Source organism: Enterococcus sp. 9D6_DIV0238, from assembly GCF_002174455.2.
GTDB classification, from domain to species: domain Bacteria; phylum Bacillota; class Bacilli; order Lactobacillales; family Enterococcaceae; genus Enterococcus_L; species Enterococcus_L dunnyi.
Genome location: NZ_CP147246.1, coordinates 3,198,700 through 3,256,370, shown reverse-complemented (window position 1 = coordinate 3,256,370; position 57,671 = coordinate 3,198,700). Strand labels below are relative to the sequence as shown.

Sequence of the window (57,671 nt, the reverse complement as noted above, 5' to 3'; positions counted from 1 at the left end):
CAAATTGAAGGTTCCACCATAAAGAGTTGATGCAGAGACAATATGATCGCCGCTGCTGGCAAGGTTTTGAATGGCATAGGTGATTGCTGCTGTGCCTGAAGCAACAGCTACAGCACCCACACCACCTTCTAATTCATTCAAACGATCTTCTAATACGGCCGTCGTCGGATTGGTGATCCGTGTATAGATATTGCCCGCTTTTGATAAAGCAAATTTTTCTGCTGCATCTTGCGTATCATCAAATGTGTAGGAGGTTGTTTGATAGATCGGTACCGCTCTAGAGTTCGTGTCTTTATCGGGGGTATGTCCTCCGTGAATTTGGATGGTTTCAAAGTGATAGTTTTGGTTTGTCATTATGCTTCATTCCTTTTCTTTTAAATTTAGTTGATTTTATTCGTTTGCTGCACATGTCACCTTCTTGCATAATGACCACCTCTTTCTGGATTGTTCTCATTGAAAAGAATTTATAGCGATTATCAGATCTGATAGTAGAAAATCTGACACCTGATACTTTAAATATGGTACCTCGTTGTCTTTTGTGATCTTAGTTATCACAGAGAGTTATTCATTCTGAATTTTTCTTTTTCAGCCTCACTTATTGTTCTTTGATTGATTTAGCTGAACTAGTTGTGGTCCTTTGACTTTCCATGATCAGCTTAGAGGGGATTGGGTGACTCACTAGTATGGGGGCTTCGTTCTCTCTTTGGTCGCCAAGTACTGTTCATCATCCGCTCTTTTTTGACTCTTTTTGAAGTTGTTTCTCCTCTTTCGGGTTGAATTCAAGCGTTGGGTGATTCACTAGTATGGACACTTCGCTCCCTTTGGTCGCCAAGTACTGTTCATCATCTACTCTGGCGTAGCCAGTCGTAGTGATGAACAACAAAAAGCCCTCTACCAACCTATGCTAGTAAAGGGCGACGATCGCGGTACCACCTTTATTGGAAAATCATTTCCATCTCAAGCCAAACAATAAATCACTTTATGATTTGGCGCTTTGTTAACGGTAGCAGCCGTAAAAATCAAATCGATTTTTCCTCTCCAAGATCATTTTCGACAAATGTCCATTACTTTCTTCCACCATCCGAAAGCTCTCTCGCTTCAGCAAAAAATCTTTGCTGAATAAATGTTTTTTTGTGTACTCTTCTTTTCAATGAGTTTTGATATTGAATCAATATTAGAACATACTCATTTATTTGTCAACATTTTTTCATATTAAATTTATTGATCAAAATTAATTAGGTTCAAATAAGGGTTCCTGTTTTTCTTTCTACTCATTTTTTATTATACTTAAATAAAATGGAGGTCGATCGAATGTCAGAACATATTGAAAAAGTGGATTTTCTTTTATCTTATTTATCAGAGATCCATACAAAGAGCCTGTCTTTGTATGATTTAGTCACCAGCCGTCCTCGGCCTGAAGAATCTCGGATTCTTTTGAATATCAATGAGGTCTTTACCTACTATCATAGTATCCGGATTTTTTATATTAGTAATGATGAGATTTCTTCCGATGCAGTTCAGCCCTTTTTTACTGCGTTTGAAGAGTTCTACTTTGAGTTGAAACAAGTTTTCTTCCTTGAAGATGACAACAGCGCACTTCTTTATAATAAGTTATCTGCGATGAAAGATGCTTTTGAGCAGTTGACGAATGATTTTAATGTTTTATAATAGAGAAGACAACAAATAAAGAAGGTGCACAAATGGATCAAAGCGAAGTATTGGATCGCTTGCGCGAAGAGTTGGAGATTCCATTTTTTAATGGATCGATCGAAGAACGTGAATACACAGAAGAAGAATATCAAAAAATCAAAGCTGATCTTGTTCAGTATTTTGATGATTACGTTCGAAATGTAGAAAACTGATACGACTACGTCGTTAAAATTAAAAGATGGGATAAAACAAAAATGTTTTATCTCATCTTTTTTATGATTAATATAATTATTTATTTACATAAAATAACTGCCATTTTTTAAAATCAGTGTAATATAAATAATATTTTTTATTTTATATTTTGATTCAAATAATAATGAAAGAAAAAACCACCGGTCAAACTGACCGATGGAAAAGGAGTATTACTCAATAAGAGTAAAATGAAAAATAAAAAGGTTGTTGTTGGTATGAATATATAATACAACAAATATTTTTCATTGTCTACTAAAAATAACGTTAAAAAGAAATTAAATACCATTTCTTTTTGTCAATTTTTCGTTTATATTTTTATTTTTTTAACAAAAGATTACTCATTCTAGTGATCGCAAATGAGATATCATCTGTTGCTTTGTCTTGTTTCTCTTCTGAAGCGTTGAACAAGTCAACATCTATTCCTTTTTCTGGATCTAAAGATAGAATCATTTCATTACAGCCAGCTAAATATTCAATATATGAGCGCTCAAATTTTTTATGGATGCCCATTACTCGAGCGGGCGGGCGTAATTGTGACACTTTCTCCAGCATCGTTTCGTATTCTTTTGTTCCATCTTGGAATATGCGTTGGATCTCAACAATACGCTCGGGAGCTAGCTCTGTTACCTTATCTTCGTCGATTGCTTTACGAACTTCTTCGTAATATTCGTTCATTTTTTCGCCGACTTCTTCTGTTTCTTTTACAATATCATTGATGTTTTGCACATAATAGCCTAAATTGGGTTTCAAATTCTTTCCTACTTTCTTTTGATGATCACCTAATTTTACACTTTTTCATAGGGTGATGACAAGGAGAATCTTTCAAAACAGCTTTTTTCTAATCATTTTGATAAAAAAACTGCAAGTCACTTGTACTTGCAGTTCGTTCTTATTTTACTGGATTTCATCGCTTGTATCGATGATCTTAGATACCATTCCATAATCTTTTGCTTCTTCAGCAGACATCCAGAAATTACGGTCTGTATCTTTTGCGATTTTTTCATACGTTTGACCAGTTGCTGCAGCAATCAAACGGTTTACACGCTCACGCATACGGATGATTTCTTTGGCCTCGATCTGAATCTCAGTACTTTGGCCTTGAACACCGCCAGCTGGTTGATGGATCATGTAACGAGTATTTGGCAAGCTGTATCTATTTTTAGCTTCAGCAGCCAAATAAATCGTAATACCCGCACTTGCTACCCAGCCGGTACCAACAACGATCACTTCTGGTTTGACAAACTTGATCATATCATGGATCGTGTCTCCTGCTTCAACATGTCCGCCTTGGCTATTGATAAAAATTTTGATTGGCTCATCACCCATCGCTGCTAATAAAAGTAATTGTGAGGTTACTTCCCGCGCTAGATCCTGATTGATCTCACCATAAATCAAAATCGTTCTCTCTTCAAAAAGTTTTTTCATAAATGCATTTGGTTGTTGTTTTTCTTCTGTTTCTTCATTTTCATCTAAATAGTTCATAATGAATGACCTCCATATTTTAAAGCTGAATATCTATATTAATAATACCGTAATCTAAAAATTTGTCCACTTATTTGACTTATTTTGACCTTAAAATTTTCTTCATGCTCCTATACTGAACCATAGAAAAAAAGATAGCCGAATATTCGACTATCTTTTACTAATTTTATATCCCTTTACCCATTTTTCGTTGAACAAATTTTACAACTTCAACGATAGGAATGATCGCAAAGGATGTTCCTGCAACGATTGCCCATTGGTACGCATCTAGTGATGTTACACTAAACAAATCGTTGAATCCTGGAATAACGATCGTAGCGGCTAACAATAGGAAGGAAACTAAAATCGCCCAGTTGAACGATTTGTTTCGGAATAAGCCAACTTTGAAAATCGATTGATAAATCGATTTTACGTTGAACGCATGGAACAATTGAATCAATCCTAATGTCGCAAATGCCATAGTCAATGCATCTCCATGTTGTAAATCATATAACGCCTGTGCAGATAAGTTTGGCATATTTGCCGCTGTATGCGCAGGAAACTCGATGGCCATTTTATAAACGATCAATGTCAAAGCACCTTGAGTGATCCCTTGATAAATGACACTGCTCAAGACACCACCTGAGAAGAAGTTCGATTTCTTACCACGAGGCGCATGACTCATCACGTCACGTTCTGCCGGCTCAACACCTAAAGCAATCGCTGGGAAAGTATCCGTTACTAAGTTGATCCACAATAAATGAACTGGTAGTAATGTATCCCAAGCTAACATTGTTGCAATAAAGAGTGTCAATACTTCCCCTAAGTTGGCAGAAAGTAGGTATTGAATCGTTTTTTGGATATTTGAGAAAACTTTACGTCCTTCTTCAACGGCTACAATAATCGTTGAGAAGTTGTCATCTGCCAAGACCATATCAGAGGCACCTTTCGATACTTCCGTACCAGTGATCCCCATACCAATACCGATATCCGCTGCTTTTAAGGCTGGTGCATCATTCACACCGTCACCTGTCATGGCAACGACCTTACCTTCTTGCTGCCATGCTTTAACGATACGAACTTTATGTTCAGGAGATACACGGGCATAAACAGAGTAATGTCCAACGACTTTTGCAAAAGCTTCATCTGATAACTCATTCAATTCAGCGCCTGTGATCACTGCATCGTCATCGCCTTCTTTGATAATGCCAAGACGAGCAGCAATGGCTTCCGCTGTATCTCTGTGGTCACCTGTGATCATGATCGGACGAATACCAGCTTCTTTAGCTACTTTAACCGCTTCTGCTGCTTCTTTACGTTCAGGGTCGATCATACCAACTAGACCAGCAAATACTAGACCATTTTCAACGACAGCTGAATCCATTTCAGCAGGAACTGCATCAACGAATTTATATGCCATTCCTAATACACGTAACGCTTGTTTCGCCATTTTCGTGTTGTTTGTTAAAATTTCTTTGCGTTCTTGATCATTTAATGCTGTTGTTTGACCATTTAATAATACTTGCTCACAGCGTTTTAGCAACTCATCGGGTGCACCTTTGACTGCAACTAAGAATTTGCCATCCACTAATTGGTGAACAGTTGTCATCAATTTACGATCAGAGTCAAACGGAATTTCAGCTACACGAGGCTCCGCTGCAACTTTTTCAGTAACATTGAAGCCATGGTCTAAACCGAATTGAACTAAAGCCGTTTCGGTTGGATCACCGATCAATGTACCATCTTGAGCAAATTTTGTATCATTAGTATAGTTCATGATTTTTAAAGCCATGTTATCCATTGCTACATCTTCAGATGCTGCAGCGACTTTATTGTCTGTATATAATGCTTCAACAGTCATTTGATTCAGAGTCAACGTACCCGTCTTATCTGAACAAATGATATCTGTACTACCCAATGTCTCAACGGCTGGAAGTTTACGCACGATCGCATTTTTCTTCGCCATTTTTTGTGTTCCTAAAGCCAAAATGATCGTAACGATTGCCGGTAAACCTTCCGGAATCGCAGCAACAGCTAATGAAATCGAAGTCAATAGCATATCGATCCATGTTCTACCGTTCATCATTCCAACAACAAACATGATCGCAGCGATCACTAAAATCGCGATCGTCAACATTTTACCTAATTGATTCAAGTTTTGCTTCAATGGTGTTTCTGTTTCTTGTTCGTTTGCTAGCATGCCGGCGATTTTACCGACCTCGGTATTCATACCAGTACCGACAACTACCCCTATCCCACGACCATAAGTGACATTACTATTTGAATAAGCCATATTGATACGATCACCGATACCGATATCTTCTGGCGTACCTTCTAAAACAGTTGCTTCTTTTTCAACTGGAACTGATTCACCAGTCAAAGCTGCTTCTTCAATTTTCAAACTAGCTGCTTCTAATAAACGTAAATCCGCCGGCACTACGTCGCCAGCTTCTAATAAGACGATATCTCCTGGCACTAATTCATCACTTTTGACTGTGATCACATGGCCATCACGACGAATGTTCGCATTTGGTGAAGACATTTCTTTTAGTGCTTCGATCGCTTGCTCTGCTTTGGCTTCTTGGATCACACCGAAAATCGCATTCAATACAACAACGAGTAAGATGATGATCGAATCCACGACATCATGTGAGAATACCGCTGAAATCACTGCAGCAAATAGTAATACGATGATCATAAAATCTTTAAACTGTTCAAAGAACTTCACGACGATCGATTTCTTTTTCCCTTCATCCAGAGCATTTGCTCCGTAACTCTCTAACCTTTTTTTAGCCTCTTGATCCGTTAGACCTTCAGCAGTCGTACCCATCTTTTCCAGAACTGTTGCTTCCGGCTGAGTATAAAATGCTTCAGCTAATTGAACCTTTTTTTCTTCTGACATATTCTTCCTCCTCTGTAATTTGCAGCTACTTACATCTATTTTACTTCATAATAGCGAAACGAACACGTATTAGACCTCTATAAAGAGAAGCTGGTTCGTAGCAAAAACGAAAAAAAATAGACCTCTGTATGCTACCTAAATAGAACATACATAAGTCTCACTGATTAAGACAACACCAGAAATTTCTTTCGGAGTTGGTGATGTTGTCGCAGCTTAAGCCGCCAGTTACTCCCTCATGAAATAATATGATGGTGATCTTTGAGGTACGATCACCAATAATTATTGCTGAAATTAATTATACCTGTTCTTTTAGTGTTTTTCAAATGAAATCGTATTGATTTTCAGAAAAATTTCTAAAACAAATTTTAAGCTCTCACTATATAGAAATTTGGATAATTATTTACATATATGGAATATATATTACTACCTCTTTTCAAAATCGACTGAACCAATTCATTAATTACTCGTTTTTGAATTTTTCAATAAGCGTGTTAGAACTTTTTCTTTTTTCTTTAGTCGCACAATAAATTTAATGCTATAAGATATAATCACAATAAAAAAGAAAATAAGTGCTATCATTGCCGTCAAATTGGATAAAAATGATATTGGTTCTTTGATCGCATCTGTTCTTCTAAATAAAATCATCATGATGGTAGTAATTACATAACAAATTAAGCTGATGATCCCTATACATCTAGCGGTTTTCACTATAATATTTAAATAATTAATAAATATACTTTTTTCTTTGTTAACCTCTTCAATCACTTTTTTTACCAACTCAAGTTTTTCTTTCTCCGTAAGATTTTCCATCCCTTTTCTCATATCTCTACTCCTTTATTCCGCTTAGCATTTCAGTTTATGATGCACACAATCATACAGAGGTTTTCGTCCAAAAGTTTTCCGTCGTTCCTTGCTCCATTCCCATGATAAACTTCTCGCGAATATCAGGATAGCTCTGTGATAAATTCGTGACGACCTGCTTGATTTCCTCGCGTTTAGTCTTCTTATCTACTGGGCAAGGATTGAAGATCACTGGTAACTCTTCTCTCTTAACAAAACGAATGATCTCTTTTTCTTCTATATAAAGTAGCGGACGGATCAGTGTGATATCTGTTTTAGACAAATAACTTCGCGGTTCAAAACTTGCCAGCTGCCCATGGAAAAAGAAGTTCATGAAATACGTTTCGATCGCATCATCTAAATGGTGCCCTAAAGCGACTTTGTTACAACCTAATTCTTTTGCTCGATTATATAAAATACCTCGTCGTAATTTTGCACATAATGAACATGGTGAACGCTCCTCACGAATATCAAAAACGACCTGAGCAATATTTGTAGGAACAACATCCAATGTATAACCTAGCTCTTCTACAAACGCCTGCATCGGTGCAATATCCACATCAAAGCCCATTGCTAAGGTAATTGGCACGATCTCAAATTCAAAGCCTAAACGCTTTTGCTTACTGATCATATCCAAAAAATATAATAAACTGGTGCTGTCTTTACCACCACTCATACCAATCGCTACTTTATCGCCTGGCTGGATCATTTGATGATTCAAGACAGCTCGGCGGATTGGATTGTAGTAGACTTGATTGTCTTTCTTTTTAAAACTCATCTTGTGCTCCTTTAGACTTTAATCAAAAAAATCATTTTTTAGACTATATTGCTCACCAGAAACGATATCATATTGAATCATCCGATAATCTTCATACAGCTCTTCTTGTGACTGCGTCAGTTTCAACGTTTTATTCCACTTGTCATTCGTATAATAGAAACTTTTTTCAAAGGCTGGAACCTGTTCTTCAAGTTGACTTAGTAATTGATAAAAGCCAGTCATTTGTAAATCACTTTGATCGAACAACGTTGGTGCGAAGTAAAAAGGACTTGTGATCGCATCATGTGTTTTTTGTTTACTTAATGATCCTTGAGTATCATACATCAGGAATTCTGTTTGGTGCATCATTACCTCATCGTTCATTTCTTTGATCTCATCTGAATAGATACTTGGTAAATGATCGCCCCAAAAAACAACTAAGGTTCGCCTTTTGACATTTTTTAATTCCTCAGTAAATTCTTTCAATGCAGCACTGCTATAGGCAATATCCTGCATGTAGCTATCGATCGCGGTTTTATTCCCTTGCCCTTGAGATGAATACTCTATATTAGTATATTTATCACTATAAGGCATATGTGTCTGCATCGTTACTAGATGGACAAATTGTGGTTGCTGATCGTCTTTTAAAAGATCAAGAACTTCTTTATACGCAGATTGATCTGAAATATAGGGATTGTTTTGCAGTTTTTCTTTATACTTCATCGTATCTTCACTAATAAACTGATCAAAACCTAACACGTTATAGACATCTTTACGCTTATACATTGAGGTATTGTAAGGATGGATCGCTGTTGCTCGATAGTCCTGATTTTTCAACAAGGAAACAACCGACGGAATCTCATCCATTTTAGGTACTAACATAGTATACGGTGTCGTCATTTGCGGATTGAATAGTTCCATTGAGAAGCTGGTCAATGCTTCAAATTCGATATTAGCCGTTCCACCACCGTAATTTTGAGAAAGCATTTTACCGCTATAAGTTTTATCTGCTACTTCATAATAATCTTTTAGTGGATTCTTATTTGCGGTTACCCCTGCTAGATGCTGTGGATCAGAAAAGCTTTCGCTCATCACAAAAATAATGTTCGGTTGTTCTTCTTCAGCATCTTTCATTGCTGTGACCTGTTTATTGTATTTCTCGGTGATTTCTGCAATCGTTTTTTTAGAGTAATTGTCCGGCTCATCCATTGCTTCGACTTTTAAATTAAATAAAAAGCCACCCATAAAGCCTGTGTTATAGTAATTCATTTTTTGACTATACGGAATCCACAACGCCGTTTTGTCGTATTGCTTACGTAACAGATTGTTTGGATTATTGAAATCACTGATATACACTAATAATCCAATCGTGACGATCAAGCCAGTCACACGAACGATTTGCATTTTTTTCGATAATAAACGACTTTTGTAGATTGCTCGGCAAAAAAAGACTAGGGCAATCGCTGCAATCAGTACGATCACAATAAAAGGAACGGTTCCGATCATTTCTCTTAGCAGCCCGAATTCGGTGATCATTTTTAGATCATCAGGATAAATAGGCTCTGTCCGGTAAAACATCTTCTGATAGTCTGCAAAGCCTAAGATAGCGATCGTTATGGCATAAAGAACACTCCCCAGTAGAAAAGAGCCAGCTAGACTGATCAAAAATAGCAAGAATACCAGTAAAACCAAGCAGCCTAAGATAAATTTTTCTGTATGCCAAGAAAAGGCAAATTTTAGCATTAAATCCGTAGATAATTCATTTTGACACCATTGCAGATATAGGTTGCTGATGACTACCAACAGAATCAGCCCAATCAAGATCAGAGGATAGCTGACTGATTTTTTCTTAAATATTTGTAATTTTTTCTTCACAACGTTCTCCCTTTTCTTTTCCCTAAACACATTCTCTAATATTTTATGCTTAGACGAAAAAAAAGTAAAGCTTCCCCTTGGAATGCTTTACTTTTTTATAGAAGAAATGGTCATTTTCTTCTTCAACTATTGATCGTACTAGCGTTGTTTAAAGCCACCGCTCGATTTTTTTTCTCCCGCTTATACTGCTGAATGATCTTCAGTGCACGTTTACGTGTCTTTCGATTGGTGCATTTTAATCTTCTGCGTGCGCTTGAAATGTCTTGTTTTTCCATTGTTTCTCCCCCAAAAGCTTTATTATTACCAGCTAGCTTTATGTACACCGGGAATTTGTCCTGCGTGTGCCAGCGTTCTAAAATTGATCCGTGACATGCCGAATTTTCGCATATACGCTCTTGGTCTTCCATCGATCAAATCGCGGTTTTTTAAGCGATTTGGGTTTGAATCTTTTGGTAATTTTGCCAGTGCTGCGTAATCTTTATTGGCTTTTAATTCTTGTCGTAGTTCAGCATATTTTTCGATCAATGCTTGTTGTTGCTTTGCTTTGGCAATTTTTGATTTTTTCGCCATATTCTTATCTCCCTCCTTCAAATCGTAATCATTTCGTTTTAAGAGAGATAAGGATAGCACTAGATCAATAGAAATGCAAGCTTTTCGTTTGATTTTTTCTGCGTTTACAGACTAAGCAATAGCACCCATGCCATACTCAGCGTTATAAAACAAGTGCAGTCGCAGTTTCTTTCAGAACTTCATTTAACTTTTGAATATGCTCTTTTTCGATCGTCTGTAACCATTCTTCGGCAGCTTCTTGTCCATTTTGGGCAAACGATGTCACCCCTTCTTTCCAAGTCGCTCCACCGCAGAGAACGCCATTAAATGTGGAACTAGACTCTTTTGCAAAATATAAGATTTGTTGAAACAACTCACTGCTAACACCAGCACTTAAGAAAATAAACGGAAGCTTCGTTGTTTCGGCTTGTGCTTTGAACAGGTCCTGAGGTTCTTTTTTTGTAGAGCACACCTCGTCTCCAACCCCTTCGACATACGCCATATTTACTAGTACTTCCACTTTTAACACATCAACATTAAAGCGCGTTTCACTAAAAAGCTTCATTAGCGATCAAAAGACCGGCGTCTAGATCACGAAGTGCGGCTGCCGACAGACCATATTCCGGATCTAAAAGGATTGCTGACGCATAAGGAGTCAAATCACGGTAAACTAATTCCTTAAAATGAATGATCGCTTCATCAGACGTTTCCTGTCCGCTAGCTTTTTTGATCATCTTTTTAAAGAGCCACGTTGATCAATCGCAAGAGTTGCAATGATTCCATCCTCATTCACCATTCTTCTTAGTGCTTTTATTTTTTTATCTGTCATTATCTTCATTAGAACACGACTTTAACAGTCATATTCTAAGCGCTTTTGTCATGCATAATTTTCCTTTAATGTGTCTGTCCGCTTCTAGGACGATCTTCTCTTTAAAACCTATAGCTTCCAACGCTGCAGATTTTTCTTAAAACCAAGTATCCCTATCATCAGAAGAAGTATGATCCCTATTAAAAGAGAAAGAATACCATTTACTAAATTGATTTGGTTATTATGTAGCACTCGAGGTAAACACTAATTGGCATAGTATTCTTGATTTTCGATCGAAAACAAACTAAATGGACGAAAATCATACCCGACAAAAACCTTGCTAACATTCAAATAAGTAAATGGATTGAAGTGAGCGATTTTTCTAAAAAAATCATACTTACTCGTAGCAATAAGATACCCTTCAACTAAGATCAACAGTGTTCCCACTAAGCTGAAACTAGTTTTCTTCAACAGTAAACTCATCAAGAAATGTAGGGCAAAGCCAAAACCTAATACAAAGGAAAACAATAACAGTACAATTCCGAGCAATTGAATGATAGGTATCAGCTCCATTGATTTTTCAGTAAAGACTATTACCGGATAGCTGAAAGAACTGCTTCCTGAAAAAATCGTCGCCCAGATCCATCCGGCAAATAAGATAAGAATCAGTGTAAGCAATGACTGACTCCAAACCAGGAAATATTTTGTAAGGTACAAGCGCACTCGATTGATCGGCTGAGACAGATAAAAATATAAACTATTTTCTTCCAGTTCCTTCGACAGCGTATCTCCAAAGAGAAATAAGAAGCAAGTAATACCGATAAATGAAGCAACATAAGCGCATAAAATCATTGTAAAAAGGCTATTTTTAGTCCCAAAACGTAGTGACTGTGGTGTCAACTGACGTTTCAGCAATTCTTGATTCAGCGCTGTTCTATAAAAAGGATAGGTGGGTAAAGTCAGTTTTCCTTCTAAAGAAATTCCTTTGTCTGCATCTGCACGAAATCCATCTTCCTGACTGACGATTCCTTGGTTTATCTCTTCCAAATATACTTTTATTGCTTCTCCATATTGATTGTTACGTATTTGATGTTCAACCTGGCTTGACGCCAACATCTCTTGTTGTTCTTGTTTTTCCAATAATGTATTCACACAGAATAAAACAACTGTCAATAATAGAAATAAGCTGAGCAGCAAATAATTTTTTCTAGTTCGCCAAGTCTTCTTTAGCTCAAATACAAGACTATTCATCACCACTCATCCCCCAAATAGTTATTCCAGACGATTCCTAAAACAAGATTCCATACCAGTAATACACAACATTTAAAGAGATAAGAGCCATCTTGCAGCATGGTCACTTTTAGATTGGAATCCATATAGAACAGTGGAAATAGTACAGTCAATTGTTCTGGAAGCGACAAGACATTAGCTAAAATGTTTGGAACTAAAACGACAACTAAAAATAGACTCAGAACTTCTAAGCTATTTTTTAATCCTATTGCAAGCAGCTGTAACAGCTGCAACACAAAAAGAATAAACAATATTTGTAGAAACAATGATTCAACTAGATACTGCCACATTGGAATGAAATAAAAACCCTTTCCTGTATGGATCGTTATAGGATAACCAGCACTCCCCATTCCATAAAAAAAACTGGCTACTACGAAACCTAGCAACAGCAACCCTAAAAATACACCTATAGCGACGAGCGCACTCAACATAAATTTCCGCTTATAAACAGCCTTTTTACTGACGGGCTGAACAGCCAAAAACAAATAATTTCGGCGTTCATATTCAGCAGTCAAATAATCAAAAAAGAACAAACCGATCACTATGAGCAACAAATAATTCGTCCAATTATTTAATAAATAATAAACGAAACTGATTCCCTGTTGCCCGATCGACAAATCGATCACTGATAGTCCACGAGTTAAAAGCCAATTGTTTCGCTCCAGCTTTTCTTTGATATTCGTCTCATTTTTCCATTCTTCTCCACCCAAATCCAAGTATTTCTGCTGAAGCTTAAGACGTTCTGTCTGGATAGATGTTTTCTCCATCCAATCTTTGTTGATTTGTGCGGTATTTTCGTCCTCCAGAAGGTAAACAATATCGATCAATATTTGCTTCATCTGTTCACCATTTTTGTCAATAAACGTTCCAGATCCATCAACAAGTTGGAGTAATTTATAATTTTCCACAGGGCCAGCATATCCTTGCGGCGGATCTATCTCATCATTGATCGCCTTTAAATGATCAAAGACGGCTTGATCCTCTGTTTGGTTTTTATAATGAAGATTCCCTAATGATAGAAAAACAGAAAAAATTAAACACACTAGCAAAAGGATGTTTTTAGGCTGCTTTGACCATTTTTTCCATTCAAACGTCATGGCGATACCTGCAATCGATCTGTAAACAGGTTAAAGTAAATCGTTTCTAAATAACCGCTGAGTAATTGCTGATCTAAAATCTGAATATGTTCTTCTTTGCAAAATGAATAAAATACCTCCAGTTTCTGTTTTGAAAATTCCGCTTGAAATTTATAGTCAGAAAGACGTTCAGTAGGAACATCGATTCTTGAAAGAAATGAAAGAACCTTATCTATTTCTTGAACGACAATATCGTACAGAACTGTTTCCAGCTCCACTTCTTCTTGTGTTATCAATCGGCCATCATATAAAAAGTAAACATCTTCAGTGATTTTTTCGATTTCATTCAGGTTATGAGACGACAAGATGATCGTTACTCCTTGTTTGTTCAGCTTCAGCATGATCTTCCTGATTTTCAAAATACTGTTTGGATCCAGCCCATTCAACGGCTCATCCATCAGCAACACTTTCGGAGCACTCAACAAGGCAACGCCCAACAATAAACGCTGTTTCATTCCCAAAGAATAATGTTTTACTTTTTTCTTCACATAGTCTTCCAGTTCAAGCTCCTGAATCAATTCCCTAAGCTTGGTTTTTGATACGTCATGCTCTTTTCTGATAAATTCTAAATGATCCAATCCTGTCAAGTTACTGTAGAGGATGGATGAGTCTTGTAAATAAGAAAGAGTGTAAAACATTCGATAATCTGTATTTGTTTTGCCTAAAACTTCGATAGCTCCCTCATCAGGTCGATCAATGTTTGCAATAATATTCAATAATGTTGTTTTCCCAGTACCGTTCGGGGCGACAAGAGCGATTATTTTTGGCTCAGTAATAGACAAATCAAGTTCATCTAATACCATATGATCGCCAAAATACTTTCTGACCCCTTTTATTTCTAAAATGTGCTCCATGAATAAATTCTCCTTCAAATCGATCTCCATTTCGATTTCTTAATCAAATCTTATCATATCATTGATCCTTTACTAATTTTTAGAATATAGTGTGAATAATCTGTGAATAAGCAAAAAATAGATGCATTTTCAGAAACCGATTTTCTGAAAATACATCTATACGAATCACTTTCATTAAGCTGCTATTCAGTCAACAGCATGATTGACTGGGGTAAAACAGTCAATGTTTTTATCTCCTGAACCTCTACTTGTTTACTGCCTTTCCACCAAAGCTTTGTCCCACGGTGAGAAAACCAGCTATTTTGTTCAAAAGGTGTTTGCTGTGAAAAACCATACTCGACCTCTAATTGATTCACTCCCGAAGTATCCAATAGAAAATCATGAGCTCTGATCCCAATATGAGAATGTCTTGGCAATACTTCTTGTGCTACGGTCAAAGGTATGGACCAACCAGTCACTAAAACCGTATGCGCATCTATTCGTTTTATCGGGAAAATATTTTTACAGCCCGTCAGCTGGGCTGCTGCTAGGGTTTGCGGTTGTTTAAATAAGGTATCTGTTTCTCCCTGCAAACAAGTCTCTTCCGTCATGATCATCAGCTCAGGACACAAACGGTACAACTCATCTAAGCTATGACTGACGATCAAGATATTTCCGCTAAAAGAAGACAAACGCTTTTGTAGCTCAAGCTGAAGCTCTTCCTTCAATGAAGTATCCAACGCAGAAAAAGGTTCATCCAGCAACAATAATTCCGGCTCCGAGGCTAACATCCGAGCTAATGCTGCACGCTGCTTTTGACCGCCGGAGATTTGATGCGGATAGCTATTTCGGCTGTTTTCTAAATGAAACATCTCTAACAGTTCTGAAATCAGCTGACGATTCTTTGTGACACTAGCTAAGTTCTTATACACCGTTAAATGGGGAAACAGGGCGTATTGTTGAAATAATAAGCCTACATTTCGTTTTTGTGGTGACAAGTCGATAGTCGCTTCTTTGTCGAATAACACTCGATCACCTAATTGGATCCGACCTGAATCTGGCGTTTCGATTCCAGCAATACATTTTAGCAGCATACTTTTTCCGCAGCCGGAAGCGCCTAAAACACCTAAAGTAGTTGCTTCTATATCAAAGGCAGCGTGCAATGTATGGTTCTGCAGTCTTTTTTTGATATCCACGCTTAGTTTCATGATTTATGCCTCCATGACTTTCGACCAAAGAATTCCGTCATAAAAAGAATCAATAAGCAAATAATGACGATGACCCACACATAGTTTTGAGCTAAAGCCCAATCTCCAGCAGCGACAGCTGAATAGATCGCTAATGGTAAGGTTCGTGTTTTTCCTGCGATATTTCCTGCCAGCATCGTTGTAGCACCAAATTCACCCAATCCTCTGGCAAACGCTAAAACTCCACCAGCCAATAAACCATTCAAAGATAAAGGCAAAGCGATTTTGAAGAAAATTTTCATTTCTGAGAATCCCAAAGTTCGTGCAGCAGAAAAAAGATCCCCATCAATTTGCTCAAAGGCTGCGATTGCGGAGCGATACATCAATGGAAAGGACACAGCTACTGCCGCAATCACTGTTGCTTTCCATGAAAAAACGACTTTTACCGCAAAAAAATCCAGCAAAAACTTCCCAATCGGTTGCTGGACACCAAAAATATCAAGTAAGAAAAAGCCAAAAACCGTTGGCGGTAGCACCAGCGGCAAGGTAAATAAGCTATTGAAAATGAGTTTTAAATTTTGCTTTTTCATACGGAAAATCAAATAAGCAATGATCGTACCACTGAAAAAAGTAAAAATGATTGCAACGATCGCTGTTTTGAATGAAATAATAATTGGACTTAAATCCATCAGACTCACCTACTTATTGATAATAAACCCTGTATCTTCAAAATATTTTGCGACTTCCTCACTTTGTAAAAATGTAAGGAAGCTTTCCGCCGTCTCTTTTTCTTTCGAACTTGAGATGATTCCTACTGGATAGATGATCGGTTCATTAAGTATGTCATCAGGCATCACAGCAACGACATTTACTTTATCACTAGAGGCAGCATCCGTTGCATAAACCAGTCCAACTTGGGCACTTCCCTCTGCGACCCAATTCAAAACTTCTGTAACATTCGTACCAAAGCTCGCATGTTCTCTCACATATGCCCAATCACCAGTTGCTTTTAGTCCTTTTTCAGCGTATTGTCCTGCTGGAACACTCGCTGGATCGCCGACTGCAATCGTTTCTGCCTTGTTCAGATCACTGAATAAGTGCCAATTTTCCTTAGATGCACTCGGTACGATCATCACTAGCTGATTTTTCAGCAGCGGTACGACACTTTTTTCTTCGATCAATTTTTGTTCAGTCAACGCAGCCATTTGTTTTGTTGCAGCTGAAAAAAATATGTCGGCCTCCAAACCTTTTTCGATTTGCGTTTGGAGTTTCCCCGAACTATCATAATTGCCTTCGATCGTCGTCATTGGATGCTCTTTGATGTATGCGGGAATGATCTGATTCTCCATGACTTCCTCTAAACTGGCAGCTGCTGCGATCAATAAATGATGTTCTTTTGACTGACTAGCGGAATTTGCGGTCGTTGTTTTTTTGGTGTCATTGGCTGTGCAAGCGGATAAAAGAAAGCATACTGCGAAGATCCAGCCTAGAATACATGATTTTCTTAGGTGCTTCATCGTTTCACTCCTTCACTAAGACTATAAATAACCGCCGTAACCCAAGCCGATAATTTCAGCTTTATTTATGTTATCTTTGGCCATGATCCTAGGCAGCAATAAATCAAACACCGTACGTTTAGAATATAAGACTCCGCCAGGCAAACCGACGATCGTCTTTTCATTTAAGTATGCAAGTAAAAGCATCGATCCCGGCAAAACAGGTGTCCCATGAGAAATGATTTCTGCTCCAGTCTGCTTGATAGCCAAAGGTGTTCGATCATCCGGATCCACACTCATCCCACCGGTACAAAAAATAATATCTGCTCCAGCTTCCAGCATACTCTCGATAGCCTGAGTGATCTGATGAGGTTCGTCATTGACGATCGTATGAAACTTGATTTCTGCCGTCGGATAGTCAGCCAGCTTTTCTTTGATCACTGGGCCAAACGCATCCTTGATCAAACCATTGTAGATCTCACTGCCAGTCGTCACAATACCAATCGTCACTTTTTCAAACGGAATCAACGACAATATAGGGTCGGTCCCTACAGCTTGTTCAGCTTCGACCAAAGCAGCTGATTCAATTTCTAAGGGAATGATTCGCGTACCAGCTATTTTTTGTCCGGCACGGACTTTTTGATTCGTGGGAAGTGTTGCAGTGGCCATCCCCGAAACTGCATTTAGTCTAAACAATAATTCTCGATCGACTTTCAGTAGTCCATCACGTTCAGCAACTACTTCTATCTTTCCTTCTGAAACTGGCGTTGCGTTCATAAACTCACTCGCTAGAAGTTGATACAAAAAGTCAGCTGCTTCATTTTCATGGATCAAGTTCGACTGTTCTGATCGTAAAAATAAATGTTCTTTTCCTAACGAGAGCAGTATCGGAATATCTTCTGCAGTCACACGATGTCCTTTTCGAAAAGCCACGCCTTTGAACTCACCTTTGACGATTTTAGTAATGTCTTGATAGAGGATCAACCCTTGTGAATCGATCGTTTTTACTACTTTCATCGTTTTCCTCCATTTAGTGCTCTGTTTTACGATCCGTTAAAATGTCGAGCGCATGTGATAGAATCGGCTGAAGATAAGTCAAAATTTCTTCAACAGCTTTTGGGCTTCCAGGTAGATTGATGATCAATGTCTTGTCGCGTTGAACTGCTACGCCGCGGCTTAACATACCGAACGGTGTCTTTTTGATACTAAGCATACGCATCCCTTCACTGATTCCAGGAATTTCTTTATCAGCAATACTCATTGTCGTTTCGGGTGTGATATCTCTCACGCCCAATCCTGTTCCGCCAGTAGTCAAAATCAACTCACATGTCGAACACCAGTCGATCAAGGTCTGCTTCAGCGCTTCTTTTTCATCTGGAATAAGGATTCGATCAATGATCTCAAATTGGTCTTTCAGCATTTTCTCTATTAAATCCCCAGACTCATCTTGTCGCAGTCCTTGCGCCCCTTTATCACTAAGCGTGATGATGCCTAACCTATACAACTTCAAGCGTATCACCTTTTTTGATATGACCTTCATCTACGACGACCGCAAAGATTCCTTCTCTAGGCATAATGCAGTCCCCAACGCGGGCATAGATCTGACAATGCTTGTGGCATTCTTTTCCGATTTGAGTCACTACCAAAGACGCATCTCCGATCTGGATTTTTGTACCTACTGGCAATCTACGTAAGTCGATTCCTGAAACAATAATATTTTCACCAAATGCGCCATTGCCAACACGAGCCCCACGCTCATTGAATTCGGTGATTTTTTCAAAAGACAATAAGCTGACTTGACGATGCCAATTTCCACCATGAGCATCATCCGCTAAACCAAAGCCTTTCACTAAATCAACTTCTGGAATCTCCTTTTTCTGTGTTCCTCTTCGTTCACTAATATTGATACCAATAATTTCTCCTGTAGCCATAATCGTCTTACCCTCCAATTTGTGACATGAAACGGGAATCTCCCTGTGTTTCAAAAAAATGATGTTTTTCCGGTTTTTGCTGAATAGCTGAAAAAATCTGAGTCAATAACAGCTCTTTATTTTGAGCAGTCAAGGCAGGTTTTAAAGAACACCCTTCGTCCATATGCAAGCATGTCTTGAGATTACCATCTGCAGTAATGCGAATGCGATCACACGCAGCACAGAAACAATGTCCTAATGCACTAATAAATCCAATCTTGCCTTGAAAATCTGGTAATGAAAAATAACTTGCTGGTCCATTCCCTAAGCGTTGCTCAAATGGATTCAAGCGTCCATAAGCTGACTGTATCACTGAAAAAAGTTCTTCTTGCGTTCGTCCTGGACAGCCTTTTCCTAAACCGATCGGCATCAGTTCAATAAAACGAACATGAAGGGCTTCATTTTGTGCTAATCCAGCTATTTCTAAGATTTCCTGGTCGGTCAGCTCACCTCTGGCAACTGTATTGATCTTTATATTGGGCAAGCCTACTTTGAGGGCTGCTTTTAACCCATCCAGCACTCGGGTTAATTCACCAACTCTCGTAATTGTTCTAAATTCTATTGGATCGAGTGTATCAACACTGATATTTAGACCATCTAATCCGGCATCTTTTAATGCTTGCGCATGACGTATCAGTTGAATACCATTCGTTGTCATCGTCACCTTTTCGATCCCTTTGATCTCTTTGATTTTCGCAATCAAAGCGACTGTATCTCTTCTTACCAAAGGTTCACCACCTGTGATTTTGACCTTTTTGATGCCTTGTTCAGCCAACGCTGTTAATAAAAATAGAATCTCTTCTTGTGACAACACTTCTTCTTTTTTCAAAAAACACATGCCCTTTTCCGGCATACAATACGTGCAGCGTAGATTACAGCGATCTGTTACAGATAAACGTACATAATCAATTTCGCGATTGAAAGAATCCCTCATTTTCTCCGCGCCCTTCCTACTCTCCATGTTTAGATATCACTTCTTTTGAACATGCCACTTTTTCCACCAGATTTTTCTATTAAACCGATATTGGTCATCGTCATCTCACGATCCATTGCTTTACACATATCATAGATCGTCAATAAAGTAACATTCACGCCTGTCAAAGCTTCCATTTCAACACCTGTATTTCCTACTGTTTTTGCCAAGCATTCAACAGCTAAGACTTCTTCTGATTGCCACCGAAAATCAATCTCACATTTGGTCAGTGCAAGTAAATGACATAACGGAATCAACTCAAATGTTTTTTTCGCTGCCATGATTCCTGCAATTCTGGCAACTTGAAGGACTTCGCCCTTTTTTATCGTCTGATTTTTAATTGCTTCAGCAGTCGTTTGATGCATATGGATTTCGCCATATGCAATAGCAACTCTTTTAGTCAAAGGTTTTTCTCCCACATCGACCATCTGTGCCTGACCTTGCTCATTGATATGAGTGAATCGTCTTTTTTCATCCATTTCCGCACCTCTTTAAAACGCTTTCAAATAATTAAAATACAAATTTGTTCTCTTCCTCACAAGTGTATCACTACACCTTAAAAAAAACAATCTGATATAAATAATTTTTTTTAGTGCACAAGAATAGAGAAACCCGAAACAAAACTAAACATCAGTTTTGTTCCGGGTTCTAATGTCAAATAAGCGACGAGACAAAAATATTTCTTTCAAAAATAAGCAAAATTCTTTTTCTCAGCCTCATAATGATTAGAATTTCCAATAATAAACCGTAACTACATCCGTCTTTTTCAATGACGTCTTCGCCGGCTGATCGATCAAACAATTCGTTTCCAATGTATTATGAAAAACAGAGGAAAAATGCTGATCTGAAATAAGTGAAACCACCCCATCTTTTTCATACGCACGGATAAACCTACGAATGCCTGAAAACGTTAAATCAGATCCTAGCTGAACCTTTCGAGACTGTAGATTTAATTCAGGACATTGCATAAAATGTGCATAGAATGACCAATAAAATAAATGTAAATTGACCACAGAAGCAAAAGGATTCCCTGATAAACTTAAAATCAAACGATCAGCATAACAACTAGCCATGATCGGTGTGCCAGGCTTCATATTCACACAATGAAAGAGTTGCTTACCGCCTATTTTATCAATGACTTCCGGCAAATAATCTTTTTCTCCTACTGAGACGCCGCCAGTCGTAATCAGTACATCAACGGTCGCTATTTTTTCTTTGATCAGTTCAGAAAGTTCTTCAATACTGTCAGGGCAACGTTCTTTAAATAGCAGCTGACTGCCGCTAGCCTGAATAAAGGAAGCTAACGTATAAAGATTGCTGTCATAGATTTTTCCTGAAGTCAGAGAATTTCCAAGTGAAACTAATTCCGTGCCAGTCGCTATAATTCCTACTTTTAACGGCTGAAAAACTGGTACAGTTTCCATTCCCTGTGCCGCTAAAATCCCTACTGTTCGGCTATTGATCAGTTCTCCTTTTGCCACGATCTTTTGACCTTCAAAAACATCCTCACCGATTCCTCCATAATTCAGCCCTTTGCTTGCCTCATGATAAAGCTCCACCTTCTCTATGCCGTAATCTGTCCATTCTTGCTTGATCACTGCATCAAAACCTGTCGGAATTGGTGCTCCAGTCATGATCTTATATGCAACACCTTGTTTTTTTGTTGTTTTGATTTCTTGATCTCCTGCATAAATGCTTCCTACAACAGCCAAACAAACAGGTTGCTCTTCACTTGCCCCTATTGTTTCGGCGGCAATCACTGCATAGCCGTCCATCCCCGCTCTGGAAAATGTAGGTACAGCTACTCTAGCGAAAATGTCTTCTGCGCACACTCGACCAGCAGCTTCTAAAATCGAAACAGATTCACGATTATTTTGACGAGGAAAAGCTTGTCGAATTTTTTCCTGTGCTGCTTCTACTTCGATCATTGACGTTCCTCCTCTTATTTGATTGGAACGATATCTACCGCACAAACCTTATATTCAGGGATAATCGCAATATTATCAAACACAGCATTTGTCAGTTCATTGACATTTCCATCTGGAAAATGGAAGGTCATAAAGACTTCTTGCGGGAACACGCGATTTCCTACTGCCGCATAAGTTTCGATCGTCCCGCGTCTTGATCTAACTTTGACTTTATCCCCTTCTTGAATTCCAAGACGACCAGCATCGACACTATTGATCTCAATGTATGAACGACCAGCAATTTGATTGATTCCTTCGGTACGACCCGTCATCGCTCTCGTGTTATAGTGATAAAGCATTCTACCGGTCGACATTAAATATGGATACTGTTCATCCGGCAGCTCTCTTGCTTTTTTGTATGGGATAGCCATAAATAGACCTTTGCCGCGTGTAAAATTACCTACGTGCATAATTGGTGTTCCAGGATCATCTAAGGTACGGCAAGGCCATTGCAGTCCTCCAGTTTCTTCCAGACGCTCATAAGTGATACCACCAAAAGTTGGTGTTACTGCAGCAATTTCTTCCATAATTTCTTTAGCTGAATCATAATGACAAGGATAACCTAAGCGAGTCATCACCTCACAGAAAATCTCAAAATCTTGTCGCGCGCTACCTCTTGGTTCAACTGCTTTTCTAACTCTTTGAACTCTTCGCTCAGTATTTGTGAACGTCCCATCTTTTTCAGCATAACTGATGCCTGGTAATACAACATCTGCATACGCTGCAGTTTCTGTCATAAATAATTCCTGAACAACTAAAAACTCTAGATTTTCCAACGCATGGCGAACATGATTCGTATCAGGATCTGTCACGATCGGATCTTCACCAAAGATATATAATCCCTTAACTTTCCCTTCAGATGCTTCCGGCAATACTTGAGTAGAAGTCATTCCGACATTTCGATTCAGCTTAACATTCCAAGCTTTTTCAAATTTTTCGATGACTTCCGCATTTGCAACTTTTTGATACCCTGGGAAATCAAACGGCATACAGCCCATATCACAAGCTCCCTGTACATTGTTTTGACCACGTAATGGATTGACACCACAGCCGGGCTTCCCGATTTTTCCGACTAGCATCGCCATATTAGACATACTCATGACGCCTTCGGTTCCAGTAGAATGCTCTGTTACACCTAAGCAGTAAATAATCGGCGCTTTTTCAGCTTTAGCATATAGTCTGGCTGCTTTGATTAGATCATCTGCTTCGATATGACAAATTTCGGCTACTTTTTCCGGTGTGTATTCTGCAACTAGCTGTTCTAAAGCTTCAAAACCTTCTGTTTTTTCCTCGATAAATTTCCGGTCCGCTAAGCCTTCTTTTAAGATCACATGCATCATACCATTAGCAAAAGCGACATTGGTCCCTGCTTGGATCTGCAAATGTAATTCACTATTTTTAACTAGATCGATCTTTCTTGGATCAACAACGATCACTTTAGTACCGCGCTGCATCGCCTGACGTATTTGAGCGCCGATCACGGGATGAGCTTCTTCTGGATTAGAGCCCACAAGTAAAATCACGTCGACATCTGTCGTAATATCCGCAATTGGATTGGTCATTGCACCTGAACCTAAGGTATGGGCTAGCCCATGAACAGAAGCTGAATGGCAAACTCGGGCGCAGTTATCGACATTATTCGTACCAAATGCTGCTCGAACCATTTTTTGAAACACATAATTATCTTCATTGATCGAGCGGGAACAAGAAAAACCTGCAAGAGCATCTGGTCCATCATTCGCTTTGATTTGTTTGAATTTATCTGCCACTAAAGTCAATGCTTCATCCCAAGTCGCAGGTTCAAAAACACCATTACGCTTGATCAAAGGTTCAGTCAATCGATCCCCTGAACCAACAAATTTGTAGGAAGCAAATTTACCCTTAACGCATAAAAGATTTTTATTTGCTGCACCATTGATCGGTTCAACACCAACCAGTTTGTTTCCTTTGACTACTAAATTCATTTGGCACCCAGTTCCACAGTGCGGGCAGGTCGTCGGAATTTTTTTTGTTTCCCATGCTCTATGAGTTTTGCGCTCTTTCGCCACTAAAGCACCTGTTGGACAGACTGACACGCAATTTCCACAAGATTCACATAAAGATTGATCAAAGGAGGCTTCATAGCTTGGTGTCATTTTTGTATCAAATCCGCGTTTCGCAATACTGATCACATCTCTACCTTGACGTAATTGACACACTTTCGAACACTTACGGCACATGATGCATTTTTCAGGATCATAGGTAAAGAAAGGGTTACTGGTGTCCTCTTGGTGACACGGCATCCTTTTTCCTTCTGTAAAGGTAGTATCATCAATACCGTATTCCATACAGTAGTCCTGTAATTTACAATCACCGTTTTTCCCGCAAGAAAAGCATTCTAATTTATGATTGCTCAATAATAAATCTAAAATGAAACGACGGGAATCATTGACTCTTGGCGATCCTGTATGAACCACCATACCTTCTTGGCAATGTGCTGTACAAGCCGTATTCAGTCCGCCTTTTCTTCCACCTTCAACCTCTACCACACACATACGGCAAGAGCCATCCGGAGCCAGTTCTTTTAAGTGACACAATGTAGGAATATCGATACCAAGCGTCTTTGCAGCTTCTAATACTGTTGTTCCCTTCGGTACAGTAACCTGTTGCCCATCGATAGACATGGTCACAGTTTGTGTTTTGATCATCGTTTCCATATTACCAAAGCCCCCCTTTAACTGGTACAGCAGCTTCTTTCAGTCCAGCTTCAAATTCTTCTGGAAAATAGTCTAAACCGCTTCTCATCGGATTCGCTACAGATTGACCTAAGCCGCACGCTGAAAGATTCGTGACATGTGTCAACATATGTTCAAGACGTTCAAGATCACCTGATTCCGCCTGTTTCTTATTGAATTTCGTCAATAATTCTAAGATTCTCGTTGTTCCTAAACGACAAGGTGTGCATTTCCCACAAGATTCATGTGCAAAAAAAACTGCCACTTGTACCAAGTAGTCAACGATACTGACCTGATCGTCCATGACAACAATAGCTCCTGAACCGATCGACAAATTCTTCTCCCATAACCCTTCATATGAATAAATACAATCATCTAAATTTTTAACAGCACCGATCGGTCCAGATTGTCCGCCAAAATGAATAAATTTCAATGGATTCCCTGTAGATGATCCGCCGCCATACTCGTCTGAATAGATAATTTCATGTAAAGGTGTCCCTAGATTTACTTCATATAATCCTCGATTCTTCACATGACCAGATAAACAAATCAATTTTGTTCCACCGCCATCTTCGGTGCCTAGATCACGATAGGCCTGTCCTCCTTCTCGCAAAATCACAGGAATTCCCGCAAAAGATTCAACATTATTGACTAATGTAGGTTTTAAATACAACCCCACATCAGCTAAATGAGGCGGTTTTACTCTTGGTCGCCCCGTTTTACCTTCAATTGAATTTAGCAAGGCTGAATTTTCACCACATACATAAGCACCTGCTCCTGAAATAATCGTAATTTTATAATCAAAGCCTTCGATACCTAAAATATTATCGCCTAAAAAACCTGCTGCTTCTGCGTGATCCAGCGCCTCTTGAAAAACCTTTTGAATACGCCGATACTCTCCCCGCATATAGATATAGCCAGCCTTAGCTGAAAATAAGTATCCTGCAATGACCATCCCTTCGATCACACTAAGTGGATCATGTGCCAATAATGCTTTATCTTTAAAAGTTCCCGGCTCACCTTCGTCAGCATTACATACGATATATTTTGTATCTCCTTTGGAGCCGTACAAGTGTCGCCATTTTTTGCCTAAAGGAAAGGCAGCTCCGCCTCTGCCGCGTAAATGAGCAATATCCAGTTCATCTAAAATGGTTTCCTTATCCATTTCTATTGCCTTTTTCAGCCCTTCAAACCCTTGATAACGTTCATATTCTGCTACATCCGTCGCATGTTCCATTTTGTTGACTCGTTCCAGCAAAACAGGTTGATTTCGTTTGATCATCTCTTTTCCTCCTATAGTTCCAGATAGCAGCCATTGCGTAAGTCGTCGATCAGCTGATATACTTTTTCTTCTGTCAAATCACTAAATACTGTATCTTTGATTTTAATGACTGGACCTTGATCACATGCACCAATACAAGGAATACTATGATACATGAACAATCCATCCGGAGTTGCCTGATCGATCGGAACCTCTAGAATCGTTTCTAATACTTCTGCCAACATGTCTCCTCCTGTATATAAACAAGGAGTACTGTTACAAATTTTAAGGACATATTTTGCTTGTGGTTCTGTCTTCAAAATAGCGTAAAAACTTAACAACTCATAAACACGCGCTTCCGATAAGCCCAAATGACTTCCAACCAGCTTTGCTGTTTCTTCATCGATATATCCTTCCTCTGACGCAAATTGAATGTCGAGGAAAATATTTAATATGCGTTGTGGATCAGAATCATTTTCAAAAATAATTGCTTCTTTCTCTTTCAAACTTAACCCCATATTTTTGCTCTCCTATCCTTATCCTTTTTGTTATAATAAATACCCGAATTGGTTTTGACGAGATCGAAATGATTGGGTAATTCTGGAGAATTTAAAATCAAATCCGCTTGATCGATCACTTTTGCTGCAGTTTTCTTCATTCCTTTCTGATTATTCATCATGATGAATAATCCGGGGTCAACTACCTCACGAACAGAATTTGATTCACAAACGACCACTGTATCTGCAGGAACTACTTGTTGAAAAGCTAAAAGACCTTCCAATAAATGATCGTAAAAAACCTTTAATAAATAGACCTTTTCGCACCCCGCTCTTAATAGCTGCATCGTATCTTTGGACCCACTGGCGTTTTTTTCTTCGATCAATTCATACCCTTCGTCAATACTTGTACATATCCCACAACCTGTTTCTCCTCGTTGGCATTTCCCTTTAGCACCGCTGATCGTAATGACTTTTAAGCCATAGATAGGGAAAAACGGTTGTCCTTTTTCTATTAAAGTTTTCGCAAGCGTTGTCTTACCACTATTACGTCCTGTAGAACCGATCTGAACCATCAGAGGCATTTCAAGTTTTTTCATACACGCCACCTACACTTAGCTCTTCTGCTTCTTTTTTCTCAGTTGTGACAAACATCAAAGGTACCGCTAAAAATAGACTGCCGCCGACTGCATTCCCGAAAAAAACAACCACTGTATTGATTAAGTATTCAGACCACTGGATGTTGCTTGCGTTAGAAAAAATCGCTGCGGGAATGATAAATGCGTTCGCTACAACGTGCTGAAATCCGCAAACAACAAAAACCATTACAGGAAACCATAGCCCGAAAATCTTGCCTAAATAAGTTTTCCCCATGGCACCCAAATAGACAGCTAGACAAACAAAAATATTACAGCCAATACCTGAAACAAATGCTACAAGCGGCGTATCATTGATTTTTGCCTGTGCCACAGAGAGCGTTTTTTCTAGAAATGCACCTTCAGTCAAACCAACGATATGACCGAAGAAAAAAGCGACCAAAAAACCGCCAAGACAATTGGTGATCAATACGATCAGCCAATTATAAATCACATCTTTTTTCGTAATTTTCTTTTGCATCAATCCTAAAGTCATCACCATCATATTTCCTGTTGCTAACTCACCACCTACAAAAGTAAGCGCTACCAATCCAATTGGAAATAAACAACCTCCTAAAAACGTCGCAAAGCTGCCCCACGTTTCAGGAACAGTTCCTGTAATTCTGATAAACGATAAATACCCCAGTGCAATAAAAGAGCCTGCCATAATTCCTAAAATGCTCAACCGAACAAATGATAATTTCGTCTTTACCTTTGCTTTATCCCCTAAACTGCTGACGACTTCCTGACTGCTGTCAAAATCCATCCTGTACTCCTTTCATGTCACTTTATTTTAATTCCAAAAGACAAGTTCTTTTGGCGTGTTCACATTGTTGATAGTCGTAGACGTTTCTAATGTAATGATCTTAACTGAAAATCGATCGAATTCTTTTGCTATGCGCCAATTTTTTGATGTAAGCTGCTGTTGAAAGACAGACAAACAAGAACGATGGTAAAAAGCGAATAAGGGTTCCAATCGACCGTTTTGCTGACATAGTACAATTTGATATGTTGATAAATACTCTGTCATGATCCGAATCAAATCAACTGTCAAGTTAGGGATATCACAAGCAACTAAAAATAGATATTCTGTTTCTATTTCTTCCAGTCCAGTTGCTAAACCTCCCAAAGGCCCTTTTTCATGGTAATGATCTTCAATGATAGTCACTTGAGAAAAAACAGCTGGAAATTTTGTTCTTTGATTTGCTACGAGCAATACTTTGGGAAAAATTTTTTGGAGCTGTTTTACTGTTCTAAGTAGAACGAACTCTCCATTGACTTTTAGCAAAGATTTATCAAAGCCCATTCTTGTACTTTTTCCCCCACATAAAATGACGGCTGTAGCCTCTTTGATCATTCCCACAGAACTCCTCCTTCTAGCTAAAGTAAATCAAAAAAAACTAAATATTTTTCATCTAGCATAAATATTTTTAAGCACTTTCATTTACTCTATTATAAAACATCCTTTCAACAAGTCAATTATTATTTTTATTATTTCTTACCTTTATCTGATTCGATAAAGGTATTCTTGTAGCTATTTTGTCTGTTACAGTAAATTTTTATATAAAAAAGTTTAGAGGATAACTGGTTGAGTTATCCTCTAAACAAAATACTCGATAAAACAATTTACGTTGTATCAGATTGCAATTTCAATCCATTCACTTAGATGACACGCTCTCTAAAGAATAAATTTAATTTATTTTGAACAATTTTTTTTATCTGTAACTTTTGCAATTCCTCTTTAAAAGCTACGTCAATACTCATTTGAACCACAGAATCGATTATTGATAGAAAAAGTACTTAAATTTTTTGTCCTATAAGCTTCACCTGATTTATTTTCTAAACCATCCAATACCTTTTTAAATCCATTGCCAGCTTTACCCTTTTATCTCTGTCTAATAGTAACAATATAGATATAACGACCAGCTTTTTTCATCATGCATATCAATTACACTAATTGATTTTGTTTACTTAACAATAATATAAATATCCTGATTTTTTTGGTAAATATCATAATAATAGTCCGACTTCTTTCGTTCTTTTTCATCGGATTGGAATTCTTCTAAGTTAAAAGGTTGGATATCAATATTCATACCTGAATATGTTTTGAATAGCACTTGATTTGGCCAGAAAAGTGCTGTATTTGTTGGTACTAAATCTTTTAAGATCGGGTAGTTTTTAGCGGTATTTTCAAATACAGGTGATTCTTTAAAAAGAGTGTTTGAATAGACCTTTTGCTTATCTGAAAGTACTAAATCCTTTAAATCTGATGCTAACACAAGGCTTTGACGTTCAAATGCATCAAGTTGATAGGACAAAGATGAGGCATAGACAAAAGGAAATGACAGTAAATAGAAACAAAATAGAGTGATTATTCCTTGTATCGGTATTGATAAACTAGGAATCCTAGGCAATCGATTTAAAAGTAAGATAAGTGTTATAGCAACAAAAATACTAAATCCATAAGCGTATCTTGGCGCTGCTAAAGCTAATTTTTCTGAGAATATCAAGAAAACACCATAGCTTAATATTGATCCTAAAATCAAATAAACAAAAGAAAAAAAGAAGACATTAGCTCTTTTAGTTTTAGCTGTAATAACGTGAACAAAAATGAACACTATCAACAAAACTATAACGAATAATATCCATAAGCGCGTACTTTGTTCTATAATTTTTTGCAAATACATTTTGCTATTAATAAAGATAACCGCTGGAATATCTTTTAGAGAGGCTATTGCAACATTGCCGCCTCTATTTGCTAATTCAGGGTTAAATTTCATTTCAAGTACATAGCTCCCCATAGCAACAATATAAGCTAACGCTGACAACGCTATTTGTTTGAGGATTTCTATCCATTTTTCGTTTTCCAAAATCCTTTTGAATGACAAAGCCAATACTAAAAGAAGATATACACCAGAAGACGCTTGATAGGTATTACACATAAGAAAGACGCCGATAACCGATATCCAGAAAAAGAAATACTGCTTGCCCTCCCACCAAAGAAATGGAATGACTGAGAACAAAATGCTGAATGCCATAAAAGGAGCATCAAATCTGAAACTTATATTTTGAAGAAACCAAGGATTTATCCCGACGATCGTGGATACAATCATTGGAATGATCTGTAATTTTTTATCATTTAATACATATACGACGATACTACTGGAGATAGTTAAAATAATTGCCGTTAGAATCGAAGAAACTAATCCTAAATCAGTTAGATGCCTACTTCCCTGTATCACCCAAGCTAAAATCTCACTGCCCCACCGTGAATATCCTTCTGCAAATTTTGAATATCCCCATAATTGCCGTCCAACATCATCTAAATAAGGAAAATTCACTATCCCTATCGCCAAATTGATGACCAGATAAATAAAAAAAACTAAGAGGATACTTCGTTTATTTTTTTCAACAGCTAACACTTTTTTCCAACTCCTTTTTCTCTTTACGGTTATTCATTTGTAAACATTCTAGCCATTGATCTTTTCGAAGAATATTTTATCTACATAAAAATCTCTACAAACATTTTTTAGTCTCATTTGAAATAAATATAATGACAAAAATCGATTATAACAAATAAGAGTGAGCTAGAAATTAAAAAAATTTCTAGCTCTCACTATCTCACGCCAAGCTTATTCTGAATATTGTTTTAGTAAACTCATATATTCAGGATGCTCTTGCAAGTTATTTTTTAAATTTTTCTTATTTGCACCGAGGAATCTATGCCTTTTTATTGCAAAAAATAGCCAAACACCAATACCGCCTACAACAAGGAATGACAGTAGAGGTTCAATGGACTCGGGAAGAACTTCAAATGCGAAAACTAAGAAAAATCCAAGACTTGCAAACAAACCGTAACGTCCCTTGCGCTTCATCCCTTTTTCAATTGTTGAATCTTCCTGACTCACAGGACGACTGCCGTCAATGTCAATTTTTTCCTTTTTAGATGCAGTCATCAACGACATATGATCGATTCCTTCGTATTTATACGTAATTTTCCAAAATGGTACATACGTATATTTTGATATCAACGTATACGAAAATTTAGTGATTTTTTCATTCTTATTCTTATCACCAGGTAAGAGGCTCTTCATTTTCTTGCGTGCTTCTTCATGGGCAAATCCACGAACAGAACGTAACGCTTCTGAAACCTTATCTGACGAAATTTTCAGTTGACGTGTTCCAGCTGTATAATGCGCATCAAAAGGCTTCACTTCATTTATGATTGCTAGTCCGGAAGCTTTTTCTGCAAATGTCGCAACAGCTCCTGTCAATTCATTGTTGATCAGATAACTTTTATAAGCGGTTCCTGTGAAAATATCGCTTGAATGATTCCAATCAACGACTGTTCGCGTTTTAGTCACAGGCTCTGTATATTTATTGCCATTTTTATCCTCTTTTGTTACATATTCTGTATAGGTTTCACTGCGATTATAACCAATATCGGCACTCCAAGAGCCTTCATATGAAACACTTGCCCCCAAATAAGGAATATACACTTGTTCTAATTGGATGCTCGTTGCTTTTCCAAGAATATCTAAAGGAACATTTTCCCCTGCGATCAACCATTCATAAAATTTCTTTTTTGCTAAGCCTTCCGGCACTTGAAACGGAATCAAATCATCCGCTTCATAGGTCAAATTATCAAAATCTTGCTCCGCTTTTGTTGTAAAAGTCGAGTGACAAAAATCGCATGAAAATTGCTGTTTCTCAATATTAAAAGTCACCGGTGAGCCGCAATTTGCACACAACTCGATATTTTTGTTTTTCTCATCGATTTCCTTTTGGATCATATCCAAAGTAGTTCCGCAATGCGGACAATTTTTAAATGATGGATCATTGATCGCTCCCCCACAAGCTGAACATTGATTCTGAACTAACGTTTCTTCCATTTTATTCCCTCCAAAAACTCACTTTTCCTTTTTGATTATCTCATTTTTCCGCCAGAAGGTAAACCCAATAAAAAAGATACGATTTCAATTTTTTCCATCGAAATCGCACCTCTTTTATTTATTTTTTCTGTTTTCTTAACTTATATGCATATTCACTTGCTTTAAATAATAAATTATTGACAGGTAAATCAAACTCACCAATAAATTCATTGACCGTTGGATTAAAATTAGATTTGAATTTGATCAAACCATCGTTCAAACTTCCTTCAAGTCCACCCATATTGCACGAAGAACATCCTCGTTTAAAGCATTCTTCGATTGCATCGAACCACGTTAAATACGCAGGCATATAGCGCTTGTAACGGTCATCCATACCCGCATATAAAATTTCGCTCGTTGAACCGAATGTGACCGCCAAAGCACCTGCAACGACAGCAACATCCCCGGAATGTGCGATATTTTCTTCTAATTCTGTCATTTCACGTGTCAAAGAAAAATCTAATTCTTCTAAATTATGACGCTTCTTAACTTGATTTTCTTTTAAATTTGCCAGATCTTCTTTGTTTTTATCGAAACGTTGTTTAGTTTCTTCATAACGTTCTTTCAAATTCACTTCTGCCAACATGATGAATGAATTTTCTGGATAGATCTGTAATAGCTTTTTGAAATAATCACTATTTCTTAAAGAAATATGTTGTCGTTCTGTCGTCAATTCAATGACTTTGGCAAAATCATCAACAAAATCAGTATGTCCCATTTTCACTGTGACACCTTTTTTCTGCGCTTGCTTCATCATTTTCTTCGTACTTTTTGACAGTTGCTCTTCACTGAAATCTTCTTTATAGATATTTGCTTGGAAACGTGGCTGAATCGTTGCATCCATCGCCATCGTCAACCCTTGATGTTTTGCTCCGCTGGCAATTAGATTATCGATGATCGTTTTGGCAGCAGGATCGAGCGTTTGTTCCTCACCTAAATGAAAATCTTTGTAATGTACCGTTGGATCCATCTTCACAAATAAAGCTCTTTTTTGTTTGCCGAATTTTTTTAATTCTTTTAAAAAGAAAGTGACTAATTCTTTATTAGAATAATCCATGATCGGTCCGCGTGGGGTATATAACATGGAAAATTTCATCGGTAAAGGTCTGATCAAAACCAAACTAGAGGCAACGAGCGTCCCATTTTCATAAACACCGACAAGTTCTGAGCCCCAGTTATCTTTTACTTTTCCCCAAGCAGATGATTGCAGTAAATTACATAAGGGATGGTTTTCTACAAAGGAATCATGTTCTTTTGCATCGATTCCGATCTTAAATTCAAACATTGGTTAAAAACTCCTCTACATTTTTGCTTCTGTATTACCATATCATAATTTAGCCACTAGGAACAGTAAAGTTTTTCGGGAAAATAAATAAAAAATGGATCATTAAAGAAATAAGAGTACGGAACAAAACTAAAAATCGTTTTGTTTCGCACTCTAAAATTTAATAAACAGTGGTATCAAAAGAAACTCCTGTAGTCCCAACCACATTTTTAGATACTATTTGAATTATGCTCTTTTTTCAAAATGAACCGATTTATTGATCCAATACATGATCGGTGCGGCTACTGCCATTGTCACAAATTCACTAAGTGCAAGTGTTGCATAATTGCCCCAAAAAGCAGCTCCACCTTGTGGCGCCAACATATATGCGATGATACACATGGTAGCCGTAAAAAAGACCGTATTCAATGCTAATCGAAGCATCACATTAGGTACTTTTTTATAAAGCAAGGCTGTTAAGCCTAGTGAAATAAATGACTGCATTCCGCCATATAGCGCATCGATAGCACCAAAACCAAAAAAGAAATTATAAACAATTACTCCACCTAAAACACCCCACATCAACTTGCGGTTGAAAACGACTAAGTGATTCAGACTTTCCGAGATTCTAAATTGGATCGGTCCTGACGAAACTGGCGCGACCAATAGCGTTAAGGCAAGATAGAGCGCCATCACGATACTGTTCATGGTAATTACTTTGACTTTACTGTTTGTTGTAACAGTTTTTTGCATAGTTTCTCCTTCTTTCTCCGAGTTTTTTTACAAGGGATGGTTGATGAACCTTGCCGAGAACTTTTCGTTCTCAAAAAATGATACTTAGGCATTATAGCTTATATTGGATTCTTTCACAATGGAAAATCATCACTATTTTTTCCCGAATACTTTTCAAGCATTGCACATTCTTAATTTTTCCATTGTCTGTTATAATAAGACTTTGAACAAGGAGGAAACAAATGAAAAAGCATTTTTATCTTGTCATCAATGAAAACGCCGGCAGCGGGACTGGGAAAAAGGCTGCTCAAAAAATCATTAATCAATTACAAACAGTAGCAATCGATCATACAGTTTTTTATACAGAATATGCAGGTCACGAAGAAGTGATCGTCCAAGAATTGGTTGAGCATACACTGCTTCCTTGGTCAGATGATTTGGATATCGAAGTATTTCCATTACTCGTCGTTTTAGGCGGCGACGGAACTTTACATAGTGTGATGAATGCCCTGCAAGCGTTTGATCCAAACATTCCCTTAGGATATATTCCTTGTGGCTCGGGGAACGATTTTGCTCGTGGTGCCGGAATTTCACGTCAAACGGAAAAAGCCTTCGTTCAATTGCTGAAGGCGGAACGACCGCAAGAACTGCAAGTCATCACCTATAATGAATCGATCCAGGAAGAACAGGGGATTGCCGGCAATAATGTCGGCATTGGTTTAGATGCAGCTATCGTCAATGCAGCCAATGAATCAGCCTCGAAGCATGCATTGAATAGATTCAATTTAGGCTCACTTTCTTATATTTTTTCGATTCTAAAAGTTTTATTCACTCAAAAAGGATTTCCTGTTCGTGTAGAAGTGAATGGACAAGACCTCGAGTTTGACCGTGCGTTTTTGTGTACAGTAACTAACCATCCTTACTTTGGAGGAGGCGTTGCGATTGCACCAGTTGCCGATCCACGCAAACCGGTTTTGGATTTTGTATTAGTCGAACGGGTCAATCTATTCAAAATTTTTTGGTTGATTATTTTATTGATTCAAAAAAAGCACATGAAATCTAAGTATTTTCATCATTTTCAATCAAGTAAATTAAGAATAGTTTCAACTGTTCCTGAATATATCCATGCAGATGGCGAAATTCTAGGCAAACGAGGAACAGACTTTTCATTTGCAACAGAGCCTAGACTATTTTGGTTTTAGCAAAAAAAACATTAGACAAAAGTGTGTATATACTTTCGTCTAATGTTCTTTTTTTATTTTATTGCTTCAAAAGCCTGTCTTAAATCGTTGATCAAATCCTCACTTGCTTCAATACCTGTTGAAACCCTCAGTAAATCTGGAGTCAAACCATAAGATTCTCTCAAGCTTTGTGGAATATCTGCATGAGTTTGTGTTGTGGGATACGTGATTAAGCTCTCAACACCACCCAAACTCTCTGCAAAAGTAAAAATCGATAATTGCTTTAAAAAGTCCTTGATCGCCTGTTGGTCTTTTAATTTAAAACTCAACATACCGCCACGTCCTGGATACATGACTTCCTTTACAAGAGGCTGCTGACTCAAGTAATCTGCAACTGCCTGTGCGTTTTTTTCATGCCTTTCCATCCGTAAGGACAATGTCTTCAACCCTCGAATCAATAGCCAACTGTCAAAAGGAGAAAGGACTGCCCCTGTTGTATTCAGCTGATACGCTAATAGATCACCTATTTCCTTCGAACGAGCGATCACTGCACCTGCCAAGAGATCGTTATGACCTCCAAGATATTTTGTTGCACTATGGACAACAATATCTGCTCCTAAATCCAGCGGCTTTTGAATCAATGGTGTATAAAATGTATTATCCACGATCACTTGTACTTTATAACGCTTAGCAATAGCAGCTATTTTTTCAATGGACACTTCCCCCATCAATGGATTAGTCGGTGTTTCAATAAAGACTGCTGCTGTTTGATCCGAAATTGCTTTTTCAAACCCAGCTTCATCTTCCACATAAACAAACTGATACATTCCCAGCTTTTCTAATTCTTTAAAATAACGATAGCTGCCACCATATAAATCTCTTGAAGCAACGATTTGACTGCCTACAGGAAATTGACTAAAAACTAATTGAACTGCACTCATACCTGAACTCGTTGCCAAACCTACAGAACCATTTTCTAGCACAGCTAAAGCATTTTCTACAACTTCTCTTGTTGGATTTTTCGTTCTCGTATAATCATAGCCCGTCGACTCTCCCAAAGTTGGATGCTCATACGTCGTTGAAAAATAAATCGGCGTATTGATCGATCCTGTCATTGGATTTTGATGATTTCCGATTTGTGCTAAAAAGGTGTCTGTTTGAACGTTGTCTCTTTGCCCTTCATATCCCATTTGATTCCCTCATTTCTACCAAAAATAAAGTTAAGTTTATCATTCTTTTATGGCGATGTCCAATAATTATTACAAGCATGTTTGTATCATTTATTTTTTGGCTATATTTGATCAAGAAACCAATAACTACACTATCTATCTTTTTTGATTTACTATAGAAATACCTTGAAAAATTAGAATAAAAAATGGGGGATATCAATTATGGTAAAAGGAATTTTTGAAACACATTTGAATGTGGCAAATTATCTGGAGAGTGCTAAATTCTATGAACAGCTACCAGGGTTGGAATCATTACATATCGATCATAAAAGGAAATCGAGCTTTTTTTGGGTTGGTGGAAAAGGCAAAGGAATGTTAGGGATCAGAGAAAACTATCCTTCTAGTCAAATTCAAAGACAGCATTTTGCCTTTGAAGTAGAAGAAAATCAACTTTTCTCTATCAGAGAGGAATTAGAAACTAAGGGGATCCAGACAGAGAACTTTTACGGCGACGACTCAGGTGATCTATATGTCTTTACTTTTATGCCTGCTGTCTCATTTTATGTGACAGACCCTAATGGCCATTCGATTGAATATCTCGCAATGTTGGACAAAAAAATAGATGAAGAAAAATATGGAGAGATCATTCCTTATAAGAAGTATTGTTCATTGCTCTAAAATAGGTCTATCCTATCTAAAATATTTAAAGCATGTAATACTAGAAAATTTGTGGTTAGGATGATTTAGTTCAACTAACAAAACATATTCCCTTTGTTTCATTATAAGTTTTTTAAATGAAATGCCCCTCAAAAGTTAAATTTTTGAGGGGCACTTTATTTTTTTACTACTTCATAAAATCATACGGCGTTATATTTTTCATACCGATCATTGGATCAATCGATTGCTCTTGAACTAATGCTGGCGTTAACAGACGTTCGATTTCTAAAGCTACCTGTTCCTCTATTTCTTCTTCTGGTTGGGTAAACAGAGACAATTCTTCTACTTTTGGTTTCGTGGTGATCGGTTCTATTTTCTCTTCTACAACAGAGGCTTTCTTCTCTTTGACTTCTTCGTAGGCAACTGATTTATTTTCATAAGTGTCTGAAAATGGTGATTCCTCGCTCAGTCCTTCTTCATAAGCTTCCAGCTGCATTCTGACAGTCAATGTCATATCGTCAGCACTCGTGATCCGTTCTTTCAACATTGTCAAACGACTCGCTGATTCATGTGTGACACAGGTCGAAAAAGCTTGAACTTCACCCAGCAAAATCAAAATTTCCTTACTCCGAGTGACAGCAGTATATAGCAGATTTCGTTGGAGCATTCGATGATATTGATGTACCATTGGCAAAATAACCATTTTAAATTCACTGCCCTGCGCCTTATGGATCGAACAACAATACGACAGCGTAATCTTATTCCACTCATTTCGTTTGTAGCTCACTTCATTATTATCAAACTGTATCACTAATTCATCTACTTTATCTTCGGAATCTTTCGCCAGAATGATCCCGACGATCTCACCCATATCGCCATTAAACACATTCAGTTCAGGAGTATTGACTAAATGCAGCACTTTATCGCCAATTCGGTACACCGATTCATTCCATTTCACTTCTTTTTTTGAACCATCATTCGGATTGAATATCTCCTGCATCATTTTGTTCAATGCATCAATTCCTGCAGCTCCACGATACATCGGAGCTAACAATTGAATATCCTGCGGCGAAAAACCTTTAGCTTTTGCTTTAGTCACGATTTGCCGAACATAATTTTCAATATGATACACATCACTTGGGAAAAAGGAACGATCCTTCTGATTCACAGTGAAATCCTGCGGTAATTTCCCTTGTTTGATTTCATGAGCTAAAGGAATGATACTTGAGCCGTCTCCCTGACGATAAATTTCTGTCAGCTCCGTCTTAGGAATTTCATTGATCTGTAATAAGTCATGCAAGACTTGGCCCGGTCCAACAGAAGGAAGCTGATCTTTATCACCGACAAAGATCACTTGCATATTTGTTGGGATCGCTTTAAACAACGTATTGGCTAACCAAGTATCGACCATTGACATTTCATCAACGATCAAAAGCCCACCTTCCAGTTCCTTGGCAGACATGCTGGGATTTTTTTCCCGTCCTGTCAAGCCGAGTAAGCGATGGATCGTGCTAGCCGGTAAGCCTGTCGTCTCATTCATCCGTTTTGCAGCTCTGCCGGTAGGTGCTGCCAGTAAAATTGGGAACATATCCTGCGTGTAGTCTTTGATATCTAAAGACAACCCATTCAACTCCGCAAACAACGAAACGATCCCATTGATAACAGTTGTTTTCCCCGTTCCAGGTCCCCCAGTTAAAATAAATAAAGGAGATTTGATCGCTTCTTCGATAGCCGCCTGCTGAGACTCTCCATATAAGATCCCCAAACGTTTTTCGATCATCCGAATATTTTTTTCGACATCTTTCTTGTCATACTTGATCGTTTTTTTGCGTGAAAGCAATCGTTGCACAGATGTCCCAATGCCCCATTCTGAAAAGTAAAGACTATTTTCAAATAGTTTTGTCCCTTCTTGCTGGATTTTACTTTCCTCAACTAAATGAATGATTTGTTCTGCAACTAAGTCCATTGAAATCTCGAATGGACGGCTGGATTCAAGCGTATTGATCGTTTCTTGCAACAACGTTTCAGCTTCAACATATGTATTTCCAGAACGTACTGAATGTTGAAAGATCTCATGAGTGATCGCTGCTCGAATACGTTTTTCAGAATCAGCTTCGATCCCCAGTTGTTCTGCGATCGTATCTGCACGCTTAAACCCAATTCCTTCAATGTCTTCAACTAATTGATAGGGATTTTCATGAATGATATCCAGCGTTTCTTCTTTATAGGTTTGATAAATCGAAAATGACAACTGACTCCCGAAGCCATAGCGATTCAAACCAACGATCACTTGCTCCATCCCATGATTCAACCGAATCGTTTCAATGATCGTCTGCCGTTTTTTTTCGTTCAACTGTGGAACTTCCTCTAGTACATCCGGTGTTGCAATGATTCGATCAATGGCATCTTCACCTAGTATTTCGACAATTTTTTCAGCGGTTCGCTTACCGATTCCCGGAAATTTTTCACTGGATAAATAATTGACGACTCCATTTGCTGAAGTTGGCCGTTCCTGCTGATAGTTATCTACTTGAAATTGACGCCCATATCTAGGATGATCGACAAAGTGACCAAAAAAGCGATAGATTTCTTCTTCCTGGATCTGGCCAAAACTACCAGTGGTCACAATTTCTTTTTCTAAATAATCGGTATTTGTGTCTGTGATTTTCACTAATAATACTTTGTAAAAGTTGCTGGGGTTTTGGAAAAAAATAGCCTGAACATGGCCTACGACATATTCTTTTTCCTCATCTCCAAATAGTGTTTCCATCGTTTTGCCCCCGCCTTCTTTCCAAAAATATTGTTATTGTAAAAAGGAATCATCATTCCATAATTTTAAATGGTAGCTTTGATCATCAGAACCAGTTGTTTCTAAAATCGATAAGCTATTATTTTTTAGCCCACCCATACTACGCAAGTCGGCTAAATCTTTGCCTGCTAGAGATTGGATCGCCGCAGTCAATGATGCTCCGTGCCCTACGAATAAATAGGGACCTACACCCGTATCAACTGCTTTTTCAACAACAGATGAAATTCTTGAGATTGCTTGCTCGATCGGTTCTCCTTGAAAAACACTCGGATCGTATTTGTCTAATTGATAACGCATATGATCCATCTGTTCTGAGTAAGTTTTTCGCATTTCGTTGATTAGCTGACCTTCAAGTTGACCTAACCCCAGTTCTTTCAGCTCATCAGTATAGACGATCTCAACCGGAGATGCTAGTACTTCTTGAATTCCTTCAGCTGTTTTTCTCGCACGTAAGGAGGTGCTGGAAAAAATTTTTTCAAACGGCACATCCTTGATTTGCTGCCCTAGTAATTTTATTTCTTCATAACTCGTTGGCAATAATGGCGAATCACCTGTCATGCCTTGAAAACGTAATTCCTGATTCCATTCTGTTTTACCATGCCGAGTAAAGTACAATTTCATTCTTTTGACTGCTCCCTTGATCCTATAATATTGATTATCTTAACTAGTGTATCATTTTCATTATAAAAATTCCATTCACCTCTAAGGTTTTCTCTAGAAAAATAGCGTATAATAGGAGACGCACGATCAACCAACTTGAAGGAGGCATTCCCTTGTTTTTAACAACCATTCATCATATTGCGATCAACTGTTCAAATTATGAGCAGACGATCGAATTCTATGTAGACAAACTTGGTTTTCAGATCATTCGTGAAAATCATAGAGAAGATAAAAACGATATCAAACTTGATTTAAAACTAGGTGTTTACGAACTAGAATTATTCATTTCCTCTGATTATCCAAAACGTCCCTCTTACCCAGAAGCACTAGGATTAAGACACCTAGCGTTTAAAGTGACAAATATTGAAGAAGTTATCGCCGATTTGAAAAGTAAAGATATCGATTGTGAGCCCATTCGAACGGACACTTTTACTGGAGAAAAAATGACTTTTCTCTTTGATCCTGATGGCTTGCCGTTAGAGCTTCATGAATAATCACAAAAAAAGTGCGAAACAAAACTAAAAAACAGTTTTGTTTCGCACTCTAAAACTTTATAGCTAACGGTGAAAAATCAGATTCTTCGATGCTTGATCGAACCTAATCGCCCTTGTTCTCAAGCTCTTTTTAAGTTAATCTATTTTATCATTCTCGTAGTGATGCTGTAATTCCAACTGAGGGAAGTTTTGCTGCCGCAATGCTTCATAAACGACCAAAGCCACCGTATTCGACAAGTTTAATGAACGGACATGCTCATCATTCATCGGGATACGTAAACATTTTTCTGTATTCTCCCGCATAAATTCTTCCGGCAATCCTGTGGTTTCTTTCCCAAACATAAAATAATGATCTTTTTCATCTGCATAATCTACTTCGCTATATGTTTGATTCGCAAATTTGGTGATCAGATGTAGTGAATGTTCACCTAAATGATTTATAAACGCCTCCAGATCTTTATGATACGTAATATTCACATCATTCCAATAATCCAATCCTGCACGTTTCAGGTGTTTGTCATCTGTAGAGAAACCTAACGGCTCAATGAGATGTAGAGGAGAATTCGTTGCTGCACATGTGCGAGCAATATTCCCTGTATTTGCCGGGATCTGTGGTTCAAATAAGACAATATGGTTGGTCATGATTACAATTTCCTTTCAATTGAATGACATAATTCTCACTTTTTTATTCATTATCAACATAAAAAAAACGTACCGCCTCGGTGTCAATCACTGCGAGTCGTTACGTTAGTGAAGCTCTTCTCACTAACTTTTATCAGAACAGGAACCTGATAAAAACCAATGAAAAAACAACTTGTATGTAATATAACACCAATATTGGAGCTTTGCAATACCTTTTCGTAAATTAACTAAATGTAAGCGTTATCCCACCTTTCCTTTTAACATTCGGACGTCAATTGTAATTTCTTTCAACGGGTCCTTTTTCAATGTTTCTTTCACTTGTTCTGTAGCGCCCCACTCCAAGGGTGACATTTCTAATAAATCCAAACGATTTTCTTCCGGAATATGAAAGGTATAACGGATTCTTTCATCCACTAAAATATCCATCTCTTCAGAAAATTTCGCAAAGACTTTTTCGTTTGAATAAGATTGCTTCCGTTCGTCGTCCGGATAAAATGCTGCCCTCAGTTCTTTCAGATAATCCGCTTCTGGTATGACCTTGACCAATGCTCCATCTTTTGTCAAAACACGACGAAATTCTTGATAGTGTGATGGTGAAAAAATATTCAAGATCGTATTCATTGAGTGATCTGCAAATGGCAAGTTGGTTAAATCAGCGACGCACCAAAAAGCATCGACTGCTTGGTTACTAGCTAAATAAATTCCCTCTTTAGAAATATCAAAGCCAACTTTTGACCCACGTAACCCCAGTTTGCTAAGTTCAGATAAGAAGCTACCCTCACCACATCCTACATCCAACACACTGGCAGTCGGTTCGATATGCTCACTGATTTTTTCTAATAACGGGTGATACATCCCGCTTTTGATCATACGTCCACGAGGCTCTAACATTTCTTTACGGTATTCTGTTTGAATACTATGTGAAAGAAAATAAAGCGTCCCTTTTTTTGAAAGATCAAACCGATGTCCTAATTTACAGGTTAAGCTGTATTCGTTTAACTGAACTTGTTCATGGCAAACTGGACATAGAAATTGTTGTTGATGTTCTTCTAAAAAGTTACGTGCTGCCTCAATTTTTTTTAACATAGACTTCTTCCTATTCTATTAAAAAGTTCTATTACACTTTCTTAAACTATCGTTATTTATCTTACAACGAGAACAACGCTTTGGCAACTAGCTGAACTATGGTACAATGCCTGTGAAGCAAAAATGAGGAGTGGAACCAATGATCAAAGAATTTTGTGCTGAGAATTTTACAAATATCCCAACAGCTATCCGAAATGGGGCTAACCGCATCGAGCTATGCGACAATCTTGCTGTTGGCGGAACAACACCAAGTACAGGCGTTATTGAAGAAGTAATTGCTTATGCTGGTGAGCATTCTGTTCCTGTGATGACAATCATCAGACCGCGCGGAGGTGATTTTGTCTATAATGATATCGAATTAAAGATCATGCATACAGACTTGATCGAAGCAAAAAAAATAGGCACTGACGGTGTCGTTTTAGGCTGCTTAACAGAGGATGGATGGCTTGATGAGGATGCGTTGGAGCTGTTGATCGAAACTGCAGAAGGCTTACAAATCACCTTCCATATGGCTTTCGATGCCTTACCGAAAGAAAAACAATTCAAAGCCATCGATTGGCTAGCAGATCATGAGGTTCATCGAATCTTGACGCATGGCGGTCCTAGCGGAACACCAATCGAAGATAATTTTGATCATTTAAAAGAATTGATCGCCTATGCAAATGATCGAATCCTTATTCTCCCTGGCGGAGGTATTTCAGATAAAAATTTAGACACTGTTGTCAATGCGCTGCAGGTAACCGAAGTTCATGGAACAAAAATTGTAGGATAACCCAAAGAAAATGAGGAAAAAGCAGTTTATTTAGAAATAAACTGCTTTTTCTGTTTGTCTTAAGCTCTTCTCCTTTACTCTTCATCATTCTTAATATTACTAGCTTCAATACTCATTACGAGACTTCCTACCAGTCCTAGACCTCCTAAAAAAAATAGTTCTTTTCTTTCAAAAATGATACCCGCACTTGCTATGAATCCACCAACAACCAAATTCGTCAAGGCACTCTGATTCATTCTTCGCTTAGTCAATTTTGGGACTCGAATCTGACTTCCCACTTTTTTATTTAACTGGTTGATTTTTCTGTTTACTTCATTGATCATCATTTTTCCTCCTTCATTTTTTTACTACTCTATAAACTAAATCTATATACATACCATTAGTATGTATATATTAAAAATAAAAATGCTCCTAGTATCTTTATTCTTTGATCACTCTATACATGGTAACGACATCTTGAATATACTCATCATCGATCAACGGAAATTGAACCCCATCATATAACTGCTTAAAAAAATTCAATTTGTTTAAAAGTTCCTCTTCATTCATTTTATATAAAGAAGGCGCTAACCACATATTCGTTGAAAGAACGATCAGTTCAGCGATTTCTTGAGGATATTGCGTTGAGATAGAACCATCTTGAATCCCTTCTTCAATGACTCCTTGAAGGTAAGGGATCGTTTTTTGAAATGCTTCTATATACAACTCACCGATCACCCTAGGATCTGTGATCAACGATTTCGCAGAAAAGGCTAATTTCTGATGTTCTAATGATCGAAGGCTGATCCTGTTGATCCGCTTGATTTTTTCAAAACCACTGATTCCTTCCAATGATTGAATTTGCTTATTGATATCAACTGTATATCGTTTTTCTAAGATCGTATTGAAGATCTCTTCTTTAGATTTAAAATGATGATAGATTACACCTTTAGTCAATCCGCCTAAGTTATCAACAATATCTTGAATAGTGGTATGATCATATCCCTTTTCTATAAAAAGTTGTTCTGATACATCCAAAATCTTTTTCACTGTCTCTTCAGGATATTTATTCCGTGCCATTTATTCACCTCTATACATACCGTTAGTATGTATCTTATCTTATGACAATTTTTTTGTCAAATAAAAAAAACACACTCATTTTTGAGTATGTTTTAGTTATTAAATCTTATATCAAAAGTTTAGATTCTTCCTTATACAAAATACTGCATGAACAAACTAGCGATATTAAAATAGATCAGTACACTGGTCAAATCACTCAATGTTGTAATGAATGGACCACTGGCCACTGCAGGATCGAAACCCAATTTATCCATCAGCATAGGAATCAAACTTCCAGCCAAATTCGCAACAGTGATCGCACAAAGCATTGCCATGCCAATTACAAAACCAAGCGGAAAATTATGCTGCCAAATTCCCACGACAACAAAAATAGAAACTCCAGTTACAGCACCTGTCACCAATCCCGTCAATACCTCACTGATGATCAAGCGAACAAAACTATTGTCTTTTTCATCTGAAACAGCAAGCCGCCTAACTGCAACCGCCAACGATTGCGTACCAGCATTACCAGCCGTTCCTGTAATCAATGAAATGAATACAGCCAAAATACTTGCTTCACTAACTAATTCTTCATAATGGCTGATCAACGTTGCTGTAGACATTCCTAAAAATAATAGCGTAATCAACCACGGAAGACGTTTGGATGCGGCTTTAATTGGATTTTCACTTACCTCTTCTACGTTGACCCCTGCTAAACCAGAGTAATCACTGGCAGCCTCATCATCGATAACATCAATGATATCATCGACAGTGACGATCCCTAATAAGTGATCATCATAATCCGTGACCGGCAATGCCAGAAAGTCATAGTCACGAATCGTTTGAGCAACATCTTCTTGATCGTCTCCCACATGAACCGAGATGACCCGTTCACTCAAAACGTCGGAAATCATGGTATCATCATCATTCACGATCAAATCACGCAAGGAAATAACTCCGACTAAATGATTTTCCTGATCGACGACATACACATAATAGATAGTTTCCGCAACATCTGCTTGATTTTTCAATACATACATCGCTGAACGAACAGTCTGATTAGCCACAATCGAAACAAACTCAGTGGTCATGATCGCCCCAGCCGTGTCATCTTCATAATGTAGCAGCTCTTTGATCTCACCGGCATCTTCCGAACTCATTAAGCTCAGATATTTAGCCTTTTGGCTTTTATCCAATTTATTCAATAAGTCAACCGCGTTATCTGTATACATTTCTGACAGCATCTCGGCTGCATAGCTTGGCCGCATTTCAGCGATGTAGTCTTTCATGTTTTCATTATCTTCTTCGATCACATCAAACATATCCGCCAGCTCTTTTGGTGACAAGTAGCTATAGATCTGTTTTCGATCTGTTTCATCGATCGATTGATAAAATTGTCCTTGTTCATAAATGTGAAGTGCTAAAAACAATTCGCGAAACTCAGTCATTTCCTGTTTCTGCAGCGTCTCTAGCAACAGCGAGAAATGCTCTTCCATTTCCTGTCCTTCATTCACATATACCGCTCCTTCCTCGCTATAATCGTGCTGCAATTTTTTTCATATCATCTGCTAAAGGAGACCTTAATTCCATATACTCTTTTGAAAAAGGATGAACAAAATTCAACTGGCAGCAATGCAGCGCCTGACGTTCGATTCCTTGATCCATATTACCGCCATACATCTCATCCCCTAATAACGAACAGCCGATCGATTCAAAGTGTACTCTGATTTGATGCGTTCTTCCTGTATGCAGCTGGATATTCACCAAGGCTTGATCTGCTTGACGCTTCAACAACCAGTATTCCGTCTCAGCTTGTTGCCCTGTCTCAACGATCGTGCGCTTCAATATTGACGACAAATCTCTTCCTATTGGCTGATCGATTTTCCCATGTTCAGATAATGACTCTACATGTCCGCCAACCAACGCCTGATAAATTTTTACGACTTTCTTTTGCCGTAGTTCTTGATCCAGCATGGCATGAGCAAAACCATGCTTTGCAAATAACATCAATCCTGTGGTATCACGATCCAAACGAGTAACTACATGAATCACCTGATTTTTATACCCCTGAGCTTTATAATATGCTTTGACTCGATTAGCCATCGTACCATTCGGGTGATACTGAGATGGAATAGAGGCAACTCCAGCTGGTTTATTAACTACTAAATAGTGCTCATCCTCAAATAAAATTTCTAAAGGTTTATCGTCAACCAATAACGTCTCATGTTCCAGTTCATCCGGGATCGTCACTTTAACTCGATCGCCTAAAGACAGCTTAAATAAAACATTTTCGACTGATTCATTGACTTCGATCTTACCACCTTGAAACTTGATTTTGGCTAGGAGGCCCCTAGATATCCCCTGCTCTTTTAAAAAATATTTTACTTGCTGCGGCTCTTCTTTCTCTACAATCCAACTAAATTCCATTTTCCTTTAATCCTCACTAATAAATGCATCCTTCACTCGATGCCAAAAATGCATATGCCGATATGACGCAAAATGGATTCGTTCATCAGCAATACGATAATAAATCGATTTGATGTCATCTTGATAAATATCCAACTGATCGACTGTGATCAGATAGTCATTACTTTCCTGCAGTTTGATTTCGACCCATTCGGTATGAGCAATCACGATCGGAGATCCTAACGTTCGAAAGACACGATTGTTCAATGAGGCGATCTCAGCTAATTGAAAGGCATTGATGCTTGGGTGTAAAACAGCTCCGCCAATACTCTTGTTATAAGCTGTTGAGCCCGTCGGTGTAGAAACAGACAAGCCATCCCCCCGAAAGCGTTCAAACAGCTCATCTTTAATAAATACATCTGCTACCATCGTCCGATTAGCACGCTTGATCGTTGACTCATTCAAAGCTAGAAAATGCTTGTCAGGCTTATTCCCGTGAAAACTGATTTTCACATCTAATAATGGATAACTAATGCTTTTTTCCTGATGAACTAACAAGCTTTGCACTAATTCTTCAAGTTCATAGTCCCGCCAATCCGTATAAAATCCTAGATGTCCTGTATGGACACCTAAAAAACTAACCTCATCCAAGCGATGGTTGAAGCGGTGAAAGGCCGATAACAATGTACCGTCTCCACCTACAGAAATCACCAGTTCCGGCTGTTGTTCATCGATTTCAATGTTATTTTGCTTTAACAGCAAAAGCAGACGCCCTGTCACTTCTTTTGACAGATGCTCATGATTATGAACAATTGCTACTTTCATCTGATGCCTCCTATTGATCTAGTTTCTCTTTCTTTTCAGATAATCGTTGATAATAATCATCTTGAAATTTTCCCCGCCCATGAGAGAATAAATGCTGCGCTTCTTGAATTTCTTCACGAATCGTGGACATTTCCTCATCTAATTGATAGGCTGCTTCTGCTGCTCTTTGCAGACGTTCTTTCATTTCTTCGGGAAAAACACCTTGATATTTATAATTTAATGAATGCTCAATGGTCGCCCAAAAATTCATTGCTAATGTCCGAATCTGAATCTCAGCTAAAATTTTCTTTTCACCTGTGATCAATTGGACAGGATATTCGATCACTAAATGATACGAACGATAGCCGCTTTCTTTCTTATTCGTGATATAATCTCGCTCTTGAATGATTCGTAAATCTTTTCTATTGCGAATGATATCCACCACTTGACGGATGTCTTCCACAAATTGACACATGATCCTAAGACCAGCTATATCCTGCATTTCCTCTTCAATTCGTTCTACTGGAATATTCCGCAAAGCTGCTTTGGTTAAAATACTATCGACTGGTTTCACACGTCCAGTTACAAACTCAATAGGCGTATGTTTGTTTTGTTCTCGAAACTGCTTACGAATACCGCGCAGTTTGACTTTCATTTCTCCAACAGCCTGTTCATAAGGTGCCAGAAAAAGCTCCCACTCTTTCTCCATCCTAATCCCTCTATTTCCTTGAATTTGATTCACAGCTTATTTTACCATAGAGCTGAGAAAAATAGGACATTTTGAGAAATTGTCTGTTTTTTTTAGACTTTCGTAAACTTTTTAACTTCTAGTTCACTTTTCTTGACGTAAATGGGTAAAGTATGTAAAAATTGAATTAAATTAAAGAAAGTGGGTCAAAAAGTAGTGAGTGAAAATTTAGAAATAGAATTTAAAACCTTATTATCTAAAGAAGAATTTTTGCGCACCGCTGATTTTTTTCAATTAGAAGAAAACCACTTTTTTACACAAACCAATTACTATTTCGATACAGCTGATTTCCAGTTAAAAGAAAAGCACATTGGTTTAAGAGTTCGAACACTATCGAAAAAAGCAGAAATCACTTTGAAAGTACCTGAAAAGGTCGGTTTATTAGAGATCAATGATTCGCTTTCCACTGCGCAAGCACAAGCAATTATTGACTCAGGCATACTCCCTAACTCAGGGGCTGTTTACAATAAATTGATTACATTAGGCATTGCCAAAGACGATTTACGTTTAATCGGCAGCTTAACAACTAAACGAGCAGAAAAAAAACTTCCCCAAGGTTTACTCGCGCTAGATGAAAGTTGGTACAACGAGCAGCATGATTTTGAATTAGAATTAGAAGTTAGTGATTCCATTATTGGTAAAAAAGAATTTTTTGCTTTATTGGATACTTTGAATATCAAAGAAAAGCCATCACCAAATAAAATTCAGCGAATGATGCAAAGCTCAAGTAAAAAGATTAAGAAGTTATAATGGTAAAACATATCATTTCAATTTTCCCAAGTTTTCTGATAAATTAGGGTCACTTAGTTGAGAAATGATGTCTAGTTGCAAAAAAAGAGTCAAATTGGAGGAAGTATGAATGATTGAAATCTATCTGTTCGTTAATCCTTTGGGGGGCATTTGTCTCAACATAGAAAAGGATATTTTAAAATTAGTTGAAACGGAAAATAAGAAAATTCAGTTTCGTTTCATTCCATTAGTTAATATGAAAACGATAAACCACCTGATAAAGTTATTTGATATCCCCGCACATGATATTGAACAACGAAATCAATTGTTTGAAGATATCTATTCCGCAGCTCTTGATTACAAAGCTGCACAGCTACAAGGAAAAAAGAAAGGTCGTCATTTACTTCTCGGTCTTCAACAAGCTGTAGCAGTTGATAATCAACCTTACTCATCAGAGTTAGTTGAAAAACTTGTTGTAGAAGCTGGTGGTGATTTAGAGATGTTCCATGCTGATCGTACTTCTGATTTTGTTAAGGAATCATTCCAAACTGATCAACAAATCGCTCGAGAGATGGGCATTACTAAGCATCCTTCTGCAGTTGTTTATAATTACGCTTGTGATCGTGATTTTGGCGTACTTGTTGAAGATTGTGAATCTATGGATGAAATCAAAAGCCTTTGTGAGACTTCGGAAGATAACTTACAATATTTCCATGAAAAATTCGAATTGAACCATTTCAATGATTCAAGAGTTCCTCATGGTCACCTACATTTACTTTAAACAAAAAACCTCCTTATCTAAAAGGAGGCTTTTTTTCTATTCCATTGACTCTACAAGTTTCTCTAATTCATTCAAACGTGTTTCAAAAACTTTCATTGCATCTTCTATATACTGTGGCTGAGTCATATCCACACCAGCCTTTTTCATAACTTCGATCGGATAATCACTGCTTCCTGATTTCAAATAGGTCAAATAATTTTCTAATGCTTGCGGTTCTTCTGCTAAAATTTTATTTGCTAAAGCAGAAGCGGCTGAGAAACCTGTTGCGTATTGATAAACATAATAATTATAGTAAAAATGTGGAATTCGTGTCCATTCCAACGTGATTTCTGGGTCTTTCACAACATCCGGTCCATAGAATTTTGCATTCAGCTGCTCATAATATTCACTTAAATACTCGCTAGTCAAAGGCGTTCCTTTCGCATCTTCAGTGTGAATAAAATGCTCAAATTCAGCAAACTGTGTTTGACGGAAAATCGTTCCTTTGAATCCATCTAAATAATGGTTCAGTACATACGCTCTGATGCGCGGATCCGTTTCTGTCTCTAAAAGATGCTCTGTTAAAATGTTTTCATTTGTAGTAGACGCAATCTCAGCTAAGAAAATCGAATAATCCCCATAAACATAAGGTTGATTGTTACGAGTAAAATAGCTGTGCACGCTGTGACCCATCTCATGTACTAATGTATAGAGTTGATCTAGACTGTCATGCCAATTCATCAAAATATATGGTGCTGTGTCATATGCTCCTGATGAATATGCACCGCTTCGTTTCCCTTGATTTTCAATGACATCGATCCAACGATCATTAAACGCTGTTTCAACAATGGTCAGGTATTCCTCTCCCATTGGTTTTAATGCAGCCAGTGCTTTTTCTTTTGCTTCTTCATAAGAGTATTTGATCGAGGCTTCTCCTAAAATCGGCGTATACATATCATACATATGCAGTTCTTCTAGGTTCAGTAAACGTTTCCGTAATGCAACATATCGATGAAGCAACGGTAAATGCTTATTTACAACATCTAACAACGTATCGTAGACACTTTCAGGTATATGGTTACTACTTAATGCAGCTGCTCTAGCCGATGGATAGTTTCTAATCTTTGCCTTATAATTATGCGCTTTGACATGAGAACTCAACGTTTGCGCAAATGTATTTTGGAACTGATCATACACTGAATACAGCGCTTTAAATGCCTTTTCACGAACATCTCTATCGATATTTTCCATTAACTGGCCATAAACGCCATGAGTCAATTGAACTTTTTCACCATTTTCATCCTCGATCACAGGGAATTTCAAATCTGCATTGTTCAAAATTGAAAATGTATCACTTGAAGCACCAAAAATTTCACTAGCGCCTGCTAGTAGCGCTTCTTGCTCTGCGGATAAAATATGCGGACGTTCATTTAGGATATTTTCAACAAAGTGTCGATAAATTTCCAATTCTGGCTTCTCAGCAAAATATCCCCAAATCAGATCATCATTTAAAGATAATAATTCTGGCTCAAACCACGCAACTGCCTCACTGACTTGTGCAAATAATGAGCTCGCTCTAGAATACAATGCTTGATAGGTTGCATTCGATGTATCCTGATCATTTTTTAAATGAGCATACACGTAGATGACTTCGATTTGTCGATATACTTTTAGCAGCATCTCAATACTATTTAAAAAAGCTGTACTGCCCTGATCCAGCGTCCCTTTATATTTTTCTACTTCTTGTAATTCTTTCGTCAACACTTGGTAAGCATCGTCAAATGCCTGATCGTCCTTAAAAATTTTAGTTAGATCCCAAGTCATTTCAATAGGTAATGTGGAACGTTCTGGTAATTGTTTTGCTCCGCTCATCATATCTACTCCTTTAAGAATTATTTTTCATAGATTTATAGTATCATATTTTGATGTGGAGTAGCACTGATTACGCGTTTCTTTTCAATACTTTTCAGCCATTTGTGGATATCGGCAACACAATATTCATTTTCCCCTGCATCTACTTTCCAACCTTTTGACGTTTTGATCAAATGCTGACAATGAACCAGACGACGAAGCAATTGCTCAAAGCAATACTTTTGAATCGATCCTAACGAAATATTGGGAAAATCATAAAATAATTCTATTGATTTTGCTAATTCAGCCATCAAAGATGCTTTTAATTCATCAGGCAAAAAAACATTCTGATCAAAAAACTGTACCCATTTCCAAACGATCAATTTTAACAGCATATCTGATCCGACACAGCAAAAAATATGAAGACCTGGATAGTAAAACCAATAAGGCAATTGGAGAATATGAAAATGGTTGTTATATAATTGAGATTGAATCAATCGTACCTGCTCTTCTCTTTTACATAGTTTTTTATTCAGTTCATCATAATAAGCTGAAATCAACTGTCCAACCTGATATTCTCTGTAATGATGCAGCACTGCAGTCACGGGAAAATGAATGATTTTAAGAAGAAAATCTGTAAACAGCGGCCAAGTTTTTTTAGCAGAATAGACCCTCTTTTTCCAATCTTCTTCTAAATGAAAGTATAAGGAAAGCTCCTTTTTTTGCCAATCTGCTGCCCATAAATAGAAACCGATGTTTTCAGAATAATAACATAAATTTTTCGCTAGTTCTGTTAAACTATTGAAATCACGAAGGATCTTTTTCCCACAGATCCAAACAACCTGATACCCATTATCTCGATAGTTCTTACTTCTTTCGGTCAATCTTGATAAACTTAAAGGACTGCATTGAAATTCCACAGCGATCTTTCCGATCAGTAGGTCTGGCCGCTGATTGATTTCCGGCAAATATTTCTCCAATTCATAAGCAAGCCCTTCAGATTCACACCACGCTGCAAACATTTCCTTCAAAAAAAGATGCTCCTGTGTTTCTCCATCTGTGGCAAACGGACAATGACTTCGATTATAATGTGCAAAATGAGGAATTTTTATACGTCCGTTCTTGATTTGAACAACGGCTTCACAAATAGGGCAAAAATATTGGACTCCTTTTAGCTCGTCTATCTCTTCTCTGGTCTTATGGAGTAATGTGATGAGCTCTTTGTCTTGCGTATATGCATTTAATATAGTGATCACCTCTAATGCTAATATACGCACTTTTTTCAATGATGCACGAAAAAAACTGAAACAGCACCTAATATGTGTGCTGTTTCAGTTTCATTGAGTCTATTCAAAGTAATATCTAGTCAATTCCAATGCGTTTCTTTCCATAATACACGTACCATATTCATTTAAGGTTTCAGGAGTGACTGTCGATAAACGAGCAAATTCTAATAATTGTGCTAATTCATTTTCCACATCATTTTTCCCTAACTCATCCAGCAAGAAAATAACTTGCAGATAATATGTTCCTTTAAATGTATATAAATTCGCTATCACAGACTGTAGATAAACTTCATTTGCTAATTGAATCATTGTTTCAAAATCATTCAGTTCAAACACTAAATTTTTTACTGTATTATCAGAAAATTCTTGTGTGTCATCAGCAAAGTCATCTTCTATTTGTTTTCGAATAATATTACTCACTTCTTCTGAGCTCAAATCATTAAAATTTTCAAAATTAGAAACATCATCCATCGAAGCATTTTTACTAATAAAAAGTTCTAACCCATCACTTTTTGGCAGAACCTGAAAGGTAACAGCTTCACTGCCTTGAAATTCATCTTCCACATCAACTTCTTCTAGAATGCTGTAGAAAAAATTTTCTACCTCCTTATGATTGCCAAGTAAATCTAAAAACGTAATCCCTCGGTCAGCCAGATCTTCATTGCCAATCAATACCCGTATGGTATTTTCATTGATATGTTCCATTTCCATGTCGCTACACCTCACTTTTGCTTTTCAGGAAACTTATTCTTACGTACATTGTAGCGGAATCACGCCAAATGTAAAGGGAAAAGTAACAATATTTGTAAATAAACTGTTCTCTTATTACTTTCCTTAACTCTAGTAGCATATATGTTTACTTTTCTATAAAAATTTGATTGTTCTATGTAAAAAATTCAGGACAGAACCGTTCAGCAACGAGGCTTATGCGTTCAAACTTTCTATATATTTCGTACTTAAAAATTGATGTAATCGAAAAGCAGTGAAACTATACGACATAGCTGATATGACAATAATCACTCCTGCTTTCAATGTTTATTCGTTTTTAAAAGGACTGGGTCGTAACTCGTAGAGTTATGTCCCAGTCCCTCTGCTTAAATTTTATAAACCTGCCATTAGTTGCGCTTGACGTAATTCTAACTGCCGAACTCCTCTTGGCAAGAAACGTCGAATTTCATCCTCATTAAAACCAACCTGTAATCTTTTTTCATCAATCATTATTGGCCGACGCAACAATCCTGGATTCTCTTTTACTAATTCTAGTAAATCTTGCAATGGCAGCTCATCCAAATCCATATTAAGTTTTTGGAAGACCTTAGAACGGGTAGAAATAATTTCTTCAGTTCCGTCTTCTGTCATTCGCAAGATTGCTTTCAATTCAGAAATATTCAATGGTTCTGAAAAAATATTTCTTTCTTTGAATGGAATCTCGTGTTCTTGCAACCACGCACGAGCCTTACGGCAAGACGTACAACTTGGGGAAGTATAAAGTGTCAACATGTGCATCACTCCTTTTGTGATTAGTAATACTTTTTTAAAACAGGAAATCAAACTGTTTACCTGTTTAATGTAAGTATACCCAATTTCTAATAAAAATACTAGGTCTTTTTTTGAAAAAAAGCATAGTTTTTTCGTTATTTTACGTTTTTTTTTTAATAAGCAAAGATAAATTGCCACTTAGTCACGAAAAAATATAGCGGTTTCACGCGAGTGAAAAATGATACAGTTTCCCCTATTATTCTATCTGTATTAGTCCAGAAATTGTGACAATTTAGTTTTTTTCTTTGTTTCCCTGTTTTTTTTTTCTTTTAGCTGTATAATGATAACAATAACGTTTATTAATTGATTAAGGTGGTTACTTTATGGAAACAATTTTTTCTGGCATACAGCCAAGCGGAATACCAACGATCGGTAATTATATCGGTGCAATGAAACAGTTTGTTGATTTGCAGAATCATTATGATTGCTACTTTTGTATCGTTGATGAGCATGCGATCACAGTCCCTCAAGATCCTATTAAATTGCGACAGCAAATCCGCGGCCTAGCAGCTTTATATTTAGCAGTTGGGTTAGATCCTGAGAAAGCAACGATCTTTATTCAATCTGAAGTATCAGCACACGCAGAAGCTGCCTGGATCATCCAGTGTAATACAACGATCGGCGAGCTTGAACGTATGACTCAATTCAAAGATAAATCACAAAAAAATGGACGAACTGGTGTGAGTGCCGGTCTTTTGACATATCCGCCGTTGATGGTTGGAGATATCATTTTATATAACGCTAATCTAGTTCCTGTCGGAGACGACCAAAAGCAGCATTTAGAATTGACTAGAGACTTTGTTGAACGCTTTAACAAACGCTATGGTCAGGCAAACCAAGAACTATTAGTGATGCCTGAGGTCAAAATTGCGGAACAAGGCGGACGCGTGATGAGTTTACAAGATCCAACAAGTAAGATGAGCAAATCTGATACGAATGCTAAAGGATTCATTTCTATGCTGGATGAACCTAATGTGATCCGTAAAAAAATCAAATCAGCTGTGACTGACTCTACTGGAATCATCGAATATGACCCAGAAAATAAACCTGGTATATCTAATCTATTAAGTATTTTCTCAGCGGTGACAGGTCGTCCTGTTGCAGAAATAGTAACTCAATATGAAGGCAAAGGCTATGGTGATTTTAAGTCTGATTTAGCAGAAGCTGTTGTTGAGCTACTTGAGCCGATCCAAACTCGCTACAATGAACTATTAGCTTCAGATGAACTAGATGAGATCCTTGATAAAGGCGCTGAACAGGCACGTCTAGTTGCGAATAAGACATTACAACGAATGAAAAATGCGATTGGCTTAGGTAGAAAACCGCGCAGATAAGGACTTGAACCAAGTAGATCGATTGTATAGTTAAGAAATTACTTCTATTCTCAGTGTAGATATGAATTTAGGGTGTGAAGCAAAAGTATCTTTGTACTTTTGCTTCACACCCTTTTTGTTGATCAATCTCTAAACTGTGCATCATGTAAACGACGGTAATGTCCACCTTTTGATAGCAGTTCTTCATGTGTTCCTTCTTCTAGGATTCCTTGATCACTGACGACGATGATACGTGTTGCATGCTTGATCGTTGCTAAACGATGGGCAATGATCATTGTTGTTCTACCTTCAGCTAAAGAATTCAGTGATTCTTGGATGACCTGTTCTGTTTCTGTATCAAGTGCAGAAGTTGCTTCATCCAAAATCAAGATCGGCGGATTTTTTAAAAACATTCGGGCAATTGCTACACGCTGTTTTTGCCCACCTGAAAGCTTAACTCCTCTTTCACCGATCAATGTATCCAAGCCCTCAGACATTTGATCAATCACTTTTTCTAAATGGGCTAATTTGACAGCCGTTTGGATTTCTTCTTCTGTTGCATCTAATTTTCCATAAGCAATATTCTCTCGTATCGTTCCCGGAAATAAAAATACATCCTGCTGAACGATCCCGATTTGACTTCTTAATGAAGCTAAAGTCATATCTTGAATGTTGATTCCATCGATCGTGATATTTCCTTCGCTTACTTCATAAAACCGCGGCAGTAAATTGCAAAGTGTTGTTTTACCAGAACCGCTTTGACCTACAAACGCGACCGTTTCACCAGGAACAATATGCAAATCGATATGATTCAGTACTTTTGTGGAATCTGCATATGAAAATGATACATCATCATAAATGATATCTCCTGTTAAATGCTCAACAGCTACCGCATTCGGTTTATCCTTGATTGCTGGCTTCTTGTCGATCTCCTCAGTAAAACGTTTAAATCCAGCGATCCCTTTAGGATAACTTTCGATCATGTTATTGACTTTCTCGATCGGACGCACAAAAACATTTGCCAACAAAATGAATCCAACAAAATCACCATTAGTGATCTCACCATTGATCGTATAATACGCGCCAAAAATCAAGGTAAAGAGATTGATCAGGCGAATAAGAAAATAATTGTATGCAGAGCTGACACCCATCAATTTATAAAACATGATCTTTGATTGGCGATAAGCCTGATTCAAGCCCTCAAAGCGTTGACGCTCAAAAGGTTCATTTGCAAAAGATTGTGTGACTCTTATTCCACTGACTGAAGCTTCTACGCCTGCGTTGAATTCCCCTAGATTATCATAAATCTTAGTATTGACCTTTGTCATTCTTTTATTGAAAAAGACTAGTGCAATCGTGATGAATGGTAAAAGAACAAACGTTGCTAACGCCAATTGGACATGAATACGAAGCATTAGATAAAAGGAACCAAGCAATGTCATCACGGTAATGAAAACATCCTCTGGCCCATGATGGGCAACTTCTGAAATTTCAAATAAATCAGTCGTTAAGCGGCTCATCAGCTTCCCTGTTTTTTGGTTGTCATAATATTCGAACGGTTGAGTCTGTAAATGCTCATATAACTCCCTGCGCATATCCGTTTCAATATTGACCCCTAATTTGTGACCAAAAAATACAACAATATATTGTAAAACTGTGTTTAAAATATAAAAAAACAGTAAGCCTACACAAGCCAATCCGATCAAACGAAAATCACCTTTAGGCATAATTTTGTCGATCACTTGAT

Annotated in this window: 56 protein-coding genes, 1 pseudogene and 1 other annotated feature (2 of these 58 only partly in view); of the genes and pseudogenes, 9 read left to right on the top strand and 48 right to left on the bottom strand. The window is 37.7% G+C overall.

Annotation, left to right across the window (positions count from 1 at the left end; translation table 11 throughout):
- Positions 1-354, bottom strand: partial view of an O-acetylhomoserine aminocarboxypropyltransferase/cysteine synthase family protein gene (locus A5889_RS15330; protein WP_087639655.1) — the start only. The gene continues 927 nt to the left of window position 1, outside the view; only the first 354 of its 1,281 coding nucleotides appear in the window; its start codon is at positions 352-354; its stop codon lies off the left edge, out of view.
- Positions 355-907: 553 nt separating this feature from the next.
- Positions 908-1,160: a binding site (T-box leader), on the bottom strand.
- A gap of 151 nt (positions 1,161-1,311) precedes the next feature.
- On the opposite strand from A5889_RS15330, the gene A5889_RS15325 reads away from it, so the two are divergent.
- Positions 1,312-1,668, top strand: a complete 357-nt coding sequence (locus tag A5889_RS15325; RefSeq protein WP_087639654.1) for a hypothetical protein — start codon at positions 1,312-1,314, stop codon at positions 1,666-1,668.
- Between the two features lie 32 nt (positions 1,669-1,700).
- Entirely contained in the window at positions 1,701-1,862 is a 162-nt protein-coding gene (locus A5889_RS15320) for a hypothetical protein (RefSeq protein ID WP_087639653.1), read from the top strand.
- A 355-nt stretch (positions 1,863-2,217) separates the two neighbouring features.
- Here A5889_RS15320 and A5889_RS15315 read toward each other — a convergent pair whose 3' ends face one another.
- The 31 genes and pseudogenes from A5889_RS15315 to A5889_RS15165 form a co-directional block, all read right to left on the bottom strand.
- Positions 2,218-2,652, bottom strand: coding sequence for a hypothetical protein (locus tag A5889_RS15315; RefSeq protein ID WP_087639652.1), 435 nt, complete (start codon positions 2,650-2,652; stop codon positions 2,218-2,220).
- Positions 2,653-2,796: 144 nt separating this feature from the next.
- Positions 2,797-3,384 carry an ATP-dependent Clp protease proteolytic subunit gene (locus A5889_RS15310; RefSeq protein WP_087639651.1) on the bottom strand — a complete coding sequence of 196 codons (588 nt, stop codon included), beginning with the start codon at positions 3,382-3,384 and terminating at the stop codon, positions 2,797-2,799.
- A 166-nt stretch (positions 3,385-3,550) separates the two neighbouring features.
- Positions 3,551-6,265 (bottom strand): cation-translocating P-type ATPase, encoded by a 2,715-nt coding sequence (locus tag A5889_RS15305; RefSeq protein WP_087639650.1) that lies wholly within the window; start codon positions 6,263-6,265, stop codon positions 3,551-3,553.
- Positions 6,266-6,721: 456 nt separating this feature from the next.
- Positions 6,722-7,087 carry a hypothetical protein gene (locus A5889_RS15300; protein WP_087639649.1) on the bottom strand — a complete coding sequence of 122 codons (366 nt, stop codon included), beginning with the start codon at positions 7,085-7,087 and terminating at the stop codon, positions 6,722-6,724.
- Between the two features lie 49 nt (positions 7,088-7,136).
- Complete coding sequence (locus A5889_RS15295; protein WP_087639648.1) at positions 7,137-7,883, bottom strand: tRNA 2-thiocytidine biosynthesis TtcA family protein; 747 nt, start codon at positions 7,881-7,883, stop codon at positions 7,137-7,139.
- Between the two features lie 18 nt (positions 7,884-7,901).
- On the bottom strand, positions 7,902-9,737 hold the full coding sequence (locus tag A5889_RS15290) for an LTA synthase family protein (RefSeq protein WP_087639647.1): 1,836 nt from the start codon (positions 9,735-9,737) through the stop codon (positions 7,902-7,904).
- Between the two features lie 122 nt (positions 9,738-9,859).
- A complete protein-coding gene (locus A5889_RS15285) occupies positions 9,860-10,012 on the bottom strand; it encodes a putative metal homeostasis protein (RefSeq protein WP_176372751.1) in 153 nt (50 codons plus the stop codon).
- 25 nt (positions 10,013-10,037) lie between these two features.
- Positions 10,038-10,307: a 30S ribosomal protein S14 gene (rpsN, locus tag A5889_RS15280; RefSeq protein WP_087639646.1), complete on the bottom strand. Its 270-nt coding sequence runs from the start codon at positions 10,305-10,307 to the stop codon at positions 10,038-10,040.
- A 142-nt stretch (positions 10,308-10,449) separates the two neighbouring features.
- Positions 10,450-11,124 (bottom strand): annotated as a pseudogene (locus A5889_RS15275) (hypothetical protein).
- A gap of 234 nt (positions 11,125-11,358) precedes the next feature.
- Positions 11,359-12,345, bottom strand: a complete 987-nt coding sequence (locus tag A5889_RS15270) for an ABC transporter permease (protein ID WP_087639645.1) — start codon at positions 12,343-12,345, stop codon at positions 11,359-11,361.
- The gene (locus tag A5889_RS15265) at positions 12,345-13,481 is read right to left on the bottom strand and encodes an ABC transporter permease subunit (RefSeq protein WP_087639644.1); all 1,137 of its coding nucleotides are present in this window, start codon (positions 13,479-13,481) and stop codon (positions 12,345-12,347) included. Before A5889_RS15265 ends, A5889_RS15270 begins: the two co-directional genes overlap by 1 nt.
- On the bottom strand, positions 13,478-14,374 hold the full coding sequence (locus A5889_RS15260; protein WP_087639643.1) for an ABC transporter ATP-binding protein: 897 nt from the start codon (positions 14,372-14,374) through the stop codon (positions 13,478-13,480). The genes A5889_RS15265 and A5889_RS15260 overlap by 4 nt, the downstream gene beginning before the upstream one ends.
- A 182-nt stretch (positions 14,375-14,556) precedes the next feature.
- Positions 14,557-15,561 (bottom strand): sulfate/molybdate ABC transporter ATP-binding protein, encoded by a 1,005-nt coding sequence (locus tag A5889_RS15255; protein ID WP_087639642.1) that lies wholly within the window; start codon positions 15,559-15,561, stop codon positions 14,557-14,559.
- A complete protein-coding gene (gene modB, locus A5889_RS15250) occupies positions 15,558-16,229 on the bottom strand; it encodes a molybdate ABC transporter permease subunit (RefSeq protein WP_087639641.1) in 672 nt (223 codons plus the stop codon). Before modB ends, A5889_RS15255 begins: the two co-directional genes overlap by 4 nt.
- Before the next feature lie 9 nt (positions 16,230-16,238).
- The gene (gene modA, locus A5889_RS15245; protein WP_087639640.1) at positions 16,239-17,057 is read right to left on the bottom strand and encodes a molybdate ABC transporter substrate-binding protein; all 819 of its coding nucleotides are present in this window, start codon (positions 17,055-17,057) and stop codon (positions 16,239-16,241) included.
- Positions 17,058-17,078: 21 nt separating this feature from the next.
- Complete coding sequence (locus tag A5889_RS15240) at positions 17,079-18,053, bottom strand: molybdopterin-binding protein (protein ID WP_087639639.1); 975 nt, start codon at positions 18,051-18,053, stop codon at positions 17,079-17,081.
- A gap of 13 nt (positions 18,054-18,066) precedes the next feature.
- Positions 18,067-18,540 (bottom strand): MogA/MoaB family molybdenum cofactor biosynthesis protein, encoded by a 474-nt coding sequence (locus A5889_RS15235; protein ID WP_176372787.1) that lies wholly within the window; start codon positions 18,538-18,540, stop codon positions 18,067-18,069.
- Positions 18,533-18,967, bottom strand: coding sequence for an MOSC domain-containing protein (locus A5889_RS15230; protein WP_087639637.1), 435 nt, complete (start codon positions 18,965-18,967; stop codon positions 18,533-18,535). The genes A5889_RS15235 and A5889_RS15230 overlap by 8 nt, the downstream gene beginning before the upstream one ends.
- A gap of 7 nt (positions 18,968-18,974) precedes the next feature.
- The gene (gene moaA, locus A5889_RS15225; protein WP_087639636.1) at positions 18,975-19,940 is read right to left on the bottom strand and encodes a GTP 3',8-cyclase MoaA; all 966 of its coding nucleotides are present in this window, start codon (positions 19,938-19,940) and stop codon (positions 18,975-18,977) included.
- 29 nt (positions 19,941-19,969) lie between these two features.
- A complete protein-coding gene (gene moaC / locus A5889_RS15220; protein WP_087639635.1) occupies positions 19,970-20,458 on the bottom strand; it encodes a cyclic pyranopterin monophosphate synthase MoaC in 489 nt (162 codons plus the stop codon).
- Between the two features lie 246 nt (positions 20,459-20,704).
- Positions 20,705-21,907 carry a molybdopterin molybdotransferase MoeA gene (locus tag A5889_RS15215; RefSeq protein ID WP_087639634.1) on the bottom strand — a complete coding sequence of 401 codons (1,203 nt, stop codon included), beginning with the start codon at positions 21,905-21,907 and terminating at the stop codon, positions 20,705-20,707.
- A 14-nt stretch (positions 21,908-21,921) separates the two neighbouring features.
- Positions 21,922-24,642 carry a formate dehydrogenase subunit alpha gene (gene fdhF, locus A5889_RS15210; RefSeq protein ID WP_087639633.1) on the bottom strand — a complete coding sequence of 907 codons (2,721 nt, stop codon included), beginning with the start codon at positions 24,640-24,642 and terminating at the stop codon, positions 21,922-21,924.
- Position 24,643: 1 nt separating this feature from the next.
- Positions 24,644-25,942 (bottom strand): complex I 51 kDa subunit family protein, encoded by a 1,299-nt coding sequence (locus A5889_RS15205; protein WP_176372750.1) that lies wholly within the window; start codon positions 25,940-25,942, stop codon positions 24,644-24,646.
- A gap of 11 nt (positions 25,943-25,953) precedes the next feature.
- Positions 25,954-26,439: an NAD(P)H-dependent oxidoreductase subunit E gene (locus tag A5889_RS15200; RefSeq protein ID WP_087639632.1), complete on the bottom strand. Its 486-nt coding sequence runs from the start codon at positions 26,437-26,439 to the stop codon at positions 25,954-25,956.
- Complete coding sequence (locus A5889_RS15195) at positions 26,430-27,017, bottom strand: hypothetical protein (protein ID WP_242585317.1); 588 nt, start codon at positions 27,015-27,017, stop codon at positions 26,430-26,432. The genes A5889_RS15200 and A5889_RS15195 overlap by 10 nt, the downstream gene beginning before the upstream one ends.
- Positions 27,004-27,819, bottom strand: coding sequence for a formate/nitrite transporter family protein (locus A5889_RS15190; protein WP_087639631.1), 816 nt, complete (start codon positions 27,817-27,819; stop codon positions 27,004-27,006). Before A5889_RS15190 ends, A5889_RS15195 begins: the two co-directional genes overlap by 14 nt.
- A 27-nt stretch (positions 27,820-27,846) precedes the next feature.
- Positions 27,847-28,410, bottom strand: a complete 564-nt coding sequence (gene mobA / locus A5889_RS15185) for a molybdenum cofactor guanylyltransferase (protein WP_087640399.1) — start codon at positions 28,408-28,410, stop codon at positions 27,847-27,849.
- A 610-nt stretch (positions 28,411-29,020) separates the two neighbouring features.
- Positions 29,021-30,475 carry a glucosyltransferase domain-containing protein gene (locus tag A5889_RS15180; RefSeq protein ID WP_254909540.1) on the bottom strand — a complete coding sequence of 485 codons (1,455 nt, stop codon included), beginning with the start codon at positions 30,473-30,475 and terminating at the stop codon, positions 29,021-29,023.
- Between the two features lie 210 nt (positions 30,476-30,685).
- Positions 30,686-31,945, bottom strand: a complete 1,260-nt coding sequence (locus A5889_RS15175; protein WP_087639630.1) for a zinc ribbon domain-containing protein — start codon at positions 31,943-31,945, stop codon at positions 30,686-30,688.
- Between the two features lie 118 nt (positions 31,946-32,063).
- Entirely contained in the window at positions 32,064-33,269 is a 1,206-nt protein-coding gene (locus A5889_RS15170; protein WP_087639629.1) for an aminoacyltransferase, read from the bottom strand.
- 225 nt (positions 33,270-33,494) lie between these two features.
- A complete protein-coding gene (locus A5889_RS15165; RefSeq protein WP_087639628.1) occupies positions 33,495-34,001 on the bottom strand; it encodes a QueT transporter family protein in 507 nt (168 codons plus the stop codon).
- 221 nt (positions 34,002-34,222) lie between these two features.
- Between A5889_RS15165 and A5889_RS15160 the strand changes: the two genes are divergently transcribed.
- Entirely contained in the window at positions 34,223-35,182 is a 960-nt protein-coding gene (locus A5889_RS15160; protein WP_087639627.1) for a diacylglycerol/lipid kinase family protein, read from the top strand.
- Positions 35,183-35,235: 53 nt separating this feature from the next.
- Here the strand turns inward: A5889_RS15160 and A5889_RS15155 are convergent, their stop codons facing one another.
- The gene (locus tag A5889_RS15155) at positions 35,236-36,351 is read right to left on the bottom strand and encodes a PLP-dependent transferase (protein WP_087639626.1); all 1,116 of its coding nucleotides are present in this window, start codon (positions 36,349-36,351) and stop codon (positions 35,236-35,238) included.
- Between the two features lie 201 nt (positions 36,352-36,552).
- On the opposite strand from A5889_RS15155, the gene A5889_RS15150 reads away from it, so the two are divergent.
- The gene (locus tag A5889_RS15150) at positions 36,553-37,008 is read left to right on the top strand and encodes a VOC family protein (RefSeq protein WP_087639625.1); all 456 of its coding nucleotides are present in this window, start codon (positions 36,553-36,555) and stop codon (positions 37,006-37,008) included.
- Positions 37,009-37,174: 166 nt separating this feature from the next.
- Here A5889_RS15150 and A5889_RS15145 read toward each other — a convergent pair whose 3' ends face one another.
- Positions 37,175-39,757 carry an ATP-dependent RecD-like DNA helicase gene (locus tag A5889_RS15145; protein WP_087639624.1) on the bottom strand — a complete coding sequence of 861 codons (2,583 nt, stop codon included), beginning with the start codon at positions 39,755-39,757 and terminating at the stop codon, positions 37,175-37,177.
- 33 nt (positions 39,758-39,790) lie between these two features.
- Positions 39,791-40,417: a histidine phosphatase family protein gene (locus A5889_RS15140; protein ID WP_087639623.1), complete on the bottom strand. Its 627-nt coding sequence runs from the start codon at positions 40,415-40,417 to the stop codon at positions 39,791-39,793.
- Positions 40,418-40,569: 152 nt separating this feature from the next.
- Here A5889_RS15140 and A5889_RS15135 point away from each other — a divergent pair, with 152 nt between their 5' ends.
- Positions 40,570-40,950, top strand: a complete 381-nt coding sequence (locus A5889_RS15135) for a VOC family protein (RefSeq protein WP_087639622.1) — start codon at positions 40,570-40,572, stop codon at positions 40,948-40,950.
- Positions 40,951-41,085: 135 nt separating this feature from the next.
- Here the strand turns inward: A5889_RS15135 and trmL are convergent, their stop codons facing one another.
- Both trmL and A5889_RS15125 read right to left on the bottom strand, forming a co-directional pair.
- On the bottom strand, positions 41,086-41,592 hold the full coding sequence (trmL, locus tag A5889_RS15130) for a tRNA (uridine(34)/cytosine(34)/5-carboxymethylaminomethyluridine(34)-2'-O)-methyltransferase TrmL (protein ID WP_087639621.1): 507 nt from the start codon (positions 41,590-41,592) through the stop codon (positions 41,086-41,088).
- A gap of 240 nt (positions 41,593-41,832) precedes the next feature.
- Positions 41,833-42,678, bottom strand: coding sequence for a methyltransferase domain-containing protein (locus A5889_RS15125; RefSeq protein ID WP_087639620.1), 846 nt, complete (start codon positions 42,676-42,678; stop codon positions 41,833-41,835).
- A gap of 139 nt (positions 42,679-42,817) precedes the next feature.
- On the opposite strand from A5889_RS15125, the gene A5889_RS15120 reads away from it, so the two are divergent.
- A complete protein-coding gene (locus A5889_RS15120) occupies positions 42,818-43,450 on the top strand; it encodes a copper homeostasis protein CutC (RefSeq protein ID WP_087639619.1) in 633 nt (210 codons plus the stop codon).
- A gap of 74 nt (positions 43,451-43,524) precedes the next feature.
- Here A5889_RS15120 and A5889_RS15115 read toward each other — a convergent pair whose 3' ends face one another.
- The 6 genes from A5889_RS15115 to A5889_RS15090 form a co-directional block, all read right to left on the bottom strand.
- Positions 43,525-43,773 carry a hypothetical protein gene (locus A5889_RS15115; RefSeq protein WP_087639618.1) on the bottom strand — a complete coding sequence of 83 codons (249 nt, stop codon included), beginning with the start codon at positions 43,771-43,773 and terminating at the stop codon, positions 43,525-43,527.
- A gap of 97 nt (positions 43,774-43,870) precedes the next feature.
- Complete coding sequence (locus tag A5889_RS15110) at positions 43,871-44,509, bottom strand: TetR/AcrR family transcriptional regulator (RefSeq protein ID WP_087639617.1); 639 nt, start codon at positions 44,507-44,509, stop codon at positions 43,871-43,873.
- Between the two features lie 131 nt (positions 44,510-44,640).
- On the bottom strand, positions 44,641-46,002 hold the full coding sequence (mgtE, locus tag A5889_RS15105; protein ID WP_087639616.1) for a magnesium transporter: 1,362 nt from the start codon (positions 46,000-46,002) through the stop codon (positions 44,641-44,643).
- 19 nt (positions 46,003-46,021) lie between these two features.
- A complete protein-coding gene (locus tag A5889_RS15100) occupies positions 46,022-46,915 on the bottom strand; it encodes an RluA family pseudouridine synthase (protein WP_087639615.1) in 894 nt (297 codons plus the stop codon).
- A 6-nt stretch (positions 46,916-46,921) separates the two neighbouring features.
- Entirely contained in the window at positions 46,922-47,719 is a 798-nt protein-coding gene (locus A5889_RS15095) for an NAD kinase (protein ID WP_087639614.1), read from the bottom strand.
- A gap of 10 nt (positions 47,720-47,729) precedes the next feature.
- Complete coding sequence (locus tag A5889_RS15090; RefSeq protein WP_087639613.1) at positions 47,730-48,407, bottom strand: GTP pyrophosphokinase; 678 nt, start codon at positions 48,405-48,407, stop codon at positions 47,730-47,732.
- A gap of 195 nt (positions 48,408-48,602) precedes the next feature.
- Here A5889_RS15090 and A5889_RS15085 point away from each other — a divergent pair, with 195 nt between their 5' ends.
- Both A5889_RS15085 and A5889_RS15080 read left to right on the top strand, forming a co-directional pair.
- Positions 48,603-49,196, top strand: a complete 594-nt coding sequence (locus A5889_RS15085; RefSeq protein WP_087639612.1) for a CYTH domain-containing protein — start codon at positions 48,603-48,605, stop codon at positions 49,194-49,196.
- 109 nt (positions 49,197-49,305) lie between these two features.
- Positions 49,306-49,956, top strand: a complete 651-nt coding sequence (locus tag A5889_RS15080) for a ClpXP adapter SpxH family protein (protein WP_087639611.1) — start codon at positions 49,306-49,308, stop codon at positions 49,954-49,956.
- Positions 49,957-49,992: 36 nt separating this feature from the next.
- Here A5889_RS15080 and pepF read toward each other — a convergent pair whose 3' ends face one another.
- The 4 genes from pepF to spxA all read right to left on the bottom strand — a co-directional run bounded on the left by pepF (position 49,993) and on the right by spxA (position 54,572).
- Complete coding sequence (gene pepF, locus A5889_RS15075) at positions 49,993-51,807, bottom strand: oligoendopeptidase F (RefSeq protein ID WP_087639610.1); 1,815 nt, start codon at positions 51,805-51,807, stop codon at positions 49,993-49,995.
- A gap of 35 nt (positions 51,808-51,842) precedes the next feature.
- Positions 51,843-53,042, bottom strand: coding sequence for a competence protein CoiA (locus A5889_RS15070; RefSeq protein WP_254909539.1), 1,200 nt, complete (start codon positions 53,040-53,042; stop codon positions 51,843-51,845).
- A 90-nt stretch (positions 53,043-53,132) separates the two neighbouring features.
- On the bottom strand, positions 53,133-53,783 hold the full coding sequence (locus A5889_RS15065) for an adaptor protein MecA (protein WP_087639609.1): 651 nt from the start codon (positions 53,781-53,783) through the stop codon (positions 53,133-53,135).
- A gap of 390 nt (positions 53,784-54,173) precedes the next feature.
- Positions 54,174-54,572, bottom strand: coding sequence for a transcriptional regulator SpxA (gene spxA / locus A5889_RS15060; protein WP_010760718.1), 399 nt, complete (start codon positions 54,570-54,572; stop codon positions 54,174-54,176).
- 362 nt (positions 54,573-54,934) lie between these two features.
- Here spxA and trpS point away from each other — a divergent pair, with 362 nt between their 5' ends.
- Positions 54,935-55,945 (top strand): tryptophan--tRNA ligase, encoded by a 1,011-nt coding sequence (gene trpS, locus A5889_RS15055; protein ID WP_087639608.1) that lies wholly within the window; start codon positions 54,935-54,937, stop codon positions 55,943-55,945.
- 122 nt (positions 55,946-56,067) lie between these two features.
- On the opposite strand, the gene A5889_RS15050 is transcribed toward trpS, so the two are convergent.
- Positions 56,068-57,671, bottom strand: partial view of an ABC transporter ATP-binding protein gene (locus A5889_RS15050; protein WP_087639607.1) — the 3' portion only. 112 nt of this gene lie beyond the right edge of the window; only the last 1,604 of its 1,716 coding nucleotides appear in the window; its start codon lies beyond the right edge, outside the window — the gene reads right to left on this strand; its stop codon occupies positions 56,068-56,070.

Coding starts and splice junctions, on each gene's coding strand:
- A5889_RS15325 (WP_087639654.1), top strand. CDS start 1,312: ATGTCAGAACATATTGAAAAAGTGGATTTTCTTTTATCTTATTTATCA.
- A5889_RS15320 (WP_087639653.1), top strand. CDS start 1,701: ATGGATCAAAGCGAAGTATTGGATCGCTTGCGCGAAGAGTTGGAGATT.
- A5889_RS15310 (WP_087639651.1), bottom strand. CDS start 3,384: ATGAACTATTTAGATGAAAATGAAGAAACAGAAGAAAAACAACAACCA.
- A5889_RS15305 (WP_087639650.1), bottom strand. CDS start 6,265: ATGTCAGAAGAAAAAAAGGTTCAATTAGCTGAAGCATTTTATACTCAG.
- A5889_RS15300 (WP_087639649.1), bottom strand. CDS start 7,087: ATGAGAAAAGGGATGGAAAATCTTACGGAGAAAGAAAAACTTGAGTTG.
- A5889_RS15295 (WP_087639648.1), bottom strand. CDS start 7,883: ATGAGTTTTAAAAAGAAAGACAATCAAGTCTACTACAATCCAATCCGC.
- A5889_RS15285 (WP_176372751.1), bottom strand. CDS start 10,012: ATGGAAAAACAAGACATTTCAAGCGCACGCAGAAGATTAAAATGCACC.
- rpsN (WP_087639646.1), bottom strand. CDS start 10,307: ATGGCGAAAAAATCAAAAATTGCCAAAGCAAAGCAACAACAAGCATTG.
- A5889_RS15270 (WP_087639645.1), bottom strand. CDS start 12,345: ATGAATAGTCTTGTATTTGAGCTAAAGAAGACTTGGCGAACTAGAAAA.
- A5889_RS15265 (WP_087639644.1), bottom strand. CDS start 13,481: ATGACGTTTGAATGGAAAAAATGGTCAAAGCAGCCTAAAAACATCCTT.
- A5889_RS15260 (WP_087639643.1), bottom strand. CDS start 14,374: ATGGAGCACATTTTAGAAATAAAAGGGGTCAGAAAGTATTTTGGCGAT.
- A5889_RS15255 (WP_087639642.1), bottom strand. CDS start 15,561: ATGAAACTAAGCGTGGATATCAAAAAAAGACTGCAGAACCATACATTG.
- modB (WP_087639641.1), bottom strand. CDS start 16,229: ATGGATTTAAGTCCAATTATTATTTCATTCAAAACAGCGATCGTTGCA.
- modA (WP_087639640.1), bottom strand. CDS start 17,057: ATGAAGCACCTAAGAAAATCATGTATTCTAGGCTGGATCTTCGCAGTA.
- A5889_RS15240 (WP_087639639.1), bottom strand. CDS start 18,053: ATGAAAGTAGTAAAAACGATCGATTCACAAGGGTTGATCCTCTATCAA.
- A5889_RS15230 (WP_087639637.1), bottom strand. CDS start 18,967: ATGGCTACAGGAGAAATTATTGGTATCAATATTAGTGAACGAAGAGGA.
- moaA (WP_087639636.1), bottom strand. CDS start 19,940: ATGAGGGATTCTTTCAATCGCGAAATTGATTATGTACGTTTATCTGTA.
- moaC (WP_087639635.1), bottom strand. CDS start 20,458: ATGGATGAAAAAAGACGATTCACTCATATCAATGAGCAAGGTCAGGCA.
- A5889_RS15215 (WP_087639634.1), bottom strand. CDS start 21,907: ATGATCGAAGTAGAAGCAGCACAGGAAAAAATTCGACAAGCTTTTCCT.
- fdhF (WP_087639633.1), bottom strand. CDS start 24,642: ATGGAAACGATGATCAAAACACAAACTGTGACCATGTCTATCGATGGG.
- A5889_RS15205 (WP_176372750.1), bottom strand. CDS start 25,942: ATGATCAAACGAAATCAACCTGTTTTGCTGGAACGAGTCAACAAAATG.
- A5889_RS15200 (WP_087639632.1), bottom strand. CDS start 26,439: ATGGGGTTAAGTTTGAAAGAGAAAGAAGCAATTATTTTTGAAAATGAT.
- A5889_RS15195 (WP_242585317.1), bottom strand. CDS start 27,017: ATGAAAAAACTTGAAATGCCTCTGATGGTTCAGATCGGTTCTACAGGA.
- A5889_RS15190 (WP_087639631.1), bottom strand. CDS start 27,819: ATGGATTTTGACAGCAGTCAGGAAGTCGTCAGCAGTTTAGGGGATAAA.
- mobA (WP_087640399.1), bottom strand. CDS start 28,410: ATGATCAAAGAGGCTACAGCCGTCATTTTATGTGGGGGAAAAAGTACA.
- A5889_RS15175 (WP_087639630.1), bottom strand. CDS start 31,945: ATGGAAGAAACGTTAGTTCAGAATCAATGTTCAGCTTGTGGGGGAGCG.
- A5889_RS15170 (WP_087639629.1), bottom strand. CDS start 33,269: ATGTTTGAATTTAAGATCGGAATCGATGCAAAAGAACATGATTCCTTT.
- A5889_RS15165 (WP_087639628.1), bottom strand. CDS start 34,001: ATGCAAAAAACTGTTACAACAAACAGTAAAGTCAAAGTAATTACCATG.
- A5889_RS15160 (WP_087639627.1), top strand. CDS start 34,223: ATGAAAAAGCATTTTTATCTTGTCATCAATGAAAACGCCGGCAGCGGG.
- A5889_RS15155 (WP_087639626.1), bottom strand. CDS start 36,351: ATGGGATATGAAGGGCAAAGAGACAACGTTCAAACAGACACCTTTTTA.
- A5889_RS15150 (WP_087639625.1), top strand. CDS start 36,553: ATGGTAAAAGGAATTTTTGAAACACATTTGAATGTGGCAAATTATCTG.
- A5889_RS15145 (WP_087639624.1), bottom strand. CDS start 39,757: ATGGAAACACTATTTGGAGATGAGGAAAAAGAATATGTCGTAGGCCAT.
- A5889_RS15140 (WP_087639623.1), bottom strand. CDS start 40,417: ATGAAATTGTACTTTACTCGGCATGGTAAAACAGAATGGAATCAGGAA.
- trmL (WP_087639621.1), bottom strand. CDS start 41,592: ATGACCAACCATATTGTCTTATTTGAACCACAGATCCCGGCAAATACA.
- A5889_RS15125 (WP_087639620.1), bottom strand. CDS start 42,678: ATGTTAAAAAAAATTGAGGCAGCACGTAACTTTTTAGAAGAACATCAA.
- A5889_RS15120 (WP_087639619.1), top strand. CDS start 42,818: ATGATCAAAGAATTTTGTGCTGAGAATTTTACAAATATCCCAACAGCT.
- A5889_RS15115 (WP_087639618.1), bottom strand. CDS start 43,773: ATGATCAATGAAGTAAACAGAAAAATCAACCAGTTAAATAAAAAAGTG.
- A5889_RS15110 (WP_087639617.1), bottom strand. CDS start 44,509: ATGGCACGGAATAAATATCCTGAAGAGACAGTGAAAAAGATTTTGGAT.
- A5889_RS15100 (WP_087639615.1), bottom strand. CDS start 46,915: ATGGAATTTAGTTGGATTGTAGAGAAAGAAGAGCCGCAGCAAGTAAAA.
- A5889_RS15095 (WP_087639614.1), bottom strand. CDS start 47,719: ATGAAAGTAGCAATTGTTCATAATCATGAGCATCTGTCAAAAGAAGTG.
- A5889_RS15090 (WP_087639613.1), bottom strand. CDS start 48,407: ATGGAGAAAGAGTGGGAGCTTTTTCTGGCACCTTATGAACAGGCTGTT.
- A5889_RS15080 (WP_087639611.1), top strand. CDS start 49,306: ATGATTGAAATCTATCTGTTCGTTAATCCTTTGGGGGGCATTTGTCTC.
- pepF (WP_087639610.1), bottom strand. CDS start 51,807: ATGAGCGGAGCAAAACAATTACCAGAACGTTCCACATTACCTATTGAA.
- A5889_RS15065 (WP_087639609.1), bottom strand. CDS start 53,783: ATGGAAATGGAACATATCAATGAAAATACCATACGGGTATTGATTGGC.
- spxA (WP_010760718.1), bottom strand. CDS start 54,572: ATGTTGACACTTTATACTTCCCCAAGTTGTACGTCTTGCCGTAAGGCT.
- trpS (WP_087639608.1), top strand. CDS start 54,935: ATGGAAACAATTTTTTCTGGCATACAGCCAAGCGGAATACCAACGATC.